The sequence below is a fragment of the Pseudoalteromonas sp. L1 genome, from assembly GCF_021728095.1.
Taxonomy (GTDB): domain Bacteria; phylum Pseudomonadota; class Gammaproteobacteria; order Enterobacterales; family Alteromonadaceae; genus Pseudoalteromonas.
Genome location: NZ_JAKKCT010000003.1, coordinates 1 through 57671 on the forward strand (window position 1 = coordinate 1; position 57671 = coordinate 57671).

At 41.5% G+C, this 57671-nt stretch carries 46 protein-coding genes, 8 tRNA genes and 1 rRNA gene (1 of these 55 running past the window's edge); 19 read left to right on the forward strand and 36 right to left on the reverse strand.

The genetic code is table 11. The annotated features are described in order from the left end of the window. Positions 1-117 (reverse strand): 16S ribosomal RNA (locus tag L3V38_RS10040); the annotation flags it as partial. 590 nt (positions 118-707) lie between these two features. On the opposite strand from L3V38_RS10040, the gene L3V38_RS10045 reads away from it, so the two are divergent. Further along, the gene (locus L3V38_RS10045) at positions 708-2126 is read left to right on the forward strand and encodes a sodium:alanine symporter family protein (protein ID WP_130151452.1); all 1419 of its coding nucleotides are present in this window, start codon (positions 708-710) and stop codon (positions 2124-2126) included. 17 nt (positions 2127-2143) lie between these two features. On the opposite strand, the gene L3V38_RS10050 is transcribed toward L3V38_RS10045, so the two are convergent. From L3V38_RS10050 to L3V38_RS10110, 13 genes are all read right to left on the reverse strand, one after another. Beyond that, positions 2144-2590 (reverse strand): hypothetical protein, encoded by a 447-nt coding sequence (locus L3V38_RS10050; RefSeq protein ID WP_237119339.1) that lies wholly within the window; start codon positions 2588-2590, stop codon positions 2144-2146. 146 nt (positions 2591-2736) lie between these two features. Continuing rightward, a tRNA-Leu gene (locus tag L3V38_RS10055) sits at positions 2737-2823 on the reverse strand. Between the two features lie 35 nt (positions 2824-2858). Further along, positions 2859-2932 (reverse strand) — tRNA-Cys (locus tag L3V38_RS10060). Positions 2933-2950: 18 nt separating this feature from the next. Next, positions 2951-3026 (reverse strand) — tRNA-Gly (locus L3V38_RS10065). A 110-nt stretch (positions 3027-3136) separates the two neighbouring features. Then, positions 3137-3223 (reverse strand) — tRNA-Leu (locus L3V38_RS10070). A gap of 39 nt (positions 3224-3262) precedes the next feature. Then, positions 3263-3338: transfer RNA gene (locus L3V38_RS10075), tRNA-Gly, on the reverse strand. Positions 3339-3406: 68 nt separating this feature from the next. Next, a tRNA-Leu gene (locus L3V38_RS10080) sits at positions 3407-3493 on the reverse strand. Between the two features lie 34 nt (positions 3494-3527). Next, positions 3528-3601 (reverse strand) — tRNA-Cys (locus tag L3V38_RS10085). A 12-nt stretch (positions 3602-3613) separates the two neighbouring features. Beyond that, positions 3614-3689, reverse strand: a tRNA-Gly gene (locus tag L3V38_RS10090). A 139-nt stretch (positions 3690-3828) separates the two neighbouring features. Further along, positions 3829-4374 (reverse strand): CDP-diacylglycerol--glycerol-3-phosphate 3-phosphatidyltransferase, encoded by a 546-nt coding sequence (gene pgsA / locus L3V38_RS10095; protein ID WP_062570777.1) that lies wholly within the window; start codon positions 4372-4374, stop codon positions 3829-3831. A gap of 41 nt (positions 4375-4415) precedes the next feature. Then, positions 4416-6239: an excinuclease ABC subunit UvrC gene (gene uvrC / locus L3V38_RS10100; RefSeq protein ID WP_062570776.1), complete on the reverse strand. Its 1824-nt coding sequence runs from the start codon at positions 6237-6239 to the stop codon at positions 4416-4418. Between the two features lie 8 nt (positions 6240-6247). Next, complete coding sequence (uvrY, locus tag L3V38_RS10105; RefSeq protein ID WP_062570775.1) at positions 6248-6898, reverse strand: UvrY/SirA/GacA family response regulator transcription factor; 651 nt, start codon at positions 6896-6898, stop codon at positions 6248-6250. A 107-nt stretch (positions 6899-7005) separates the two neighbouring features. Further along, positions 7006-8157, reverse strand: coding sequence for a dicarboxylate/amino acid:cation symporter (locus L3V38_RS10110; protein WP_130151449.1), 1152 nt, complete (start codon positions 8155-8157; stop codon positions 7006-7008). 410 nt (positions 8158-8567) lie between these two features. Here L3V38_RS10110 and cysK point away from each other — a divergent pair, with 410 nt between their 5' ends. Continuing rightward, on the forward strand, positions 8568-9536 hold the full coding sequence (cysK, locus tag L3V38_RS10115; RefSeq protein ID WP_237119340.1) for a cysteine synthase A: 969 nt from the start codon (positions 8568-8570) through the stop codon (positions 9534-9536). Between the two features lie 148 nt (positions 9537-9684). Continuing rightward, positions 9685-10125 carry a hypothetical protein gene (locus L3V38_RS10120; RefSeq protein ID WP_130151447.1) on the forward strand — a complete coding sequence of 147 codons (441 nt, stop codon included), beginning with the start codon at positions 9685-9687 and terminating at the stop codon, positions 10123-10125. A gap of 46 nt (positions 10126-10171) precedes the next feature. On the opposite strand, the gene L3V38_RS10125 is transcribed toward L3V38_RS10120, so the two are convergent. Continuing rightward, positions 10172-12451, reverse strand: a complete 2280-nt coding sequence (locus L3V38_RS10125; RefSeq protein WP_237119341.1) for an acyl-CoA dehydrogenase — start codon at positions 12449-12451, stop codon at positions 10172-10174. Positions 12452-12619: 168 nt separating this feature from the next. Here L3V38_RS10125 and L3V38_RS10130 point away from each other — a divergent pair, with 168 nt between their 5' ends. Beyond that, positions 12620-14470 carry a M2 family metallopeptidase gene (locus L3V38_RS10130; protein WP_237119342.1) on the forward strand — a complete coding sequence of 617 codons (1851 nt, stop codon included), beginning with the start codon at positions 12620-12622 and terminating at the stop codon, positions 14468-14470. Positions 14471-14527: 57 nt separating this feature from the next. On the opposite strand, the gene L3V38_RS10135 is transcribed toward L3V38_RS10130, so the two are convergent. The 11 genes from L3V38_RS10135 to L3V38_RS10185 all read right to left on the reverse strand — a co-directional run bounded on the left by L3V38_RS10135 (position 14528) and on the right by L3V38_RS10185 (position 25077). Further along, on the reverse strand, positions 14528-15322 hold the full coding sequence (locus L3V38_RS10135; protein ID WP_062570770.1) for a putative porin: 795 nt from the start codon (positions 15320-15322) through the stop codon (positions 14528-14530). A gap of 218 nt (positions 15323-15540) precedes the next feature. Beyond that, positions 15541-15915: a PH domain-containing protein gene (locus L3V38_RS10140; RefSeq protein WP_237119343.1), complete on the reverse strand. Its 375-nt coding sequence runs from the start codon at positions 15913-15915 to the stop codon at positions 15541-15543. 2 nt (positions 15916-15917) lie between these two features. Then, positions 15918-16826: an ABC transporter ATP-binding protein gene (locus L3V38_RS10145; RefSeq protein WP_237119344.1), complete on the reverse strand. Its 909-nt coding sequence runs from the start codon at positions 16824-16826 to the stop codon at positions 15918-15920. Further along, on the reverse strand, positions 16823-17641 hold the full coding sequence (locus L3V38_RS10150; protein WP_130151442.1) for an ABC transporter permease subunit: 819 nt from the start codon (positions 17639-17641) through the stop codon (positions 16823-16825). Before L3V38_RS10150 ends, L3V38_RS10145 begins: the two co-directional genes overlap by 4 nt. 115 nt (positions 17642-17756) lie before the next feature. Next, a complete protein-coding gene (locus tag L3V38_RS10155; protein WP_237119345.1) occupies positions 17757-18935 on the reverse strand; it encodes a cystathionine beta-lyase in 1179 nt (392 codons plus the stop codon). Between the two features lie 17 nt (positions 18936-18952). Further along, the gene (gene nudC / locus L3V38_RS10160; protein ID WP_237119346.1) at positions 18953-19870 is read right to left on the reverse strand and encodes an NAD(+) diphosphatase; all 918 of its coding nucleotides are present in this window, start codon (positions 19868-19870) and stop codon (positions 18953-18955) included. A 113-nt stretch (positions 19871-19983) separates the two neighbouring features. Beyond that, complete coding sequence (gene nagB / locus L3V38_RS10165; RefSeq protein ID WP_130151439.1) at positions 19984-20778, reverse strand: glucosamine-6-phosphate deaminase; 795 nt, start codon at positions 20776-20778, stop codon at positions 19984-19986. A 204-nt stretch (positions 20779-20982) separates the two neighbouring features. Next, the gene (locus tag L3V38_RS10170) at positions 20983-22113 is read right to left on the reverse strand and encodes a DUF5009 domain-containing protein (RefSeq protein WP_237119347.1); all 1131 of its coding nucleotides are present in this window, start codon (positions 22111-22113) and stop codon (positions 20983-20985) included. 60 nt (positions 22114-22173) lie between these two features. After that, complete coding sequence (gene nagA / locus L3V38_RS10175; RefSeq protein ID WP_237119348.1) at positions 22174-23286, reverse strand: N-acetylglucosamine-6-phosphate deacetylase; 1113 nt, start codon at positions 23284-23286, stop codon at positions 22174-22176. Beyond that, positions 23286-24200, reverse strand: coding sequence for a BadF/BadG/BcrA/BcrD ATPase family protein (locus tag L3V38_RS10180; RefSeq protein WP_237119349.1), 915 nt, complete (start codon positions 24198-24200; stop codon positions 23286-23288). Before L3V38_RS10180 ends, nagA begins: the two co-directional genes overlap by 1 nt. A gap of 373 nt (positions 24201-24573) precedes the next feature. Beyond that, the gene (locus L3V38_RS10185) at positions 24574-25077 is read right to left on the reverse strand and encodes an NYN domain-containing protein (RefSeq protein ID WP_237119350.1); all 504 of its coding nucleotides are present in this window, start codon (positions 25075-25077) and stop codon (positions 24574-24576) included. Positions 25078-25230: 153 nt separating this feature from the next. Here L3V38_RS10185 and L3V38_RS10190 point away from each other — a divergent pair, with 153 nt between their 5' ends. Together L3V38_RS10190 and L3V38_RS10195 are read left to right on the forward strand one after the other, a co-directional pair. Continuing rightward, positions 25231-25848, forward strand: coding sequence for a hypothetical protein (locus L3V38_RS10190; RefSeq protein ID WP_130151434.1), 618 nt, complete (start codon positions 25231-25233; stop codon positions 25846-25848). Continuing rightward, positions 25845-26594, forward strand: a complete 750-nt coding sequence (locus tag L3V38_RS10195; protein ID WP_237119351.1) for a DUF3307 domain-containing protein — start codon at positions 25845-25847, stop codon at positions 26592-26594. The genes L3V38_RS10190 and L3V38_RS10195 overlap by 4 nt, the downstream gene beginning before the upstream one ends. Positions 26595-26597: 3 nt before the next feature. On the opposite strand, the gene L3V38_RS10200 is transcribed toward L3V38_RS10195, so the two are convergent. From L3V38_RS10200 to dapB, 5 genes are all read right to left on the reverse strand, one after another. Then, entirely contained in the window at positions 26598-27641 is a 1044-nt protein-coding gene (locus tag L3V38_RS10200) for a S66 peptidase family protein (protein WP_130151432.1), read from the reverse strand. A gap of 119 nt (positions 27642-27760) precedes the next feature. After that, positions 27761-28237: a transcription elongation factor GreA gene (gene greA / locus L3V38_RS10205; protein WP_062570756.1), complete on the reverse strand. Its 477-nt coding sequence runs from the start codon at positions 28235-28237 to the stop codon at positions 27761-27763. 51 nt (positions 28238-28288) lie between these two features. After that, positions 28289-31507, reverse strand: coding sequence for a carbamoyl-phosphate synthase large subunit (gene carB, locus L3V38_RS10210; protein ID WP_237119352.1), 3219 nt, complete (start codon positions 31505-31507; stop codon positions 28289-28291). A gap of 16 nt (positions 31508-31523) precedes the next feature. Beyond that, entirely contained in the window at positions 31524-32660 is a 1137-nt protein-coding gene (carA, locus tag L3V38_RS10215; RefSeq protein WP_130151430.1) for a glutamine-hydrolyzing carbamoyl-phosphate synthase small subunit, read from the reverse strand. A gap of 207 nt (positions 32661-32867) precedes the next feature. Next, positions 32868-33665 (reverse strand): 4-hydroxy-tetrahydrodipicolinate reductase, encoded by a 798-nt coding sequence (gene dapB, locus L3V38_RS10220; protein WP_130151429.1) that lies wholly within the window; start codon positions 33663-33665, stop codon positions 32868-32870. A 293-nt stretch (positions 33666-33958) separates the two neighbouring features. Here dapB and L3V38_RS10225 point away from each other — a divergent pair, with 293 nt between their 5' ends. Both L3V38_RS10225 and L3V38_RS10230 read left to right on the forward strand, forming a co-directional pair. Next, positions 33959-35272 carry a Na+/H+ antiporter NhaC family protein gene (locus L3V38_RS10225; RefSeq protein ID WP_237119659.1) on the forward strand — a complete coding sequence of 438 codons (1314 nt, stop codon included), beginning with the start codon at positions 33959-33961 and terminating at the stop codon, positions 35270-35272. Positions 35273-35626: 354 nt separating this feature from the next. Further along, the gene (locus tag L3V38_RS10230; RefSeq protein WP_130151428.1) at positions 35627-36409 is read left to right on the forward strand and encodes a nucleoside-binding protein; all 783 of its coding nucleotides are present in this window, start codon (positions 35627-35629) and stop codon (positions 36407-36409) included. 70 nt (positions 36410-36479) lie between these two features. On the opposite strand, the gene L3V38_RS10235 is transcribed toward L3V38_RS10230, so the two are convergent. After that, positions 36480-37277 (reverse strand): M48 family metallopeptidase, encoded by a 798-nt coding sequence (locus tag L3V38_RS10235; protein ID WP_062570751.1) that lies wholly within the window; start codon positions 37275-37277, stop codon positions 36480-36482. 194 nt (positions 37278-37471) lie between these two features. On the opposite strand from L3V38_RS10235, the gene L3V38_RS10240 reads away from it, so the two are divergent. Beyond that, positions 37472-38662 (forward strand): Bcr/CflA family efflux MFS transporter, encoded by a 1191-nt coding sequence (locus L3V38_RS10240; RefSeq protein ID WP_237119353.1) that lies wholly within the window; start codon positions 37472-37474, stop codon positions 38660-38662. Positions 38663-38751: 89 nt separating this feature from the next. Here L3V38_RS10240 and grpE read toward each other — a convergent pair whose 3' ends face one another. Both grpE and L3V38_RS10250 read right to left on the reverse strand, forming a co-directional pair. Then, positions 38752-39360 carry a nucleotide exchange factor GrpE gene (gene grpE / locus L3V38_RS10245; protein WP_062570750.1) on the reverse strand — a complete coding sequence of 203 codons (609 nt, stop codon included), beginning with the start codon at positions 39358-39360 and terminating at the stop codon, positions 38752-38754. A gap of 58 nt (positions 39361-39418) precedes the next feature. Further along, the gene (locus L3V38_RS10250; protein WP_237119354.1) at positions 39419-40363 is read right to left on the reverse strand and encodes an HrcA family transcriptional regulator; all 945 of its coding nucleotides are present in this window, start codon (positions 40361-40363) and stop codon (positions 39419-39421) included. Between the two features lie 122 nt (positions 40364-40485). On the opposite strand from L3V38_RS10250, the gene nadK reads away from it, so the two are divergent. The 4 genes from nadK (at position 40486) to L3V38_RS10270 (ending at position 44223) form a co-directional block, all read left to right on the forward strand. After that, a complete protein-coding gene (gene nadK, locus L3V38_RS10255) occupies positions 40486-41370 on the forward strand; it encodes an NAD(+) kinase (protein ID WP_237119355.1) in 885 nt (294 codons plus the stop codon). A 95-nt stretch (positions 41371-41465) separates the two neighbouring features. Beyond that, on the forward strand, positions 41466-42023 hold the full coding sequence (locus tag L3V38_RS10260; protein WP_130151425.1) for a hypothetical protein: 558 nt from the start codon (positions 41466-41468) through the stop codon (positions 42021-42023). A gap of 73 nt (positions 42024-42096) precedes the next feature. Further along, a complete protein-coding gene (gene recN / locus L3V38_RS10265; protein WP_237119356.1) occupies positions 42097-43770 on the forward strand; it encodes a DNA repair protein RecN in 1674 nt (557 codons plus the stop codon). 54 nt (positions 43771-43824) lie between these two features. Beyond that, the gene (locus L3V38_RS10270) at positions 43825-44223 is read left to right on the forward strand and encodes a hypothetical protein (protein ID WP_237119357.1); all 399 of its coding nucleotides are present in this window, start codon (positions 43825-43827) and stop codon (positions 44221-44223) included. Between the two features lie 87 nt (positions 44224-44310). Here the strand turns inward: L3V38_RS10270 and L3V38_RS10275 are convergent, their stop codons facing one another. Then, positions 44311-45726 (reverse strand): FAD-dependent oxidoreductase, encoded by a 1416-nt coding sequence (locus tag L3V38_RS10275; RefSeq protein ID WP_062570744.1) that lies wholly within the window; start codon positions 45724-45726, stop codon positions 44311-44313. Between the two features lie 8 nt (positions 45727-45734). Continuing rightward, on the reverse strand, positions 45735-50192 hold the full coding sequence (gene gltB, locus L3V38_RS10280; protein ID WP_237119358.1) for a glutamate synthase large subunit: 4458 nt from the start codon (positions 50190-50192) through the stop codon (positions 45735-45737). 680 nt (positions 50193-50872) lie between these two features. Here gltB and L3V38_RS10285 point away from each other — a divergent pair. The 6 genes from L3V38_RS10285 to L3V38_RS10310 form a co-directional block, all read left to right on the forward strand. Further along, the gene (locus L3V38_RS10285; protein WP_237119359.1) at positions 50873-52126 is read left to right on the forward strand and encodes an HlyD family efflux transporter periplasmic adaptor subunit; all 1254 of its coding nucleotides are present in this window, start codon (positions 50873-50875) and stop codon (positions 52124-52126) included. 18 nt (positions 52127-52144) lie between these two features. After that, on the forward strand, positions 52145-52852 hold the full coding sequence (locus L3V38_RS10290; protein ID WP_062570741.1) for an ABC transporter ATP-binding protein: 708 nt from the start codon (positions 52145-52147) through the stop codon (positions 52850-52852). Positions 52853-52854: 2 nt separating this feature from the next. Then, the gene (locus tag L3V38_RS10295) at positions 52855-54168 is read left to right on the forward strand and encodes an ABC transporter permease (protein ID WP_130151419.1); all 1314 of its coding nucleotides are present in this window, start codon (positions 52855-52857) and stop codon (positions 54166-54168) included. A gap of 10 nt (positions 54169-54178) precedes the next feature. Beyond that, positions 54179-55384: an FtsX-like permease family protein gene (locus L3V38_RS10300; protein ID WP_130151418.1), complete on the forward strand. Its 1206-nt coding sequence runs from the start codon at positions 54179-54181 to the stop codon at positions 55382-55384. Positions 55385-55463: 79 nt separating this feature from the next. Then, positions 55464-56792, forward strand: a complete 1329-nt coding sequence (locus L3V38_RS10305; protein WP_237119360.1) for a sigma-54 dependent transcriptional regulator — start codon at positions 55464-55466, stop codon at positions 56790-56792. Then, positions 56792-57671: the 5' portion of an ATP-binding protein gene (locus L3V38_RS10310; RefSeq protein WP_237119361.1), read on the forward strand. The gene runs 404 nt beyond the window's last position; 880 of the gene's 1284 nt are visible here — the first part of the coding sequence; the start codon lies at positions 56792-56794; the stop codon falls past the right edge of the window. Before L3V38_RS10305 ends, L3V38_RS10310 begins: the two co-directional genes overlap by 1 nt.

A 57671-nucleotide genomic window follows, 5' to 3' on the forward strand; every position in this document is an offset into this window, starting at 1 on the left:
CTCACCCGTCCGCCGCTCGACGCCAAAGGAGCAAGCTCCTCTTCGTTTCCGCTCGACTTGCATGTGTTAGGCCTGCCGCCAGCGTTCAATCTGAGCCATGATCAAACTCTTCAATTAAAAGTTTTTTCTGTCCCGAAGGACATGCTCAATGAATTCTGAATTTTGATATCTTTCGATATCGAATTGACTGTGCTGCAATAAATAAATTTATTGCCGTTGGTCACTCAGTTCAATTGAGACTCTAAATTTGTTTGCATCCCTACCGAAGTAGCTCTGCTGTTAGAACTCAACCTGTACGAGTGCCCACACAGATGATTGCTTTATATTGTTAAAGAACGTTGCGACGTTGTCGCTAGGGATGCGTATAATACATCCTTAAATTTTCGAGTCAACACTTAATTTCAAACTTTCTTTTTAGACCGTTTTAAACCGAAGTTTTACTTAACTCTCTGTCACTTTGCTCAGCGCTTTTCATTGCTGCCCGCCGTGTCAGTGGATGCGCATTATAGGGATGCGAAGAATTAACGCAAGCACTTTTTGAAGGTTTTTTTGATTATTTTTAAATTACTTAGATACCCACTAAATGCAAACAAGTTACACACAGCAAGTTGTGGATAACGTGAGTTTTTTAACAGAATAACTAAACTCTCCTCTCTTGTTATGGTAAGTTTCGCCGCAGATTCCACTCGCTCACAAGGCAAGAAAAAATGACAGATATTATAAATAGTATAAGTGGCCTTCTTTGGGGCCACATTCTGGTTTACCTATTAATAGCTGCGGGGCTATTTTTTACACTTCGACTTGGCTTTATCCAATTCACCCAATTTCCTCATATGGTCAAAGTGATGTTCCAAAGTCGCAAAGGGTGTGGTGAAGGTATTTCTTCATTTCAAGCATTTTGTACTTCCCTAGCAGCTCGAGTTGGCACGGGTAATATGGCAGGCGTGGCCGTTGCACTTTATTTAGGTGGCGCTGGGGCTATATTTTGGATGTGGCTGATTGCACTAATAGGAATGGCGACCAGTTTTGCCGAAAGCACACTTGCACAAGCCTATAAAACCGTCGATGAAGAGGGTAACTTTCGCGGTGGCCCTGCTTATTATATGGAATACGGTTTAGGTAAGCGCTGGATGGGCGTTATTTTTTCACTTTGCTTAATTTTAGCTTTCGGTCTTGTCTTTAATGCTGTTCAATCAAACTCTATTGCAGCAGCCTTCGAAGTTGCATTTGGAATCCCTAATTATATAGTTGGTATCTCGCTTGTTCTTGGCTCTGGCATTATTATCTTCGGTGGGTTAAGAACAATCTCTCGATTTGCAGAAATGGTCGTGCCTTTTATGGCTCTAGCCTACTTCCTCGTCGCTCTTTATGTTTGTATAAGTAACTACAATTTATTACCTGATGTATTTATGCATGTAATAAATAGCGCATTTGGCATTGAGCAAGCAGGCGCTGGTGCTATTGGTTATGGTGTAATGCAGGCAATGATCCAAGGTATTAAACGTGGTCTGTTTTCTAATGAGGCAGGTATGGGTAGTGCGGCAAACGCCGCAGCGACTGCTACACCCAACCCTCCTCACCCTGCTTCTCAAGGTTACGTACAAATGCTAGGTGTATTTGTTGATACTATTATCATATGTAGCGCTACTGCGGCACTGATTTTATTATCCCAACAACTGATACCTGATTCAGGAGTGACTGGTATTGCATTAACACAAGCAGCACTAGAGGAGCATGTTGGCAGTTGGGGCGCAACTTTTATTGCTGTGGCAATTTTGTTTTTTGCATTTACCTCTATTGTTGCAAATTATTCTTATGCTGAAACTAATTTATTGTTCTTAGAACATAATCATGCAGCTGGTATGTTAGTTTTTAGATTACTTGTTCTTGGAATGGTCATGTTTGGTGCACTAGGCGAGTTGCCAATCGTGTGGACCCTTGCGGATATTTCAATGGGACTAATGGCTATTGTAAACGTAATAGCACTATTCATGTTATCTGGAGTCGTTATTTGGTTAGCTAAGGATTACAATACTCAACGCAAAGCGGGTAAGTTACCTACTTTTGATCCTTCGCAAAACAAAAAACTGGATCAAACAATTCCTAAAGGCGCGTGGCGCAAATAATTTAGTTTAATAAGTAGTTAATTGGGGAGCGCTTGCGCTCCCTTTTTTGTATTTGCTAACTTTTCAAAGACAGATAATATGAATGTCGTCTGCTGCTCGTTGAGTTTAGCTTTAAGTTGCTGTGCAAGCTGTTCTTTAATTTGCTCTTTTAATACTTGTTTTTGCTCAAAGGATAATAATGACTGTGTTTGTTGCTGATAAGATTGTACGGCAGTCAGCATATCCATCACTACGTCATTATCAAAATCGGTTAGCGCCGCTTTAGCATTACTAATAGCCTGTTCTGATTTATCGAAAACAGTCGATACTTTTTCAACTAACACATTAACTTCATGAATTTTAAGTACGTCATTAATGTTCGACATAATAATTGCGATAGGAATAAGCACTAATGAAATTGCTAAGCAAACCCCAAACACTGCGCCTACCCAAAACTGATTTAAGCCCCGTTTAAATTGCTCCATTGTCTTTCCTTGATTCTATTTATTGAGTTCAGTTGTACTTAAAAAAGACTTAGGAAACTATAGAGCTATTTTGGCAATAAAAAAATAAGTTGATGAGATTATTAAAAGAAATATAAATGAAATAGGAAAGAGGTATTTTATATAGATGGTGCCCGGGGCCGGACTTGAACCGGCACGTCCTTACGAACGAGGGATTTTAAATCCCTTGTGTCTACCAATTCCACCACCCGGGCATCGGGTTGCTCATATGAGCGTGTGGAGTATTATATGGAGGCGGAACCCGGAGTCGAACCGAGGTAGACGGATTTGCAATCCGCTGCATGGCCACTCTGCCATTCCGCCTTATCGCTTCCAAATAATTGGAGCGGCACACGAGGCTCGAACTCGTGACCTCAACCTTGGCAAGGTTGCGCTCTACCAACTGAGCTAGTGCCGCAAATTTGTTTTTGTCAGTGTTTTGTCCGTTGTTGCACAACCTTAAAGGTTGCGATGATAACGTTCTGCAACTGAACTAGTGCCGCAAATTTAAATTAGTTACCACTTAAATGGTGCCCGGGGCCGGACTTGAACCGGCACGTCCTTACGAACGAGGGATTTTAAATCCCTTGTGTCTACCAATTCCACCACCCGGGCATCGGGTTTGCTATTTAAAGCAAGTGGATAAAGCTAATATGGAGCGGCACACGAGGCTCGAACTCGTGACCTCAACCTTGGCAAGGTTGCGCTCTACCAACTGAGCTAGTGCCGCATCATATTAACTCTAAGGTTAAATCTAAAAGTTTTAAAACTACACTTGGTGTTGCAGTTAACCACAAATGGTGCCCGGGGCCGGACTTGAACCGGCACGTCCTTACGAACGAGGGATTTTAAATCCCTTGTGTCTACCAATTCCACCACCCGGGCATCGGGTTGCTCTTAGAGCGCGTGGAGTGTTGAATGGAGGCGGAACCCGGAGTCGAACCGAGGTAGACGGATTTGCAATCCGCTGCATGGCCACTCTGCCATTCCGCCAAGCTAGATAATTGGAGCGGCACACGAGGCTCGAACTCGTGACCTCAACCTTGGCAAGGTTGCGCTCTACCAACTGAGCTAGTGCCGCTTTCTTTATCTTGGGGGCTATGCCCTCTCAACACGGACGCATTCTACAGAGATTATTAAACGCGTCAATATAAAAAATGCTAGTTTTGAACTGTTTGCTTATTTTTTATCTAAAACGGTGTGTAATTAGACGTTTAGGATCAATTTTTGGTCAACTCAGACCACGCAGCCATCAAATATTGCAACATAGAACTAAGCGTTAACAGTGTCGCGATATATAAAAGCCCATAACTTAAGTAGATCATCCAAGTGTCAAATTGCCAAATTAAGCCAATAATCGCTAGCATTTGTGCGGCGGTCTTGAATTTGCCCATATTTGATACGGCCACATTGTCGCGTTTACCCTGCTCGGCCATCCATTCACGCAGTGCAGAAATAACAATTTCACGACTAATAATAACAAGTGCAGGTATTGTCATATATAAGCTCTGATAGTGACTAGAAAGCGCTACAAGTGCTGCGCAAACCATTACTTTATCGGCGACAGGATCTAAGAAAGCACCAAAAGGTGTTGACTGATCAAGTCGACGAGCTAAGTAGCCATCAAGAATATCAGTGATTGACGCAAGCCAGAATACAAATGCCGCTGCGAAAAACGCCCATGAGAATGGCAAATAAAAAATCACCAAAAAAATAGGGATTAGAAAAAGTCTAAAGGTTGTGAGTGTGTTTGGAATATTCCACATAACTACTTGGAGATGTCTTTTTTTCTATATTCGCATGAAGGCTACGCCTTGTCATGCAAATGATTAAATATCTTCTCAGCCATTTCAGGGCTGATCCCAGGAACTTGTTTTAATTGTTCTATATTAGCAGCTTTTACCCCTTGCATGCCCCCTAAATATTTTAAAATTGATTGACGACGCTTTTGCCCTACCCCAGAAATCTCTTCGAGTAGTGATTGAGTTCGCTGTTTTTGTCTTTTATTACGGTGACCTGCAATAGCAAAACGGTGTGATTCATCACGAATATGTTGAATTAAATGAAGAGCCGGCGCATCTGAATCAAGTGGAATTGTTTTGCGTCCTCCATCTATGAGTAAAGTTTCTAACCCTGGTTTTCGGCTAGTCCCTTTTGCAACACCCACTAACAGAGGCATTTTATTATGCGGCCACGTTTCAAAATACTGTTCAGCACGAGACAGTTGACCTTTACCACCATCGATGAAAATAACATCGGGTATTTTTTCTTCGTCGACTACTTTGTTGTAGCGCTTATTTAATGCAAACTCCATGGCGGCATAGTCATCTCCACCAGTAATCCCCGTTACATTAAAACGGCGATATTCTTTATTATTGGGTCCTTGCGAATCAAACACAACACAACTTGCAACCGTGTTCTCACCCATTGTATGACTGATGTCAAAACATTCCATGCGATTAATATCGTCAAGGCGTAACGTTTCTTTTAATTGCGCATAGCGTTTATTAATTGAGTCTTGGGTACTTTGTTTTACACTGATGCTATTTAATGCATTTTTGTTAGCTAGCTTTAGATACTGTGCCCGCTCACCTCGATTGGCAACTTTTAAGCTCACTTTGCGCTCTGAAATAGCGGTAAGTGCCTCACTTAAAGGCTCACCCTCTTCAATACTAAACGGTAATATAATTTCTTTGGCAATACGCCCTGTTGCACCAGGCGCTAAATAATACTGGCCTAAGAAAGAAGTCAAAATTTCTTCTTGTCCTGAATCCTTTGGCACTTTTGGAAAGTAGGTTTTACTACCCAGCACTTTATGGTCGCGGATCATTAATAAGTGAACGGCATTTAAACCATTCAGATGAGCAAAGCCCACAACGTCCATTTCAGCATGATTGCCTGAAATAGATTGTTGTTCCTGCATTTTCCTAAGTAGCATTATTTGATCGCGCACTTTTGCAGCTAATTCAAATTTCAGCTCTTTACTGGCTTGCTCCATCTTAGCAATCAAGTCAGCAATGACTTCATGTGATTTACCCAATAAAAATTTACGAACAAAATCAACTTCTTGCTTGTATTCTTCATCAGAAACTTTATTAACACAGGGTGCAGAACAACGCTTCAATTGGTATTGAAGGCAAGGACGACTTCTAGCTCGATAATAAGCATCTTCACATTGTCGAACAGGGAAGATCTTTTGCATTAACCGCAAGCTTTCGGATACGGCACCTGCACTGGGAAAAGGCCCAAAATACTCGCCTTTAATTTTGCGACTACCGCGGTGAAAAGCTAAGCGTGGATGTTTATGATCAGTCAGTAAAATATACGGATATGATTTATCATCTCGCAGTAAAATATTGTAGCGAGGCTGATATTTTTTTATTAGATTATTTTCAAGTAATAGAGCTTCGGTTTCGGTATTAGTTAGAGTGACTTCAATACCACAAATATTACTTACTAAGACACGGGTTTTACTATCAGTAACATTACTGCGGAAATAACTGCTAACACGCTTTTTTAGGCTTTTAGCCTTCCCCACATAAATTACTTGCCCTTCATTATCAAGCATCCTGTAGACACCAGGTTCGCTTGATAATGTTTTAAGAAAGCGGGCAGAATCGAAATCAGACATTGAGCAAATTAATGCGAACTATCAATATCGATCATTTTATGGCGGATCGCTAAATGAGTTAGCTCTACATCACCACCCACATTAAGCTTTTCAAACATGCGGTAGCGATAACTATTCACTGTTTTTGAACTGAGGTTAAGACGGTCAGCGATATCTTGCGCTTTTTCACCTTTAGTAATCATTAACATAATTTGTAACTCACGCTCAGATAAACTCTGAAACGGATTTTCATCTGTTCGACCACTAACCTGTGCAAGTGCAATTTGCTGTGCTATTTCTGGTGCGATGTACCTTTGCCCAGCATTTACAGCACGAATCGCATTAACCATTTCATCTGAACCTGCCCCTTTGGTTAGGTAACCATGAGCACCAATCTGCATCACTTTACTAGGGAATGGGTCTTCGCAATGCACAGTAAGTACGATTATTTTTACGTCTGGGCAATAACGACAGATTTTCTTCGTTGCTTCTAACCCGCCTATACCTGGCATATTCATGTCCATTAACACTATATCAGGTGAATTTTGACGGCAAAATTGTACTGCTTCTTCACCGGTTTTAGCTTCACCAACCACTTTAAAACCACGAACATCATCAAGTATACGTCTGATCCCTGTCCGTACAAGTTCATGGTCATCAACTAAAAGTACATTAATCAATGGAACACCCTCGAATAACCCAAATATATGCTTTCGCACAATTTAATGTGCCACATTAGCACAGAAACAGCGAAACGATAAATCAAATATCGCCTCGCAAATTAATTTTATGACGAGGCTTTCTCGCTAAAGCGATCAACCCACAATGCAATAATACCATCGCCTGTAACATTACAAGCAGTACCAAAGCTATCTTGCGCTAAATATAGTGCAATCATTAATGCAACGGCGCCTTCATTGAAGCCAAGCATACTGGTTAAAAGCCCCAATGCTGACATCACTGCGCCACCTGGTGCACCTGGTGCTGCAATCATGACGACACCTAACATCATAATAAATGGCAACATGCCGAATAATGATGGCACATCCATATTCGGTGACAAAAACATAACGGCTAATGCGCAAGTAACTATCGTAATAGTTGAGCCTGATAAATGGATGGTTGCACACAATGGTACAGTAAAGTTTGCAACATCTTCTTTTACATTATTTGCTTTGCTCGCACGTAATGAAACTGGAATCGTTGCAGCACTCGACATTGTCCCTAAAGCAGTAAAATAAGCTGGAAGCATATTTTTTACAAGTTCTATTGGATTACGTTTTAATAAAAGACCGGTACTAACATATAAAACTGTTAACCATAACCAGTGCATAATCAGTGCAGCGAGTAAGACAATACCAAACGTTTGTAGTGTATCAACGACTGTGCCTGCAACGGTCATTTCAGCAAAAACACCTGCAATATAAAAAGGAAGCGCGGGGATAATAACTTTTGCTAACAAGCCATCAATTACATCGCGTCCTTGGTCTGACACTTTTTTTAATGTATCAAGTTGCAGTTGACTCATGCCAATACCAAACACAAATGCAGTAGCCAAGGCTGTCATAACCCCCATAAGAGGAGGAATTTCTAAATCGATAAAGCTTCCTACTTCAGTCGCAATTTCTGCTTCGTAGGTTAAGCCACCGTCAAACAACGGAATAATCGTACTAACTAGTAAGAATGCAAGTGTGCCCGCAATAATAGTCGAGCCATAAGCAAACCCTACTGTTTTACCAAGCAAGTGACCTGAGCCCTTGGGTAAGCCTGCAATACCTGATGCAATAAAGAATAAAATGATCAACGGTATCGTAAAGGTAATCAACTGACCTATTATTTCTTTTACTGTATAAAGGAGTTCAACACCTGTTAATGGCACATATAGTCCCACTAAGATACCAGCAACAATGCCAGCAATTAACTTTAGAATTAAATTCATAACGATCACTTCAATTTTTAGGTGGTAATCTTTTACCACGTTTTGATTTACTTTTGTTATAAAACAGCCAAATTTACGTTTGATTGCGCAATTTACCATCACAACTGGCAAGAATCTAATTTGAAAATTGATCTCAGTTATAATTGTTGAATTAAATACATGCCAAGTGATTGCCCATTTGAAGAAGCCGAACTAATCACTCTCTTAATTCTTCAAGCGTAAAAACTCCCCCGACTATGTGGCAGCTCTGATGATTTTTGGCTTATTCCTAAAAGCTATAAGCCTATTCGCTATATGTTATAGCCAAACTTTACTTTCGTTTTTTATTTGGCGAAGTAAAGTGTGACTATTACAGATCGGTAGCCTAAGCTATTTGATCACGATTGATAAATTGCTTCCAAGGGAACACTATGTCTAACATTTTTGAAGATAATTCATTAACGATTGGCAATACGCCAATTGTAAAGCTTAATCGCGTTACCTCAGGTAATGTTTTCGCTAAAGTAGAATCACGTAACCCAAGCTTCAGTGTTAAATGCCGCATTGGCGCTTCAATGATCTGGGAAGCAGAAAAGTCAGGTGTTTTAACGAAAGAAAAAGAGTTAATCGAACCGACATCTGGTAATACAGGTATTGCTCTTGCCTTTGTTGCTGCTTCGCGTGGTTATAAATTGACACTGACCATGCCCAATACAATGAGCTTAGAACGTCGTAAGCTATTAAAAGCATTGGGCGCCAACTTAGTCTTAACAGATGGCGCTAAAGGCATGAATGGTGCTATTGAAAAAGCAAAAGAAATTCAAGCGAGTGAGCCTGAAAAATACATTCTTTTACAACAATTTGAAAACCCAGCTAACCCGAAAATTCACTTTGAAACAACGGGTCCTGAAATCTACGAAGCAATGGATGGTAAAATCGACATTTTCGTAGCAGGTGTCGGCACGGGCGGTACTATTACAGGTGTAAGCCGCTACCTTAAACTAGAAAAAGGTTTAAATGTTCAATCTGTTGCTGTTGAGCCAACAAACTCACCTGTTATTAGCCAAACTTTAGCAGGTGAAGAAATCAAACCTGGTCCTCATAAAATTCAAGGTATCGGTGCAGGCTTTATCCCAGGTAACTTAGACCTAGAAGTTGTTGATGCTGCTGAGCAAGTATCAAATGAAGATGCGATTGCAATGGCGCATGAGCTAATGAAAAATGAAGGTATCTTGGTAGGTATTTCATCTGGTGCAGCAGTTGTTGCGGCAAAACGACTTGCAGAAAAACCTGAAAATGCAGGTAAGAATATTGTGGTAATTTTACCAAGTGCGACAGAGCGTTATTTATCAAGCCCATTATTTGCTGAAGAATTCAGTGACAAAGAGCTTGTTCAATAAACAGCTTAATTAAGATAAAAAAGGATGCATATTGCATCCTTTTTTATTATAAAATAAAAATAAACCAACCTAAAACACCTAACCTCCTTTACAAGAAAGTTATTTAGTCACACACTAAAGGCAAATTATATTTTCTAAACCATGAACAATGAAAAAAATACTTTTTATTTGTGCCCTACTAAGCAGTGTTCTACTGCTCGGATGCGGGCCTGAAGATGCTCCGAAAGGTGAAAAAAATACTCCAGGAGTAACGGCAACACTCTTCTTTGACGCTTTATATAATAAACAAGATTTAAACTTAGCGACCCAATATGCAACGCCAAAAATGGCGCGGATTATGAAATCTTATGGTACCGCTAACCAGTTTGCCCGTAATTTGGTTAATATGCAGTACGATGAAGTCGTGATCGAAGTCGACATGACGAATATGAGTTTGCGAGAGCAGTACGGTGATAAAGCCAATATCAACCTTATTTTCACTGGCTACTTCAATGGCAAAAAAATTGATGATATGCGTAGCGTTAAAATGATACGTAAGAAAGGTGATTGGTATATTGAAAAAATTAACCCCGACCCTTTTGCTAGATAAGTGAAGACAAAAAAGCCTTGCTAAGCAAGGCTTTTTAATGAACGCATTAAAGTTCGCCAGGCGCGAAATTATCCACAGCGATTGCTTGCTTACGTAGCGCATTTGCTTCACTCATACGCTCAGCGACTGTTGCATTAATTAAGTTTTTCTCAGCAGCTTCGACGATAGCATCCTCAAGCTCTAGATTACGAGAAATCGAGCCTTCTTTTTGCCATTTTCGTAATTGTTTAAAGTCTTCCTGCGTATCTATCATAGCTAAGAACGCATTTTCCATTACACCAGTTCCCGCTTTATCATCGATATAGCATAAATGGGTTAATCTGTCCCTAAATACACCGGGGTTACTCATGTGCTCACACATAGTTTGTGCTAGCTCATCACTTGGGCGATGGTAATGGTTACCTAATGGGAAAACGATACGTTTCAGTAAAAAGTTAACAATCGGGTTCGAAAAGTTTTTGAAAAAGCCATCAAATGCTTGGCCAATGCTATAAAGCGAATGTTCTACAGCATATTGAACAAACGGTAAATCGGCTTGTTGACGCCCTTCATCTTCGTAACGCTTCAGAACACATGAGGCGAGATATAAGTGGCTCAGTACATCGCCTAAACGCGCCGATATCATCTCTTTGCGTTTTAACTCGCCACCCAATACCAACATAGCAACATCAGTACAAAATGCTAAGCCTCGACTCATTCGGCTCAACTGTTTGTAATAATGACTTGTCACTCCACACACTGGAGATTTAGCAAAGTAACTGCGTGTTAAACCATGTACAAAAGCCATACCCGCATTGCTTGTTGCAAACAAAATATGCTGTAGCAGTAATGAATCAAACTCTTTCAGTGCAAGGTCATGATCTTCCATTGCAGCGGCTTCCATTTCTTTTAAAACAAATGGGTGGCAACGAGTCGCACCTTGACCAAAAATCATCAAATTACGAGTAAGAATATTTGCCCCTTCGACGGTGATCGATACAGGGATCCCCATGTAACCATGAGCAAGATAGTTATTAGGACCTACTTGAATGCCCTTGCCTGAATGAATATCCATGGCATCGTTCATTACAGTGCGACCCATTTCTGTCATATGATATTTAGCAATGGCAGTCACGACTGATGGACTCAGTTTTAAGTCTATGGCACCAGCGGTCATTAACCTTGCAGATTCAAGGGTGTATGTTAAACCACCGATACGCGCAAGCGCTTCTTGCACGCCTTCGAATTGCCCAATCGATACACCGAATTGTTGCCTTACGGTCGCATACGCCGATGTCATACGTGATGCAAGGTGGCCTGTTGCAGTGCTGAGTGCCGGCAGCGAAATACCACGACCTGCACTTAAGCACTCAACCAACATGCGCCAACCTCGACCAGCCCCCTTTTCGCCACCAATGATCCAATCAAGTGGAATAAAGACATCTTTACCATAGGTTGTGCCATTCATAAATGCCATATTGAGAGGATAATGACGCTCACCCGTTTGCACACCTTCGTGATCAGTCGGAATAAGCGCACAAGTAATACCTAACTCTTTTTTATCGCCCAACAGACCATCAGGATCGTACATTTTAAATGCAAGACCAAGCACTGTAGCTATCGGTGCAAGGGTAATGTAGCGTTTTGACCAATTGAGCTTTAAACCGATTACTTCTTCACCATTATGCATGCCCATGCAAACAATGCCAGTATCGGGAATACTACCGGCATCCGACCCTGCCTCTGGGCCAGTTAACGCAAAACAAGGCACATCATCACCTTTAGCTAAGCTTGGCAACCAGCGCTCTTGTTGCTCTTTAGTTCCGTAATGCAGCAATAGCTCACCTGGGCCTAAACTGTTTGGTACCATCACGGTTACTGCTGCCGTTAAACTTTTGGTTGCAATTTTTGATACGATGGTCGAATTAGCAATGGCTGAAAATTCACGTCCACCAAATTCTTCAGGAATGATTAACGCAAAAAAACCTTCTTTCTTTAAATATTCCCAGACTTCTTTTGGTAGGTCTTTATCTTTTTGAACAATTTGATAATCGTCAAGCATAGCAAGTAACGTCTCAACCTGCTTACTCATAAATGCGCGTTCTTTATCACTGAGTTCAGGTTTAGGAAAACTATGTAGTTTCTGCCAGTCAGGGTTGCCACTAAATAGCTCACCATCCCACCACACGTCACCCGCTTCCATGGCTTCACGTTCTGTCTGTGATAAGGGGGGTAATACTTTTTTAAACATACTAAACGTAGGTCGAGTGATCAGATTAATGCGAATATCTTTTACAGCAAAAATCACAATCACAGCAACCAGTAACAGAATGATTACGGTCGTCATTATGCAATCCTTTTATTTAAATTAACTGTCTTCAAGTATGACTGATCGTGTAATAAATACAACGTAAGCCATGTCTCGTAAATTGTTCTCATCTACATAGTTTGTTGTTTATCAAGACGCTGCTATTATGCAGGGGCAATAAATAACAATAAACTTCTAGGGAACGTTATGAAAAAGACTCCATTTAAACTCAGTATGAGTGCTCTCATGGTGGCTAGTGCACTTGCACTTTCAGGCTGTAATGATGACGCTACAAATACCAAAACAGTTACGGCTGAAGTCAAAAAAAGTCAGGTGACGCCGCAAGATGCTGCTAAATTTATCGCCGATACAGAAAAAGAGTTAAGTGCGCTTTATTTAGAGGCTAGTCGCGCTGAGTGGATTTATGCCAACTTCATCACGCACGATACTGCAGAGTTATCTGCTGAGGTTAATCGCAAGATGACCGAAGCTGTTGTTCGTCTTGCTAATGAAGCTGCAAAATTCGATAGTTTAGAACTGGATTACGATGCGCGTCGTAAGCTAGATAAGCTAAAATTAGCGCTAACTTTGCCTGCCCCACAGGATGCTGAAAAAACAGCAAAACTCTCACAGTTAGTTGCTGAACTAGGTGGTATTTATGGTAAAGGTAAGTACTGTAAAGAAGATGGTAGCTGCTTAAGCCTTGGCGAGATGACCGCTAAAATGGCAACAAGCCGCAACTACAATGAACTACTGGATTTATGGCAAGGTTGGCGCCAAGTTTCCAAACCAATGCGTCCACTTTATGAACAACAAGTTGCGCTTACTAACGAAGGTGCTAAAGAGCTTGGCTATGCGGATACTGGCGCGATGTGGCGTAGTAAATACGATATGCCAGCGGATGATTTTGCAAAAGAACTTGACCGTATCTGGGGTCAAGTTAAACCGCTTTATGATTCATTACATTGTCATGTTCGTGCCAAGCTCGGTGAGAAGTATGGCGAAGATAAAGTCCCTCAAGACCAACCAATTCCTGCGCACCTTTTAGGTAATATGTGGGCACAAACATGGGGGAATATTTACGATGTAGTTGCACCGGAAAATGCAGATCCTGGCTACGACGTAACAGAGTTATTAGCAAAGCATGATTACGACGAGCTGAAAATGGTACGTGGCGCCGAGAAGTTCTTTACTTCAATGGGCTTTGCGCCATTACCTGACACTTTCTATGAACGCTCACTATTCACTAAACCACAAGATCGTGACGTACAGTGTCACGCTTCAGCATGGAATATAGATAGCAAAGATGACCTGCGTATCAAGATGTGTATTCAGCGTACCGGTGAGGAGTTCTCTGTTATTCACCACGAGTTAGGTCATAACTTCTACCAGCGCGCCTACAACACGCAACCTATTTATTATCAAGAAAGTGCGAACGATGGTTTCCATGAAGCCATTGGTGACACTATTGCGCTGTCTGTTACACCTGACTACTTAAAAGAGATTGGTTTATTAGACGAAGTGCCTGATGAATCAAAAGATATCGGTCTATTAATGAAAATGGCACTGGATAAAGTTGCTTTTATCCCATTTGGCTTATTAGTTGACCAATGGCGCTGGAAAGTGTTCTCAGGTGAAGTAACACCCGAAAATTACAACAAAGCATGGTGGGATCTACGTGAAAAATATCAAGGTGTTCAAGCGCCTATCGCACGTAGCGAAGCAGACTTCGATCCAGGTGCTAAGTATCACGTACCGGGTAACACCCCTTACACGCGTTATTTCCTAGCGCATATTTTACAATTCGACTTCCACAGAAGTTTATGTGAAATTGCTGGTAACAAAGAAGCGATTCATCGCTGTTCAGTGTATAACTCAAAAGAGGCTGGTGAAAAGCTGAATGCGATGTTAGAAATGGGTTCAAGTCGCCCATGGCAAGAAGCCCTTGCTACAATAACGGGGAAAGAAGAAATGGATGCAACAGCAATCTTGGATTACTTTGCGCCATTACAAAAATACCTTGATGAGCAAAATAAAGACCGTCAGTGCGGATGGTAAAATACTAAAAACTAAAAAGCCCGCATGATGCGGGCTTTTTTACAATCAAATTAATGATTAGAACTGTAAGCTTACGTTAGCAAAGTATGCATCGTAATCTGAGTCATCCCAGTTGTTACCGTAACCCGCTTTTAGGCCAACGTTTTTATTGAAGAAGTGTTGAGCACCAAAGCTGTAATCATCTTCTTTGTTAAACGTTACAAATACTGACGTTGCTTTAGAGAAATAGTAGTTAGAACCTAACTCCCATGAGCTACCATTATCATCTGTATCAGAGATTGTACCTTCAACTGTAAGGTAGTTACCTTGTTGAAGATCTACGAAGTATTTAGCATTTACTGCGCGGTAATCAAACTCATCATCAGCAGTTAAAGTAAAACCAATGTAATCAGTGCTGTTTAACTGATGGTTATACTTAAGATCAAACATTACTGAGTTGTCACCGTCTTCAACGTCAACGAAAGTCGCTTTTAATAATAAGTTTGGATTGAAGAAGTAACCAGCAGAAACGTTAAATACATCTGTGCTTGAGCCAAAATCAGAGTCATAGTTGTTGTAGCCAGCGCCGAATACAAAATCTTCTACAAAGTACTCACCACCTAAGCCTAATACATCACCAAAATCATCGTCTGAATAAGCACCATAAACGTTAGTCGTTTTGTTGATGTACTCAAACTGGTCGTAAGGACCCATAGTGTTCTTTGGTGCGAAGTAATAAATTGAATCAACACTTACTGTGTCATTGCCATCGGTGTCCGTATACCCTAAGTGGCTGATTGATTGATAACTGTCCGCAGCAGTCGCGGCAGTTGAAAGAAGCATACTCGAAATAATAACTGCTAACTTTTTCATAAACAGATTTCCCTATAAACATTGTTTTAATTGCTACAAAACTAGCCAAATGGCTAAGTTGGGCACATGCTAACGTGAGAAAACTGAACGGGAACTTAACTAACTCCTTGTTTTTAATCAACTAATTGTAATAAATTGTCGGTAAATGTAAAGAAAAAGTTGGCCCGAATTTTCAATTCAACACCAACTATATTATAAATCACTTTATTTTCATGGTGTTATAATGAAAATTCGCTAATTATTCTATAAACCTCATTAATGTTATCACCTGCTTTGAAGTCTTTGCTGATCGGAGTAGGATCTGACCCTACCCAAATTTTCAGCTCTGCATCTAAATCAAAATGCCCCGCGCTTTCTTTACTAAATTTAGTAATTTTTGAGTAAGCAATACTTAGCATTTCCACTTTAGACCCCGTAACACCTTGTTTATCAATAATAATCAATCTTTTATTGGTAAAGATAAACATATCACGGATCACCTTATAGGCCTTTTGCACTGTTTCACCCGCTATAAGCGTGTTGGCAAGTAATTCTTCTAGATCATCATTATCGACTTCGCTGGCATTACCCATTAATCCACGTAGTAAACCCATAACTAACTCTCCTTATGAAAAATTTGGTTTTCGAGTGTGTGACCATTCACTAGTTGACGATACTGCCAACCTTGTTGATAACAAAACTGTAATAGGTTGATATCAAATGGTTCGGCTGTCTGTTCAAATTCAATGACATATTCTTTTGCTTGACTCATATAAACATGATGTACATGGGTAAGACTTGCAAGCTTAGCTTCTACATCATCATAAAGTTGATTCAATTGTAGTGTTATATAATGCTTATTATCTTGTGTGCTAGAACGCGCTTGATGCTCACTCAATACCCCTTTATCTAGGTGTAATACTTGCGAACATAAACGCTCAAGTTCGGTTAGATCATGGGAGCTTAAAATAAATGTGGCTTCATTGCTTAAAGAGCTCACAAGCTCACGAACCTCACGCGCGTGGATAGGGTCAAGACCTGCAGTTGCCTCATCAAGCATTACAATTTCAGGTTCACCTATTAGTGCTTGCGCAATTGTGACTCGCTTACGCATCCCGTGAGAAAGATCATCTGGGCGCTGTTTAGCCACTTCAGATAAACCAACAAGTTCCAGAACACGTGCTGTTTCTTTTTTACGAACTGCGCCACTTAAACCTTGCAGTTGACCATAAAAATTTAATTGATGCGCAATACTAAAACGCGGATCAAGCTGTGCATCTTGTGGTAATGCCGTAAGCTTACCAAATAAAGCCGCACTACCTGGGGCGTGGTCCAACACTGATAACTGCCCGGAACTTGGTAAAATATAACCGCATAACAAACTAAATAAGGTTGTTTTACCAGCACCATTAGGGCCAACGAGTGCAACTGGCGCTCCTTTATTTATTTCAAAGCTGACATTATCAAGCGCTCGCTTAGCTCCATAGTTTTTTGATAAACCTTGTGCCTGAATTAATACTGTCATAGTGAGCTCCTTGCAAAAATTCGTTCACCCACCACAAGCAGCACAACTGTTTGTAAAACAGGTAAACCGACCCCTAACATCATGCCTGCTCTTTGTCCCGCAACTACATCGATTTGGTAGCCAGGAAATAAATAATATAGAACTTCAAGTAAAGGCAGCTGCCAAGTAAGCAAACCAATAATAATGTTGCCGCCAGCAAAAAATAAAATAGCTAATACAAATGCAAGACGAGATGAGCGCGCAAACGTATTTAGAAAACTCATTAAAGCAATAAACGGCATTACAGTAATTAGCAGAAACACCAATAGTGTCAGGCTTCTTGAAAAACCAGAAAGAAATAAACTTGGCTCACGATACGTCAACATAGCAAGCGTTGCCATCAGAGTAACAAATAACAATGCTGCTAAGATTAATACTTGTCCTAAAAAGCGGCCAATTATAATCTCTGAACGAGTTGCCCGTAGTGACAAAAAGCGTAGCGTACCACGCTGACGATCTCCCACAGTTTGGTCGCTACATAAAAACAAGCAAAAGCAAGGGAAGCTATATAAAGCGATTAGCCAGTACATCGCTAGCTCTGATTCAGGCCAATCGAGCAACCGACTGATACCGATAGCACCAAAGGCCTGCCTAGCAAAGTCAGCAAACTCAGCAGAGCTAATCAAATTCACAGATTCAGCTATGGGATAGCGTAAAATAAGTAACCAACAAATGGCGAATGCAGCAACCGCTAGCAAACCACGTTTGGTCAAAAATAGTCGTACAAGTTCAAATTGAGCAATTTGCGCAAGACGTTTAGGGTGTAACTGCGTCACTCACAATCCTTAATGAATATTATTATTGGAATTACACTAAGGTGAAACAGCTTGAATTACCAGAAAAAAAAGAGCCGCATTGCGGCTCTTATGTAACAAAGTATAAACTTTTTAACTACAGATGGCTCTCGTAAACACCAAGAGCTTGATCTAGATCGGCTAGCAAATCTGTTACATCTTCCAAGCCTATATGTAAGCGGATCACTGGGCCTTGCGTCCAACCTGTTTCAGAGCGAAGCCCTTTCATCGTTAAATTTGCTGTAACTAAACTTTCGTATCCGCCCCAAGAAAAGCCCATTTTAAAATGCTGCAAACTATCTAAAAACGCATCTATCGCTTGTTGATTTCCTTGCTTCATTACAAACGAAAATAAGCCATTACTCCCGTCAAAGTCACGTTTAAAGAACTCATGGCCTGGACAGCTCGAAAAGGCCGGATGGCGAATATGATCAACCAATGGGTGTGTTTCAAGCCATTTAGCAACTTCAATGGCGGCTTGCTCGTGCTGTTTTAAACGCACAGCCATAGTGCGTAAGCCACGTAATGCTAAATATGCATCATCAGCAGACGTACATTGGCCTAATAGATATGAGTTTTCTCTCAGTGTTGACCAGTACTTTTTATTAGCAACCGCCACTCCCATCATTACATCGGAATGGCCAACAATATATTTAGTCGCAGCTTGAATACTAATGTCCACCCCATGCTCAAGCGGTCTAAAATGCAGGCCATTACCCCAAGTATTATCTAACATCGTCATAACACCACGCTCATTCGCTTTAGCGACCATAGCGGGTACATCTTGCACTTCCATGGTAATCGAGCCAGGTGATTCTAAAAATAATACACGGGTATTTTCTTTTATTAACTCATCAATGCCTGCACCAATACCTGGTGGATAATAGGTTGTTTCAATCCCAAGACCGGCTAATATTTTGTCACAAAAATCACGAGTTGGTTCGTAAGCAGTATCAACCATCAAAATATGATCGCCCGTTTTCACAAACGATAATAGCGCATTGCTTATTGCAGCCGCACCTGATGGATAAAGTGCACAACCTTCTCCCCCCTCAAGTTCAGCAATAGCTTCTTGTAGTGCGAAGTGTGTGGTGGTTCCACGGCGACCATAAAAAAGCGTTTTATCGCCCCGTTTTTTAGCTGCTTCTTTTAACTCAGAAACCGAGTCGAAAACCACGGTTGATGCTCGCTGTACGACTGGATTTACCACGCCTTGCGTATACGCTTTTTTACGCCCAGCACTCACTATTTGAGTATTTTTATTTGTCTTTGTCATCGTTATTCCAATCTAGTTTACAGGTTGCGCCAATGCTCAACCAAAAATCGAGAAATAGAGTCTTGTCGGGTTAATTTTAGGTGACTGCCCTGTTCATGCCATTGGCCAAATTGATTCAGATCATCACGACTAAACCACCTAGCGTCATCTAATTCATCTTTATCAACATGAATATCTTCTGACACTGCTGTTGCCATAAAACCAAACATGATTGAAGATGGAAAAGGCCAAGGTTGTGAAGCTATATACTGAATATCAGTGACAGCAATACCAGCTTCTTCCATGACTTCTCGGGCGACAGCTTGCTCGAGTGTTTCACCTGGATCAACAAACCCCGCCAATGTTGAAAACACGCCCTCAGGCCAGCTTGCTTGACGACCGAGTAAACAGCGCTCAACACCATCAGCAAAGGTTTTTTTCACTATCATAATGACGGCAGGATCAGTGCGAGGAAACGTTTGATGCTGACACGTTTGGTTCTCACATAAGCGAGAGTGCCCTGCTTCAACCATATTATTTTCATGACCACATCGGCCACAAAAACGATGGGTTGCATGCCAAAAACAAAGACCACGAGCAAGTGCAGCAATTGAGCCTTGCTTTAGTTCAACTTGAGGGCCTAACTTGCGTATATCAACAAACTCAGTACCATCAAGAACAGAGTCAATAAATGAATCAGGCACATTGCTTACATCTAACGCAAAATGAGCAATTCCTTGCTCGTCAAGGCCAAGTAAAATACCTTTCGATAAATCAAGATGATCAACCTGAGATAGGCGCAAATAACACACCTCAGGGCACCCTTTAACAAATAGACTCTGATTATTTTTAACAAGTAACCAGCGACTCTGAGAATTAATTTTCGCCTTTAGCCACTTAGGATCTTTTCGATGATTAGAGGCACGGTCCAGTGGCATTTGAGAGTAATTCAGCATGGCGTTCCTTTGAAATTATTTACCCCCTAAAACTACCACAAGCTGATGATAAACCCAATTTATAACAGGCATAAAAAAAGCCCAAATGGGCTTTTTTGCTCTCTCTCACAATTTTACAAGGTCGCTAGGTGCGCTTGTAGTTTTTGGTTCTCAGCTTCAATGTGCTGATAGAACGCTAAATCTTCTAACTTACTTGCAGCCGCTTTATCAATGATGATGACAGCATCCTTATGCATTTGTAATGCAGAGGCTGGACACTTTGCCATGAGCGGGCCTTCAACCATTGCCTGTACTGCATCAGCTTTACTTTCACCCGTCGCTAATAGCACTACTTTTTTGGCTTCTAAGATAGTCCCAATCCCCATAGTGATTGATAAATGCGGTTGATATTCGCCTTCGCCAAAGAATCGTGCGTTATCATCAATGGTTGCTTTGGTAAGTGTTTTTACCCGAGTGCGCGAGGTAAGACCTGAAGACGGCTCGTTAAAACCTATATGACCGTTACGGCCAATACCAAGTAATTGCACATCAACCCCTCCTGATGCTGCAATTTTTTGCTCATATTCATTGCACGCAACTAACGGGTTGATTGCATCTCCAGGCGGAACATGCGTGTTATCTTTGTTAATATCTACGTGATTAAATAATTGCTCATTCATAAAGTATCGATAACTTTGCGGATGCTCACCTGTAAGACCTAAGTATTCATCTAAATTAAATGTTGTCGCTTGGCTAAATGAAATATCACCCGCTTTATTTTTTGCGATAAGCTCCTGGTATAACGCAACAGGTGTTGAGCCAGTTGCCAAGCCAAGTACTGATGCTGGTTTTTTTATAAGTTGTTTAGCAAAGATGTTAGCCCCGTAGGCTGCCACTTGTGCGGCATCATCAAGAATGACTATTTGCATATTGATTAGCTCTAATTATAAATTGAAAAAAAATGGGATCTAAAACCCGACCCCACGTGCAATCGAATCGGGTTTTAGATCAAACTACTGCCAGGATACGGTACAGTAGCTATAACCATTATGACAACGCTGTCATTATCACTTTTAGATTTTACTTTGTAAAGTAAAAGTGAATAAAAAAATAACGTTTTCTATCAGCGTTAACTAAACACTGACAAAGATTTTTCTACGGTACATCCAATGCAACACAAGCATTTGTACAGCAAGTAATGCTACCACGGCTATTAATGGCTGCCATGAATCAGGAACCGCGCGAATAACACCACCAAAAACACTTTGGCTAACATAACCCCAGTTCACTAAGCTCGAGGCTAGGTAAATAATGATCGAATTAGCACCTATAATAACAAATGGATACGCAACTCGCTGCCCTGGTAATATATCAACCAAGGCATAAAACACGGCTAATAAAATAGCGCTCCACCCTACTGTCACCAATACAAAAGAGCTCGTCCATAACTCTTTATTTACCGGAAACTGTAAATCCCAGAGCCACCCTAAGCTTACGCTAACAAGGCCTGAAATAAATAACACGCCAGACATTTTCCATTCACCAATTTGTTGTGCTCGTGCAATAAGCTGGCCTGCAAACACCCCCATAAGTGCGTTAACAATCGCTGGTAGATTAGACAACACGCCTTCAGGGTCTACAACGCGATTTTGATAACTAATCCCTGGTAGTAAATACTTATCGAACCATGCATTCCAACTTCCAGCAGCAGATAAGTCTCCGGCACTGCCTCCAGGTACAGGCACAAAGCTAAGCAGTAACCAGTAGCCAAGTAAAATAGATACCGCTGTTATGACTTGGGTTCGTAAGCTTGTATGCCAAACCAACATGGCACAGAAAAACCACGCAATGGCTATTCGAGCTAATACACTGGCGTAGCGTATCTCATCAAACGCCATCGGCATGCCTGTACCCCAGCCGTGATTATATAAAATACCTAAAAAACAGAGCAGTAATAAGCGCTTAATAGCTTTGCGATAATAGACTTTACGCTCATCCCAACTTAAGTGATCAATGCGTTTGGGGGCAAGCCCCATAGCAACGCCAGATAAGAAAATAAATAGCGGGAATATTAAGTCGTAAAAAGTAAAACCGTGCCATTCACTGTGCACTGTATGTGCTTCAAATAGCTTCCAGCCTGTCCAGCCTGTTAGCACAAAAAGTGCTGCAAATATTGACTGACCACCTAAGATCCAAAACATATCCATGCCGCGTAATGCATCTAAAGAAGCTAAACGCTTTTTTGTAGGTTGTGTTGTTGTCATTTTATTACCTTTAATACAAAAAGCCCCGCGATACAACGGCGGGATTTTTACAGGGAAGTTCTAAACTGCGTTACCTGCAATATAAGTTGCTTTTACATACTGATGCTCATCAAGTACAACAAAATCAGCATCGAAGCCATTTACCAGACGGCCCTTTTTGTTCAAACCAAGATATTGTGCAGGATACAAAGACGCCATTCTCAAGCTTTCGGCTAAACTCACATCCAATGTATTAACGGTATTGCGTACAGCACTTGCCATATCAAGCACACTGCCCGCAAGTTCGCCTGTTGTCGAATTTAAACGGTCACCGGTACGAATAACTTTTCGACCGTCAAAGAAATCAAACTCCATATCGTCAGTGCCCACAGGAGGCATTGCATCAGTTACTAACATAACCTTACCGCGTTGCTTAGTACGAATCGCTAACTTGGCTGACGATGGGTGAACATGATGACCATCAACAATTAAGCCACACCAGCTGTTATCATCCCAAAGAGCAGAGCCAACTACACCAGGCTCTCGCGAGGTAAATGCCGACATTGCATTAAATAAATGTGTAAAACCATCAGCGCCTGCGGCCAATGCTTTATTAGTCGTTGCAAAATCAGCGTTAGTGTGGCCAATACTTACTTTCACACCACATTCAACTAATCGCGCTATATCTTCTGCTCTGACATTTTCAGGTGCCAGCGTCACCATTTTTATGCCCAAGTCTTGACGTGCATATATCGCAAACTCTTGCTCTGAAATAGGTCTTATAAACTGTTCACTATGAGTGCCTTTCTTAGGTAAAGATAAATGTGGGCCTTCAAAATGAATACCTAACACACCTGGCACTGCTTGGGCAATTGCCTCTGCCGTTGCATCAGCAGCTTGTGCCATCACCTCTACTTTATCAGTAATGAGGGTTGGCATTATCGCAGTTGAACCAAATCGACCATGCGCTTTCGCAATATTGTGCAAACATTGTGGGGTTTGCTCTGCATTAAAAAATGCACCACCACCACCATTTACTTGCACATCAATAAAACCAGGCACCACGAGCCCATCTAGCTTAACCGCATCGGTACTTGCTTCAGTTAGGGTGAATACCCCATTATCTACACTAAAATAACGATCGTTTAAAAATTCTTCGCCGGTAAATAGTGACTGAGCATGAAAAATCGTCATTAAATTGCTACCTCTTGGCTTTGTTCTAACACAGACTGTTGTGCGAAATATACCGCTCCCATTTCAGGTGGTTGAATTGGGTTTTCTACAAGCTTAGCGATATCAGGGTCTAGCCATTTATTTAACGGCTCAGCTAACCCACCTATCATAGACAAACGTGGTGGTTTATTCTCTAATAAACGGTGTGCAAGTTTACTCACATACTCTGCACCGTCTTTAACAATAGCAAGTGCCACTGCATCTTGCTCATTTGCAGCATTAAACACATAGCGAGCAAGTTTTGCATAACTACTAGATGGTTGACCTGACATTTGCTCAACAATCGCCATTGCGTTATCAGCCGCGAAATGTTCGGTAATGACTTTGGTTAAACAGGTCTTTGAGCCTAACCCATCTAAATCCAACAGCGTGGCTTTTATCGCTTCAAGTCCCATCCAGGCACCGCTGCCTTTGTCACCTAACGCAAAACCATGGCCACCAAAATTGCTGGTTTGCCCATTCACACAAGAAAAGCCGCATGAGCCCGTGCCTGTGATAATGACTGCACCGTCACTGCCTTCATGAGCGCCTATACAAGCCGTATGTAGGTCAGTCGTTAAAAACATTTGTTTGAACGGGTGTTCCCACTCCATAATTTTATCGTATAGGCTCGGCAAGTTAACACCTGCAAGGCCTAAACCTGCATAGAGTTGATGTACCGTCTCTAACGGTAACCCAGCATCACGCAACGCTAATTGAGTTGAGACCATTATAGATTCAAGTGTGCGCTCCAAACCATGTAGTGGATTTGCCGGACCGCCTAAGCCTGTCCCTAATACGCCATGTTTTACAGAGTAAATGGTTGCTCGGCACTTTGTTCCGCCACCATCGATACCAATAAACAATTGGTCCTCACTCACACTCTTCGCCATCATTTAACGACCCCTAACCTTCGTTTAGTTTTTGTATAAATCGCACTATTTTTTCTTATCAGAATGCGAAATCATCTCAACCCATGTTGATTTAATGTTACACAATAAATGACAGCGTTGTCATTACATTTTTCATAAAAATTCGTATAACTTTCATAATTATTTCTAATTTGTTGAATTAAAAAGCTTTATTAACAGAAAAGAAATTTGAAACAGACCTAGCAATTACTTGGTATGTCTTGTCCTCATTGTTTATTTGAATTAAAAGAGCCATTTCAAGTGCATATTACTATAACTATGAACGAGTCTAGCTCATATTAGCTTAGCTGAAATAATACTTTAGTTAAACAATTTATTTAAATAGGAATATTTATTGCTATTCTCTGCGGTTATTAAGTAACAAGCCGTCGTCGATACAGTAAAAATTCTCAGCCGCATTTTTTAGTACATCAGCAGTCAATTGTTCTGCCCCATACACATCACAAGGAATTTGATAGTTGTGTGCTAGATGCCCTAATAACAATGCAAAGTCACCATCGCCAGACAGCAACACCATTTTGTCTACTTTGCGTGCATTTTCAAGCATATCAATAGTAATACCCACATCCCAATCGCCTTTTGCACTGCCATCGCGTCGCTGAATAAACGGCTTAAGTTTTACTTCAAAGCCTATTGCTCGCAAAATATTTTGAAATTGTGATTGCTTTTCATCGCCACGATAAATTGCATAGGCAATAGCACCATCAATTGTATACAGCTCCTGCATTTTTGCCCAAAAGGCGTTGTAATCGAAGTTTTTTCCATAACTTTCTTTACAGGTGTAGTAAATATTCTGTACGTCGACAAAAATAGCAACTCTCGGCTTTTCAATTGTTTGCATAATACACCTTGTATAATTTATATCTTGCTACTGTAGCACGACTTACTTGTAATTCACTCAAAAGTAACCTAAATTGGTTACATGAACAACAGTAACCAAATTTGGTTACATATGAACAAGTAACTAGTTTTAGTTACAGTAAAAGGATGCGCTATGATTGCGGTGATCACTGGGGATTTAATTAAATCACAAAGAATCCCACAACAAGAATACGATGCAATGCTATACCAACTCGATCAAAGCTTACGTTTTATTACTCAACACTTTGAAAGTAGTTTTAGCATTTATCGTGGTGATGCTTTGCAATTACAGCTACAAACACCAGAATCTGTCTGTCATGTAGCGATACTCTTATATTTACAAATGAAAGCCGCTAACTATGAATTACGTCAAAGTATGGCCATTGGCACAGTCGATAATCCTCGCGCCGATATAAAAACAGCCACAGGAAGTGCGTATACGTTATCCGGTCAGGGCTTAGATAATATGACTCATCAGCTGTTAACAATAAAAGTGGAAAATAATCATCTCGATGAAGGATTTTTACTCAATATTGCCTTAATAGAGGTATTGCTAGAGAAGATGAGCCAAAAACAAGCGAATGCTTTATTTAATTACCTTACAGCAAGCAATAATAGCCACGCAGAACTAGCAAAAGAGCTCAATACAAGCAGAGAAAATGTGACCAAATTACTAAACCTTGCTCAGTACCAATTAGTCGAGCGTTTTATCAAGTACAGCCATACAACACTCAAAGGATTGATAGCATGAGCTTTACCTTATTACTTGTCGCCCTATTTTTAGCACACTTGGTTGCTGACTTTTATCTACAGCCAATGAGCTGGGTTAATGACCGAAACAGCCGACATTTTCGCGCAACAAAGTTGTATTTGCATGTTTTAACACACGGCATTGTTTCGTTTATCATTTTAGCTCTTTGGGAGTTTAATTATGGCTGGAGTGAGCTTGCACGTGTTGTCTGCGCAACACTGCTAATTATGCTTAGTCACTTCCTCATTGATTTAGCAAAATCCTATTCCAATAAAGGGGTCGTTCCATTTCTACTTGATCAGCTTGCACATAGTATTGTGCTGGTGATGCTAGCTGTATGGTTAACCGATTATGATGAATTTTATGCGCTTATTTGGCAAAAACTAATTGCTATAGATACTCTTTTTGTTATCTGTGCTTATATACTCGTATTAAATCCAAGCTCAGTATTTATTCGCATGATGCTTGAAAAAATCACACAAGGCTTTGCTACATCTGGCAGCATTCCTGCAGCTGGCCACAGTATAGGGCTTTTAGAGCGAGGACTGATGCTAAGCTTTATACTTATGGGTGAATATGCAGGAGTAGGATTCCTACTCGCTGCAAAATCAATCTTTCGCTTTGGAGATTTAAAAGCGAGCGAAGAAAAACAACTCACAGAGTATGTCATGCTTGGCACTTTATTAAGCGTTTCTGTGACATTACTCATTGGTATGAGTACTGTTTATTTAGTTAAACTCTTTTGAGTGTTAACTTAACACAGTGTCTATTTGAACATTTGTCGCCATACCTTCACAAAGATCCGTGGTTATGGTGGCGAATGCACCATTGATCAATGCAAGGTTTGGTGCAACATGACCAATATCAGCATCGGTCAAAACAGGGAATAAGTTGCCTTGAAATGCTAACTCAATCGCCTGATATTCATCAAAGTAACAGTCATTGTTAATTGCTGGGCTACGCCCAAATATAACGGCATTGACATCAGTAAACACATCATTAAGTTTTAAAGATAATAAACACCTTGCTAACGCCATCGGACTCAGCTCTGCATTTTCTAAATAAAGAATTAATCCCTCCGGTGCATACTGTTTTTTAAATTCATGCAAGGCATAGTAATTTGAAGGCAGTAATAAGCCTAGTGTGTCAATACAGCCGCCAATCAAACGACCTGACACCTCTATTTGTCGCTTATCTTTATAGTTAATACAACGCCATTGGCTTTCGGCTGTGTAGTTGAATTTTGCATCAGGTTTAGTTGCGTAATCAATCTGATCTTGCTGATAAAACGGCGCAGCAAGTTGCTTAAAGGATGCTTTTTCTTCAAGGCCCATGGCGGTAAATAAAGCCGCTAGGTGTGGATCTTTATCATCGGGGTGAATCTGCATTAAATTCGCAGCATGCAGTGTAGCCCAGCCACATCGGGTAGTGAGTGCGCAAGCAAAGGTACTGATATCGGAAAAACCAACTAACCATTTAGGCTTTGCGTTACTGATAGCACTAAAATCTAACAAAGGTAAGATCTCCATGGTGAGATCCCCTCCCCAAGGCGGCATAATCGCGGCAATCGAGTCATCTGTTAAAAACTGCATCAATTCGGCCGCACGTTCCTTTGCACTATTGTGTTGTTGACGTAAACAGTCTCCTTCAACAACATTAAACCCCTTCGCACTTAGCCCTTCGAGTACAACATCTAATCTTTTATGATATGCCTTATCGACACCAGAAGAAAAAGCACATATGGCGATGCTATCGCCTAAAGATAGCGCTTTAGGATATTGAATTTTCACCACTATTACCTCTTCTTTTGAATAACCAAGCAGCCAACGTACCGAATAACATACCAGAAGTAAACAGGCATAAAAAAACCGCAGTATGTAACTGCGGTTTTTATCAATGCTTGGTTAAGCTACTAAATATACTCAACTTCAATGATTTCGTACTCTACTTCACCATTTGGCGTTTTAATGGTAACGGCATCATCGACCTCTTTACCAATTAAACCACGCGCGATTGGCGAATTTACAGAGATCAGATTGTTTTTGATATCTGCTTCATCATCACCCACAATTTGGTATTTAACCTCAGCGTCAGTGTCAACATTAACGATAGTGACCGTTGTGCCAAAAATAACTTTGCCAGTTTTTGGCATCTTAGTTACGTCGATGATTTGTACGTTTGAAAGCTTTGCTTCAATTTCTTGAATACGACCTTCGCAAAAACCTTGTTGCTCACGAGCAGCATGGTATTCAGCGTTTTCTTTCAAATCACCGTGCTCACGTGCTTCAGCGATATCAGCAACGATTTTTGGACGGGTAACTGTTTTTAATTCGTTAAGTTCTTCGCGCAGTAATGCTGCACCACGAACCGTCATCGGAATTGATTGCATATTATTCTCACTTAATCCCAAGGGCGATTGCCTCGCCCTTGACACATTTCCTTAGTTCATTCGCTGGTGTAGTTCCTGAACTGACGTCACCTTGCTACGGTCGTCTGCTTGGTTTGCAGTACAGTTAGCAAATGCCGCGTTCAGTGTCGTTGTGTAGTTAGTTTTGTGCTGTAACGCACCACGACGTAACACCTTCGAATCTTCAATCGCTTGGCGACCTTCAGTAGTGTTTACAATGTAGCTGTATTCACCATTTTTAATTCTATCAAGAATATGAGGACGACCTTCGTATACTTTGTTCACGCGACGAACTGCAATGCCCGCTTCTTCTAGCGCTTTTGCAGTGCCACCCGTTGCATCTAGCTCAAAACCTAAAGCTGTCATGGTTTTAGCTAATTCAACAATACGTGGTTTGTCACTGTTGCGTACCGATAGTAACGCGCGACCACCGCGTGGTAAAGTGTTGCTTGCACCTAATTGTGCTTTAGCGAATGCTTCGGCGAAAGTTTCACCAACCCCCATTACCTCACCCGTTGAGCGCATTTCTGGGCCACGGATTGGGTCAACACCTTGGAACTTAGCAAATGGCAGTACCACTTCTTTTACGCTGTAGTAAGGAGGGATTACTTCTTTTGTAATACCTTGGCTTGCTAGCGACTGACCCGCCATACAACGCGCAGCAACTTTTGCAAGTGCAATACCTGTCGCTTTAGAAACAAACGGGACTGTACGTGCTGCACGTGGGTTTACTTCGATTAAGTAAACTTTACCGTCTTTCACAGCAAACTGTGTATTCATCAGACCTACTACGCCAAGCTCTAGTGCCATATCAGTCACTTGCTTACGCATTACGTCTTGTACTTTAGCAGTTAGTGAGTGAGCAGGTAATGAACACGCTGAGTCACCTGAGTGAACACCTGCTTGCTCAATGTGCTCCATGATACCACCGATGATTACTTGCTCACCGTCACAGATAGCGTCAACGTCAACTTCGATTGCGTTATCTAAGAAGTGGTCAAGTAGTACTGGCGCTTCATTTGACGCTGATACTGCTTCGGTCATATAACGACGTAAATCGTCTTCATCATAAACCACTTCCATCGCACGACCACCTAGTACGTACGAAGGACGTACAACCAGTGGGAAACCAATTTCAGCTGACTTAACAATCGCTTCTTCTAAAGAAGTCACTGTTGCATTCTCTGGTTGAAGAAGGTTCAAACGCTCAACAAGCTGTTGGAAACGTTCACGGTCTTCTGCACGGTCGATTGCATCTGGTGAAGTACCAATAACTGGCACGCCATTCGCTTCCAGCTCACGAGCAAGTTTCAGTGGTGTTTGACCACCGTACTGAACGATAACACCTTTTGGCTTTTCAACGCGTACGATTTCTAATACATCTTCTAGCGTGATTGGCTCGAAGAATAGACGGTCAGAAGTATCGTAGTCAGTCGAAACAGTTTCAGGGTTACAGTTAACCATAATTGTTTCATAGCCGTCTTCACGTAAGGCTAATGCTGCGTGAACACAACAGTAATCGAATTCGATACCTTGACCGATACGGTTAGGACCACCACCGATTACCATGATTTTATCTTTGTCAGATGGATTCGCTTCACACTCTTCATCATAAGATGAGTACATGTAAGCTGTGTCTGAGCTAAACTCTGCAGCACAGGTATCAACGCGCTTATATACAGGCACGATATCTAACTGGTGACGCTTCTTACGAATTTCTGCTTCAGAAACACCGGCAATTTCAGCGATACGCGCATCAGCAAACCCTTTACGCTTAAGCTTACGTAAGAACTCAGCATTTAAACCAGCCATACCTACTTCGCTGATTGTTGCTTCGTCTTTTAAGATGTCTTCGATTTGCACTAGATACCAAGGATCAATCTTAGTTAGTTCGAAAACGTCTTCTACGCTCATACCATGACGCATTGCATCAGCAACGTACCAAATACGCTCAGCACCTGGCTCACGTAATTCACGGATGATTTTTTCTTTTGCTTTCGGATCATCAAGGGCAACAATTGGGTTAAAGCCCGTTGCGCCTACTTCAAGACCACGTAATGCTTTATGCAGAGACTCTTGTTGGTTACGACCAATCGCCATAACCTCACCCACAGACTTCATCTGTGTTGTTAGACGGTCGTTTGAACCTGCGAATTTTTCGAAGTTAAAACGTGGGATCTTAGTAACAACATAGTCAATTGACGGCTCGAAAGACGCAGGTGTTTTACCGCCAGTGATGTCGTTTTGTAGCTCGTCAAGCGTGTAACCTACAGCTAGTTTCGCTGCGATTTTCGCAATTGGGAAACCCGTTGCTTTTGATGCGAGTGCAGATGAACGCGATACACGAGGGTTCATCTCGATGATAACCATACGGCCATCAACTGGATTCACACCAAACTGTACGTTTGAACCACCTGTTTCAACACCGATTTCACGAAGTACCGCCATCGATGCATTACGCATGATTTGGTATTCTTTATCAGTTAGTGTTTGCGCTGGAGCAACCGTGATTGAGTCACCAGTATGAACACCCATAGGGTCAAAGTTTTCGATAGAACATACGATGATACAGTTGTCGTTTTTGTCACGAACAACTTCCATTTCGTATTCTTTCCAACCGATTAATGATTCATCGATTAAAAGTTCATTTGTTGGTGATAAATCTAAACCACGCTCACAAATTTCATCAAATTCTTCTTGGTTGTATGCAACACCACCACCGGTACCACCCATAGTGAATGATGGACGAATGATACATGGGAAGCCGATGCGGCTAAGAACATCGTGTGCTTCTTCCATTGAGTGAGCGATTTCTGCACGCGGACACTCAAGGCCAATGTTCTTCATTGCTACGTCAAAACGCTCACGGTTTTCAGCTTTATCGATTGCATCAGCAGTTGCACCGATTAACTCAACACCGTGTTTTGCCAGCACGCCGTGCTTATCTAAATCAAGCGCACAGTTTAATGCTGTTTGACCACCCATAGTAGGCAGTACTGCATCTGGCTTTTCTTTTTCAATTATTTTCTCTACCACTTCCCAGTGAATTGGCTCGATGTACGTCGCATCCGCCATTTCAGGGTCAGTCATGATAGTTGCAGGGTTCGAGTTTACAAGAATTACTCGAAAGCCTTCTTCTCGTAGTGCTTTACACGCTTGTGCACCAGAGTAGTCAAATTCACAAGCTTGACCGATTACGATCGGGCCTGCGCCTAAGATAAGAATGCTTTTTATGTCGGTACGTTTTGGCATTGTTACTCCGGTTAAATTAGTTAGAACGTGCTTGCATCAAATCGATGAAGTGGTCAAATAATGGCGCCGCATCATGTGGACCTGGGCTTGCTTCAGGGTGACCTTGGAAGCTAAATGCAGGCTTATCTGTGCGGTGAATACCTTGTAGCGTGCCATCGAATAATGAAACGTGAGTTGCACGTAAGTTCGCTGGTAATGTTGCTTCATCAGCTGCGAAACCGTGGTTTTGAGCAGTGATCATTACAACATTTCGGTCAAGGTCTTTAACTGGGTGGTTACCACCGTGGTGACCAAACTTCATTTTCACCGTTTGTGCACCTGAAGCAAGTGCAAGTAATTGGTGACCTAAACAGATACCAAAGATTGGCGTGTCTGTTTCTAGGAAAGTTTTGATTGCTTCAATCGCGTAAGTACACGGCTCAGGGTCACCAGGGCCATTTGATAAGAAGATACCGTCTGGGTTTAATGCCAGTACGTCTTCTGCAGATGTTTGTGCAGGAACAACGGTTAATTTACAACCGCGGTCAACTAACATACGTAAGATATTACGTTTAACACCGAAGTCATAAGCAACAACGTGGAACTTCTCGTCTGCTGCTTCTAGCGTTTTAAAGCCTGAACCTAACGTCCAGCTTGATTCGCGCCACTCAAAATTTTCCTTGGTTGAGACAACTTTTGCTAAATCCATGCCTTTTAAGCCTGGGAAGGCTTGCGCAGCTTCAAGCGCTTTTTTCTCATCTAACTCGTCGCCTGCAATGATACAACCATTTTGAGCGCCTTTATCACGTAAAATACGTGTTAATTTACGAGTGTCGATGTCAGCAATACCTAAGATATTGCGTTCTTTTAAGTAATCACTTAACGATTGCTCGTTACGGAAATTACTTGCTAGCAGTGGCAAATCACGGATCACTAGGCCTTTAGCCCAGATTTGACCCGCTTCTTCGTCTTCGCTGTTAGTACCCGTATTACCGATATGTGGGTACGTCAAAGTTACGATTTGTTCCGCGTATGAAGGGTCAGTCAAAATTTCTTGATAACCAGTCATAGACGTATTGAATACTACTTCACCGACTGACATGCCGTCAGCGCCGATTGCAGTACCGCGAAACACTGTGCCGTCTTCTAGGACTAACAGAGCGGATTTAGTCAAGTTAACCTCCTAACAGTAAAAAACGGGAGTAAAGTCATTTGCTCTACTGCCCGTTTAAAGCGATTGGAAACACGCATTTATGAATTTTTGGCAAATTGGCGCTATTCTACAGTAAATTAGCTTTTAGATCTAACCTTAATTAATAAAACAGTGAAAATAAGCGTTATTAACTAAAAATTCACTGAAACTGCCAAAAAAGAAACTAAACTACTTCAAGTCAAGCACATCTTGCATGTCATAAAGTCCAGCTGGTTTATTTTTCAACCAGCCCGCAGCTCTTACTGCACCTAACGCGAAGGTCATTCTTGAACTTGCTTTATGAGTTAATTCTAGCCTTTCGCCAGAAGTTGCGAAGTATGCGGTGTGTTCACCTACTATATCTCCGCCCCTCATGACCGAATAACCGATTTCATTTTGCGATTTTGCGTGTTCGTCTTTGCTTCTATCAAAACGCGCGACTTCATCATGCTGCCAGCCTTTTGCCTCAGCAATTGCTTCACCAATTGCCAACGCAGTCCCTGATGGCGCATCGATTTTGTGACGATGATGAGCTTCAAATATTTCGATATCCATGTCATCGCCAAACTTCACAGCCGCAGTCTGCACTAAGTTAAGCAGTAAATTTACACCTACGCTATAGTTGCGAGCAAAAACAATCGGAATGTGCTTCGCAGCATCATTAAGCGCATCAATGTCATCTTGGTTAAGGCCCGTGGTACCAATGACCATGGCGATATTTTTTTCGACTGCTATTTTTAGGTGGTTGCGCATTCCTGCTGGCAAAGTGAAATCAATCAATACATCAGCATCTTTTACGTCGGTTTCTTTACTAAATAATACATCCGCTGACGCAGCGCTGTTTAATTGATTAACCGCTATATCTAAAAGTGGCGAGTTATCACGCACGTACGCGCCGGTTAATGTTGCATCATCTTTTTTTGAGACAGCTTCTAAAAGTGCAAGTCCCATGCGGCCGTTTGCGCCAAATACACCTATGCGGTTCATGTAGTTACCTTATCTATTCTTCTTAGCTGGCTGGATTTTATCGAAAACTCATGTAATAGTCAGGTTAGCTTATAAAAATACAGAGCTAATTTTAGATTTTATTGAATAACAACAATAATAACAGATAGTCTTTGCATTTAGCCATCTATACATTTAAACTTCTTCCTTTGCGCCGATTTGGTCTTTGGCTTGCGGGCGCTGTTGCAGCAGTATTGCCTTTTGGTAATGCGGGCAACTAAATACAGCTAAAAGAAGTCTTTGGCTGTGTTATTGGTTATCTAACGAGGAATATGATGCAGCCATCATTTAATAAAACAAAAGCAAAACTTTCTTTGCTGCCGCTTTTGGTGTTTGTCGGCTTATTTTTAGGCGCTGGCTTATACTTACAATCTCAAGGTGTCGATTACGCCTTCTATCAATTGCCTGCGCCTGTGGCAATTTTGCCAGCTATCATGCTGGCGTTTATCTTAAATAAAAATACCATCAACCACAGCGTTGAAACCTTTATAAAAGGTGCTGGCCATAGCAACATCATCACTATGTGTTTGATTTATCTACTTGCCGGTGCATTTTCTGCGGTTGCCGGTGCAACCGGTGGTGTTGATGCCGTTGTTAATGCAGGCTTATCACTTATTCCACCGGCTTTATTACTCCCTGGGTTATTTTTAATTGCTGCGGTTGTATCGACTGCGATGGGTACTTCAATGGGTACTATTGGAGCCATTGGCCCGATTGCTTATGCAGTTGCGCAAAAAACGGGGATTGATCCATCACTGATGGCAGGCACGATTGTATCGGGTGCCATGTTTGGTGATAACTTATCAATCATCTCTGACACAACCATTGCTGCAACCCGCACGCAAGGCTGTGAGATGAAAGATAAATTCCGTGAGAACTTAAAAATCGCCTTACCCGCAGCGGCATTAACTATTGGTTTGTTATTCTTCTTAACGCCTGCTGCAGAAGCGGTAGAGACGCAAGACTTCGATATTTTATTAGTGTTACCTTATGCCTTTATCTTAGTGCTCGCGGTAATGGGCTTTAATGTCTTTGTGGTGCTGTTTAGCGGTATTATTTTCGCTGCACTCATGGGCTTTACTGGCAGCTATGAAGGTGCAAGCTTTGTTAAAGATATCTATAAAGGCTTTACTGACATGCAGGAAATTTTCTTGCTGTCGATGTTTATCGGTGGTCTTTCTGAGTTTATCCGCATTAATGGTGGCCTTGATTACATTGCTAACAAAATTCAAGCAATCACTAAAATCATTGCAAAATGGCACCGTAAAGTTGCGGATCAATTAGGGATTGCAGCACTGGTTATGACCAGTAACTTATGTATCGCTAATAATACCGTGTCTATTATAGTTGCAGGCCCGATTGCTAAAAAATTAGCGGATGATGGTGAAATTACAGGAAAGCGTTCAGCAAGCTTACTTGATATTTTTGCTTGTGTTACGCAAGGCTCATTACCGTATGGCGCACAAGCGCTTTTACTCGGCGCGACTTTCAAAATTAGCCCGTGGGAAGTTTCTACCTCTTCTTACTACTGCTTTATTCTTGCTTTCACTGCGATAGCAGTAATTTGCTTACGCCGAAATAAAGCATAAGTTAAATAATTTTTCTCTCGATACGCCCAAATATGGGCGTATCTGCTATAATCTTCTTGTATATACCCAAACCACCTCAAAGTGCGAGTTTCAGTTGGAATTAAAAGCGATTTAGGCAAGGCATTGATTGCAAGTAATAGTGGTTCTATTGTTAAAATCAATAACGCAGTATAAATCGCTTTTAAACCAACCCTTTGGGCGCTTCACAGGCACTCACTCTCATCGTTGTTACTTCTTAAAAGGGACTGCCATTCTTGCAAAGTAACGCCTTGATATTAAGCACCTGTGAAACGCTGAATTCTGCATCTTGAGGTGGCTTGGGTATATAACCCTTTACACCATCAATATTGAGATATGAACTTGAAAAAGATCCTTTCTGTTGCTGCGCTTTGTGCAGTGAGTACTTCGAGCTATGCCGCTAATTGGAGCTCTACACAATTACACATTAATAACGGCGATCAAAAAAACCCGTTCACACTAGCCGAATCAAATACCACTGTGGTATCGCTACAGCATGCATCAGGCTATGACTATGGCGATAACTTCTTTTTTATCGACTACAGTGATGATGGCTTACAAGACGGCTATCAAGATAAAGATTTTTATGGTGAGTGGTATTCAACCTTCAGTTTATCAAAAATCTCTGGTAGTGATTTCTCATATGGCGCAATCAGTGATATGGGTTTAACGGCAGGTTTTAACGCTGCTGGCGACTCGAAAGTTCTTAAGTATTTACCCGGTGTAAAACTTAGCTGGCAAGCACCTGGGTTTAGTTTTTTATCGACTTTATTCACAGCGTATATTGATGACAGTGAAGGTGTAGCACGTGGTGGTGCACCGACTGAAACAAACAGCTGGATGATTGATGTTGCTTGGGGCTACCCATTCACTATCGGCTCACAAAAATTCAACGTAACGGGCCATGTTGAATACATTGCAGAGCGTGAAAATGAATTTGGCGAAGACGTTAAAGCGTGGATATTAGCACAGCCAATCATCACGTGGGATTTGGGTCATGCAATGAGCATGAAAGAAAACACCCTACTGCTGGGCCTTGAGTGGCAATACTGGCACAACAAGCTAGGTACAAATACAACTGAATCAGTCCCGCAGCTTCACGTTGAGTGGACGTTTTAATTAACTAGCAATTATAGAATAACAAAAGCCTGCTGTTATCATTCACAGCAGGCTTTTTTAATTATTTCGATTAAAGTTTACACTGAGGAGTTTTGCCTTTTGCTCTAGCCGTTTGTTGGGCTTTTAACGCATCTGGCATATGTTTTTGCAACTCTTTAATACGGTTACCAGGAGATGGGTGAGTCGACATAAACTCTGGTGTACCACTGCCCCCTGCTGCACTCATGTTTTGCCATAAAGATACCGACTGCTCAGGATTAAAGCCCGCTTCAGCCATTAAATCTAAGCCAACAATATCCGCCTCTGATTCATGTGAGCGACTAAATGGTAGTACCACACCGTATTGTGCTCCTAACCCTAAGGCTTGCATGATTTCACCTCGATACTGCACATTACCCATATCAAGTGCTGCGCCACCGACTTGCAGGCCCGTTTGTAAAAGAGAGTTTTGCGATACACGTTCATTTGAGTGCTCAGCGATAACGTGCGCGACTTCGTGGCCAAGTACCGTCGCTAATTGATCTTGATTAGTTGCGACTTTTAATAAACCGGTATGCACACCTATGTAACCCCCTGGTAATGCAAATGCATTTGCAGAGTCCTCTTCAAATACAACCACCTCCCATGATTGGTTAGCATATTCTTGAGGTAGCACCGCAATTACATCATTGGCAATACATTTCACGTAATTATTTACACGAGGATCGGAGTTAATCGGCTGTGTTTTTTTCATTTCTGCAAAGCTTGCTTGACCCATTTGACTCATTTGCTGGTCTGAATAAAGTGCAATTTGCGTACGTCCCGTTGGGGATGTTTTACAACCAGCTAAAATAGTCGTAGCGAGCACTGCCATAACTAACTTTTTCATACTAATCCTTCAAAATACTGAGAGTGGTGATAGTTTAATATACCAAAACCTTGCTTAATTTTATATGAAAATGAATAACTACCTAGGCAATTGTTATTTTTTAGTTAATTCTTTTACTTAGCAGGCAAACTAAGTTCACCCCTGCGTGCGACGCTGCTACAATAGTGACCTATTAAATGATTAATGAGTATGCAATGCCTTCCCCTGACTCGATAAATAAACGCATTTTATTACCTTTACTCGCAAGTATTGTTGCTATTACACCACTGGCGATTGATTTGTATTTACCTGCAATGCTTGTAATTGCTAACGATTTACAGACCACGATGCCAAACGTGCAGATATCTCTGAGTATCTATTTAGCAGGCTATGCTTTAGGTATGTTATTTTTTGGGCCTATTGCAGATGAGTTAGGCAGGCGGCTACTTGCAAAAGTGGGGTTAGTGCTATTTGGAATAACATCATTGGCCTTAGCTTTTTGTGATGATATTGAGTTATTTTGGACGCTCAGAGCCATACAAGCATTTACAGGTGCAGCTGCAACAGTGGTTGTTCCTGGTATTATTCGCCATATCTACCGTGAGCATACAGCCAAAGGTATGTCGTATGTTTCAATGATCATGATGGTTGCACCACTCATTGCACCAACCTTGGGTTCTTTGATCATGGGAATTTCAACATGGCAAGTGATATTTATTGCTTTAGCATCATACAGCTTTGCGATTTTAGCCTTAGTACAAATATACTTAATAGATATCCCTATTTTTAAAAGTCAACAACGTGGTTTTGCACTATTTTTTAATAGTTATAAAACCGTGTTTTCACGTAAAAGTGCATTAGCAGATATTGCCAGCTCAATGTTTGCTTCGTTTGCGTTCTTCTGCTTTTTAACATCAGTGCCTTATATCTACCTCGACTTTTTTAAAGTTGATGAGCAGCTATTCGGTGTGTTGTTTGCGTTTAATGTCTTGGCATTAATGTTTGGTAACTTTATGAATACTCGTTTGGTACCACGCTTAGGTTCTCGAAAGTTGTTATTTATCGGCCTTGGCATTGGTTTTGTTTCTGGTGGGGCATTGCTGTTATTCAGTGTGATGCATTTATCACTTTACTTTATCGTTGCGGCAATAGCGCCACTAATGATGAGTTTAGGTATTGTAGCAAGTAATGCAGACTCGTTAATATTGATGCAATTTGAGGAAAAGTCAGGTACAGCAACGGCGGTGATTGGTACACTTCGGTTTGGCAGTGGTGCTTTAGTCGGCCCTATCCTTGCGTTTGTTCATCCACAAAGTGCCATTCCATTTTCTGCGATGATGTTCAGTGCACTGATACTTATCTTACTCGTACAGCTGTGGCACAGAAAACAATACCAATCGACTTAAATATTTAATCATCCTAGCAGCTAAATGGTTGGTAACTTACCAAAAAAAATGCCTGTGATTAACAGGCATTTTTTATATATTTTTAAAGCTTATTCAGCTTCTTTCGATACCATTACCATCGCAGGGCGAAGTAAACGACCGTTTAGTGTGTAACCTTTTTGCATCACAGCTAATACCGTATTAGGTGCTACATCGTTACTTGGCTGAATTGACATAGCTTGGTGGAACTCTGGGTTAAATTGCTCGCCCTGTGGGTTTACAATTTCGACACCAAACTTAGCAACTGCGTCATTAAAGCTCTTAACTGTCATCTCAATGCCTTCAAGTACAGGCTTAAGCTCTTCATTTTCTTTATCAGAAAATTCAATTGCACGTTCTAAGTTATCAATCACTGGAAGTAACTCATTAGCGAACTTCTCTAGTGCAAATTTATGCGCTTTTTCTACATCTTGAGCAGCGCGACGACGCATGTTCTCAACGTCTGCGGCAGCACGTACAACACTGTCTTTTTGATCATTAATAGTCTGTTTTGCAGCTTCAAGTTCACTATGCAGTAATGCAATTTCTGCTTCAGGGCTCATTTCTTCGCCTTCCATTTGCTCTGCTGCTTCTACAGCTGCATCAACGTCCGCTTGCATCTGTTCAAATTCTTCGTTTAATTCAACTTCTTGCTCTGGTGATTTTGTCTGCTCTGACATAGCTTAAATGCTCCAATTCTTTACAACTGCGGTAATTATGGGGATAGAATCAAAAGATTCAAGAGGCACGTGACCCGATTGACTTAAATTCTTGGATGATTGCTTCAATTTGTGCTGATTTTGGACAAATAACACAAAATCTGCTTTGATATTGTTGGTTGTTAAAGTATGGCACACTCAATACCATTAACTCATCACAATCAGTGAAAGGTAATTGCTCGGTATTTAATACCGATAAGCCATTTCTAAACGCCAGCTTATCTTCAACATAGTTCAAAAACGAGACCCCGATATTTAAGCTCGTTTGGCAATCAACTTGACGATATAAGTAGTTTTCCCCAACCACGATGCTGTTATCAGAACCGAGCTTCTGACTCAACTCTCGTGTCCACTGCGTTAAAGAATCATGGCAATTGTGGGGAGCGGTATTAGCCATCGCTTGCATACGATACAAACCTTCCATAAGCGTTTGTTGACTAAACACCGTATTCAACCAAGTAGCAAACTGATAGCGAACCGTATCGCTGGCATCTTGTGGTTTAGAAATGCAAATATTGTTACTTTGTCCTGCACGGTCTATCAGTAGAATAAGCCAATTAGAGCCGTCAAAATCTAACACTTCAACTCGAAACACTAACTGCGAACTTACCTGAGGTAAGCCAACACAACAACATACCTTGTAACGCTGACTTAAACCATGTGCAAGCTCAACTAATTGAGCTTGTTCAGGCTGCCAATAAGCTGCCACTTCTGACAATGCAAAAAACTCCGACAACCAGTAATCGAAGCCCGCATTCGTTGGCACCCGCCCTGCCGATGTGTGAGGAGAATAAAGTAACCCTTCTTTTTCAAGTCTCGACATTGCATTTCGTATCGTTGCAGAACACACTGCCATGCCTTTTTGTTTTGCAATGCGCGTAGATGCTACCGGTTGGCCTTCACCATTACAGTAGAGGCTCATCACAGCTGAAAAAATTTGTTGGTCTCGAGGGTTTAATTTCATAAATTCATACATCTTATCTCTTGCAAGTTAATATCTGGGCATAGCATGTTTATTTCAAGGTATTTTCAAAGCTTTAATTTTTAATGTACTCTATCGGCATGACATCGCTAAGTGCACACAATATGGATTCACCGTTCAAAACCATCGGCTTAATCGGCAAGCCCAACCACTCAGGTGCGGCCAACACATTACAACGTCTTCATACTTTTTTGCTCGCATTAGGTTTTGAAGTCCTTGTTGAACAACGTACAGGAAGACAACTTGAGGATGTGCCCAGTGAGCAATTAGTAAAGCTAGTCGATTTAGGCGAACGTGCGGATTTAGCCATTGTAGTAGGTGGTGATGGAAATATGCTGGGTGCGGCAAGAGTTTTAGCACGCTTTGATGTTGCTGTTATTGGCGTTAACCGTGGTAATTTAGGCTTTCTAACAGACCTCAACCCAGAAGGCTTTGAAGCCAGCTTAGAACACGTTCTTAGTGGGCAATATATTGAAGAAAAACGCTTTCTGCTAGAAGTAGAAGTGTATCGCCACGCTGAGTTAAAAAGCGCAAATTCAGCCGTAAACGAAGCGGTGCTTCATGCTGATAAAGTCGCTCATATGATCGAGTTTGAGGCCTTTATTAATAACGATTTCGTTTTTTCACAGCGTTCAGATGGTTTAATAGTCTCAACACCCACAGGCTCAACAGCTTATTCATTATCTGGCGGTGGGCCAATTTTAACCCCTGAGCTGAACGCAATATCACTTGTGCCTATGTTTCCTCATACTCTTTCAAGTCGCCCTTTAGTTGTTGAAGCCGATAACGAAGTTCGCCTGAAACTGAGCCTTGAAAACACCGACAGTTTACAAGTTAGTTGTGACAGTCATGTGGTGCTTGCAGTATTACCTGGTGATGAAGTGGTGATAAAAAAAGCAGATAAACGTTTACGGCTAATCCACCCTAAAGACTATTCTTACTACAATGTTCTGAGAAAAAAACTGAATTGGGGAAGTCGGTTATTTTAAAACACATTTTTTGCTTTAAATAATTGCCAAGTCAAATTGATTAGCGCAAAATATTCAGACTTAAAGCTGTAATTATTTAAGGAATCTAATCCGAAATGGGCTATATCGTTTTTCTTGCTCTACTGTTGCTGATCACCTTGCTAGGTTGTTACTGGATCATCGAAAGTAATCGTCAAAAAGCAATCGAAGCAGAAAAAAAGCGCTTCAATCAACGCGTAAAAGAAATCAACAATGACTTCAAAATCAAATTAATTGAATTTAGTGAAGCCAAGCTCATTCGCCCTAAAAATATAGGCAGCTTACATCAAATAACAAGTAACTATTTCGTCGTGCAAGCACATAATGAAGAAAATTTAAATCAACTCGAATATATCAGTGATTTATTTATCAATACGGTCATTGCAGAGGCAAGTCGCTTACAAAGTGAAGCTGAACATGACCAACTTGCAGACCGTTTGCAATATTTTATGGCGCAACTGCCTCGTAATGGTATCGAGTTTAATAAAACCTTTTATCAAGAAACATTCCCTTCATTGGTTGAGACTATCAAGTTCTATCCTTCTATCGAATCAATTGATGATCACCAGCAAAGTATTGCCCCCCAAGAGATTGAAGATTTAAACCAACAAGAACAGCTCACAGAATTAACCTAAAATACAAATTTAGTTTGCAAAACCCAAAAACACTGTATAAATTAACAGTTAATTAGCTGGATGGATAAACAGTATGTTAATTGGGTTAGAAATTAAAAACTTTGCCATTGTGAGTAGTTTAAGTACGGAATGGCATCATGGTATGACAGCCATTACCGGTGAAACAGGTGCCGGTAAATCAATTGCAATAGATGCACTCTCATTGTGTTTAGGTGAACGAGCCGATGCAACAGCCGTTCGCCCTGGCACTGACCGTGCAGAAATTTGTGCGCAGTTTGATATTTCAACGCTTCCTTTAGCGCAGCAATTCTTAGAGCATCATTTGTTATCGAATGCTGAAGGCGAATGTCTGTTACGTCGTGTGATTTGCAAAAATGGTCGTAGTAAAAGCTACATCAATGGCAGCACAGTGACTGCTGCACAACTCAAAGAGCTTGGCCAGTACTTAATATCGATTCATGGCCAACATGCCCACCAGCATCTATTAAAATCTGATCATCAACTGCATTTACTTGATGCGTATGCTGGTCACACGACATTGCTTGCTGATGTTAAAGAGCGCTATAAAGCCTACCAAGCATTATTAAAAGAGTTTAATCAGCTTGAGCAACAACAACAGCAGCAAGCTGCGCAAAAGCAGTTACTCGAGTATCAAGTTGCCGAATTAGATGAGTTTGCTTTACTACCTGGTGAGTTTGAAGAAATAGAAGTCGAGCATCACAAATTAAGCCACAGCCAAACTATTTTAGAATCATGCCAACGTGAATTGCAGCATTTATATGAAGCTGATGAGCAAAGTGCATGCTCACTGCTACAACACAGTGCCCAGCAATTTACTGAGCTTGCTGGGTATGATGAGAGCCTCTCAGGTATCGCCACGCTTTTAAATGAAGCCGCAGTGCAAGTCGAAGAAGCTAGCCGAGAGATCCGTGGTTATGTTGACATGACAGATCTAGACCCTGCCCGTTTAGACGATGTAGAAACTCGCTTAACTGGCATCATGGACCTGGCGCGTAAGCATCACATTAAACCTGAAGAACTTGTTGAGTTTCATCAATCAATCGCAGAAGAATTAGCATCAATTAGCTATAACAGCGACCGCCTTGGCGCACTTGAAAGCGAAATTAGCGACGCGCTTGAACAATACAGGCAAGCGGCTCAATTATTAAGTGAAAGTCGCCATCGTTACGCTGATACGCTTAATCAGCTAATTAGCGATAGCATGGCTAATCTATCAATGGAAAATGGCAAGTTTGCGATTGATATACAACAAACACCCGACAAATCACCTAGCGCAATGGGTTTTGACACAGTCTCGTTTTTGGTATCGACTAACCCTGGTCAACCTTTACAAGCCCTATCAAAAGTTGCATCCGGTGGTGAGTTATCGCGTATTAGCTTAGCTATTCAAGTTATTATTGCAGAGCGCGTGACCACGCCAACTTTAATTTTTGATGAAGTGGATGTGGGTATTTCAGGCCCGACAGCATCCGCCGTAGGAAAGCTGCTTCGCCAACTTGGGAAATCAACTCAAGTTATATGCGTTACACATTTACCTCAAGTTGCCAGCTCTGGGCATCAACAGTTTTTTGTTGCCAAAGAAATTGCTCATGGCGAAACCTTTACACAAATGAATACACTATCAAAAGATGGCCGTATAGACGAAATTGCACGTCTACTTGGGGGCGATAATATTAGCAAAACAGCAAGAGCAAATGCGAAAGAGTTAATAAGCGCACATGCATAATTTGTTAAGAGAAGTAATGGGCGCTTAAGCGCTCATAAATTGGACATTAAAATAATGATATTTCGCAAATTAGCTTTATTTGTGACAGCTTCAATAGCGATGACATCAACCCCAGTAAGTGCATCACAATCTATGGATACAGCAAGCCCTTTTATATCTGTTTGGCTGTATTTAGTCGAAGCATTAGTGATTGCTTTGCCTATTGTTGCTTTACTTTTACTGGTATTTAGTCGCTGGAAACACTTAAGATTTAAATTACAGCTACAATCTGTTCTAAATGTGTCTGCTTTTTTGATGATCGCATTGGGTGGTATTTTAGGCTACTTTAGCCAAGCATTATCGACCATGATTTGGTTGTTTATGGGTAGCCACCTTATTGTAGTTGGTACAGCCTATTTACTTCTAAAACGTCATAAAATGAAAGTAAGGAATGCCTTGATTGGATGTTGGTAATGACCAATAGCGTAATAAATAAAACAACTAGCCTAAAGTAAAAAAGCAAGCTGAGCGCTTGCTTTTTTACTAACCAAGAGAGTCTAATTAAACCTCTAGGTAATCCATAATACCTTCAGCAGCATTACGGCCTTCAAATATGGCAGTCACGACTAAGTCTGAGCCTCGTACGATGTCACCACCAGCAAATATTTTCGGATTGGTTGTTTGATGCGTAAACTCACCTTTTTCTGGTGCATTAATGCCGCCCCAATGGTTTATTTCAACACCATAAGGTTCTAACCAGTCCATTTTATGAGGTTTAAAACCAAACGCCATGAGCACTTTGGTGGCTTCAATAACATGTTCAGAACCGGCAACCTCTTCAGCACGACGACGACCATTTTCATCCGGCTCACCAAGTTGTGTTTTTACCATCTTAACGCCAGCGACTTTACCATGCTCGTCTACAACAATACCTTTAGGTTGAACGTTAAAGGTAAACTCAACGCCCTCTTCACGGGCATTTTTAACTTCGCGTTTTGAACCTGGCATATTTTCTTCATCACGACGATACGCACAGGTTACTTTCGTTGCGCCTTGACGGATTGATGTTCTAACACAGTCCATTGCAGTATCACCGCCACCAAGCACGACTACTTTTTCGTTAGCCATATCAATGTAGGCTTGCTTATCCTCAGCATAACCCATAACACGATTTGTGTTACCGATTAAGAAAGGCAATGCATCAAACACACCATCGGCGTCTTCGTTCTCAAAACCTGCTCGCATACTTTGATAAGTACCTACGCCTAAAAACACGGCATCATATTCTGCCAATATTTCATCAAGGGTAATATCAACACCCACTTCAGTATTTAGCTTAAACTCAACACCCATTTCAGTGAAAATTTCGCGACGCTTTTGCATCACTTCTTTTTCAAGTTTGAATGAAGGAATACCGAATGTAAGTAAACCACCAATTTCAGGGTGACGATCAAACACCACAGGTTTTACACCGTTACGTACTAAAATATCTGCACAACCTAAGCCTGCTGGGCCTGCACCAATGATAGCCACTTTTTTGTCAGACCAAACAACATACGACATATCTGGTTTCCAGCCCATCTTAAAGGCCGTATCAGTGATGTACTTTTCGATATTACCGATAGTAACAGCACCAAATTCTTCATCAAGTGTGCATGAGCCCTCACATAAGCGGTCTTGTGGACAAACTCGGCCACACACCTCCGGTAAACTATTGGTTCGATGAGAAAGCTCAGCTGCTTCTAAAATACGACCGGTACGAATTAACTTTAACCATTGTGGAATATAGTTATGGACTGGGCATTTCCATTCACAATAAGGGTTACCACAATCTAAACAACGGTCCGCCTGTGAGTTAACTTGAGTCTCAGAGAACGGCTCGTAGATTTCTACGAAAGATTGCTTACGTGCTGAAATTGGCTTTTTACGCGGATCAACACGTTGTACATCGATAAACTGGTATACATTTTCGCTCATACTACCCCCTATTGAGCCTGAACACGAAGCTCTGCGCTGCTGCGCGCTCGGTGTCCGAGTAAACTTTTTACATCACTAGATTTTGGCTTAACCAATTTAAACATCGGCATGTATAAATCAAAGTTAGCTAAAATCTGCTCAGCGCGGTTTGAGCCAGTCAGCTCTAAATGTTCAGCAATGAGACCGCGTAAATGCTCTTGATGAGATGCCAAGCCCTCAAGCGTAACAATTTCAACAAGCTCTGGGTTAATGCGTTTTTCAAAGTCTTTGCCTTCATCAAGAATATAGGCAAAGCCACCTGTCATACCTGCACCAAAGTTGATACCCACTTTGCCAAGTACGCACACAACACCACCAGTCATATATTCACAGCCGTTATCACCCACACCTTCTACAACCGCTTGCACGCCTGAATTACGAACAGCAAAACGTTCACCTGCAGAGCCAGCAGCAAATAACTTACCGCCTGTTGCTCCATATAAACAGGTATTACCTGCAATCGTGGCCTTATGGCTTTCAAACGATGAACCGAGCGGCGGACGAATTACCAGCTTACCGCCAGCCATGCCCTTACCAACATAGTCATTGGCATCACCAACTAGGGTCATTTCAAGACCACCGGCATTCCATACACCGAATGATTGACCCGCGGTACCATGAAGCTCAATAGAAACAGGATCAGCAGCCATGCCTTGGTTGCCATGTTTTGAGGCTATATAGCCTGATAACATCGCGCCTACAGAACGGTCGGTATTACAAATACGGCTTACCAATGAGGTGCCCGATTTTTCGTCAATTGCTTGTTTTGCTTTTTCAAGCAAGGTTTCATTTAGCTGACCTAGGTAGTGTGAGCTATTTGGCACACTACAATACAAGGTTTCACCTGTTGGGTTGTTTGGCACAGCAATCACAGACGACAAATCCACTTTCTTTTGTTTCTCTGTCTTGCCCTCAATCGCTTCAAGTAAATCCAAACGACCAATTAAATCAGTTAAGCGTGTTACACCTAAGCTTGCCATGATTTGACGTGCTTCTTGGGCAATAAACTTGAAGTAGTTCATCGCCATTTCAGGCAGACCATGATAATGCTTTTGACGCAGTGTATCGTCTTGCGTTGCAACACCGGTCGCACAGTTGTTTAAATGACAAATACGCAGATATTTACAACCAAGAGCCACCATAGGACCCGTACCAAAGCCAAAGCTTTCAGCACCTAAAATAGCAGCTTTAATGATGTCTAGACCCGTTTTAAGACCACCATCGGTTTGTAAACGAATACGGTGACGTAAGCCATTTTCTACTAGCGCTTGTTGAGTTTCAGCAAGGCCAAGTTCCCATGGGCTACCTGCATATTTCACCGAAGTAAGCGGGCTTGCACCGGTACCACCGTCATAACCTGCAATCGTGATTAAATCGGCATACGCTTTGGCAACACCCGTTGCAATCGTCCCAACTCCTGGTTCAGACACTAGTTTCACCGAAATCAGTGCATCTGGGTTGACTTGTTTTAAATCGAAAATTAGCTGAGCTAAATCTTCAATCGAGTAAATATCGTGATGCGGCGGTGGCGAAATCAATGTCACGCCTGGCACAGAGTAACGTAACTTTGCAATATACGGCGTTACTTTTTCTCCCGGTAATTGACCACCCTCACCAGGTTTTGCACCTTGCGCGACTTTAATCTGAATTACATCAGCACTGCGTAAGTAATGTGGTGTTACACCAAAACGACCTGAAGCAACTTGTTTAATACGCGAGTTTTTCTCTGTACCGTAACGAAGTTTATCTTCACCACCTTCACCAGAGTTTGAACAACCACCTAAACGGTTCATCGCAATCGCTAGCGCTTCATGCGCTTCTGGCGATAGCGCACCAATACTCATCGCTGCTGAGTCAAAACGCTTGTATAGCTCAGTTGCAGGTTCCACGTCATCAATACTAATACCTGCATCTGGCACTTTTACTGCCAACATGTCACGTAAGTTGGTGATCGGACGATTATTTACTAAATCAGCATAGGCAACATAATCACTGTATTCACCAGAGCGCACTGCTTTTTGTAGTGTTTGAATAACATCTGGGTTATACGCATGATACTCACCACCGTGAACATATTTTAGTAAGCCGCCATGACTTAATAATTTACGTTTACTAAAGGCTAACTTATGAAGCTTGCGTTGATCGTCATCAAAATCAGTAAAACACGCCCCTTTAATGCGACTTGCCACACCATTAAAACAGGTTTCGACGATAGCCTCAGACAAACCAACGGCTTCAAACAACATTGAGCAGCGATAAGATGCAACAGTGCTAATACCCATTTTCGACATGATTTTATAAAGACCCTTGTTTATCGCATTACGATACGCAAGCGTTACTTCGCAATAAGTCTTATTAATCACCTTACTATCACTCATAGCAACCAGTGACTCATAAGCAAGGTATGGGTAAATTGCTGTTGCACCAAAGCCGAGTAATACAGCGAATTGATGCGCATCGCGAACACTACCTGATTCAATGATAATGTTTGATTCACAGCGCAAATTATTATCAACTAAACGTTTTTGAATAGAGCCTACCGCCATCGCAGCAGGAATAGGCAACTGTGTTTCGCTGAAGTTACGGTCGCTTAACACTAACATCACACAACCAGCAGCTGCTTTCTCTTGCGCTTCGTCACAAATACGTGTGATGGCGCTTTCAAGCCCTTCTTCTACTGTGTAAGTGATATCAATTTTGCAGTAGCTGTAATATTTATCATCAGCATTAAGTAACTGCTGCATATCTGCATACATCAGGATTGGTGTATCAAACTGCAAACGCTTAGCGTGACCTGTGGTTTCGTTAAATACGTTTTGCTCACTGCCTATACAGGTAGCTAATGACATAACGTGATTTTCACGAAGTGGATCAATCGGTGGATTCGTTACTTGCGCAAACTTTTGTCTGAAGTAATCAAATAATGAGCGATGACCTTCTGAAAGTACGGCAAATGGTGTGTCATCACCCATTGAGCCTGTCGCTTCTTGACCATTTTCACCCATCACACGAATAACACTATCAAGCTCTTCGTTGGTGAAACCAAACATCTTTTGATATTTAAGCAATGTTTCGTCATCAAATGAGCGATTACCCGCATCTTTTTCAGAGAGCTGCTCGAACGGTGTTAAACGCTTAACATTTGCTTCGAGCCATGCTTTGTATGGGTGACGTGATTTAAGGTCCTGGTCAATTTCATCTGAATGCCAAATTTTACCTTGATGAGTATCAATAACTAACAGCTCACCAGGGCCAACACGACCTTTTTCAACGACTTCGTCTGGTGCATAGTCCCAAATACCCACTTCTGAGGCGAGTGTTATAAAACCATCTTGGGTGATCACATAACGCGCTGGACGTAAGCCGTTACGGTCAAGGTTACAGGCTGCAAAACGGCCATCAGACATAACAATACCAGCAGGGCCATCCCATGGTTCCATATGCATTGAGTTAAAGTCGTAGAATGCGCGTAGATCTTCATCCATAGCACGGTTTTTTTGCCATGCTGGCGGCACAAGCATACGCATTGCACGGAATAAATCCATGCCACCCGCTAAGAACAGCTCAAGCATATTGTCTAAGCTTGAAGAGTCAGAACCACTTTCGTTAACGAATGGTGCAGCTGATTGCAAATCAGGGATAAGTGGTGAGGCAAACTTATACGCACGGGCACGGGCCCACTGGCGGTTACCTTGAATAGTATTAATCTCACCATTGTGTGCTAAATAACGAAATGGCTGCGCTAATGGCCAACGAGGTTGTGTATTAGTAGAAAAACGTTGATGGAATACACAAATCGCACTGGTCATGCGAATGTCAGCTAAATCTAAATAAAAGTTAGGTAAGTCAACAGGCATCATCAAGCCTTTATAGACAGTTACCAAACCAGATAAGCTGGCAATATAAAAATGTTCATCATTTTCGAGACGCTTTTCAGCACGACGACGCGCAACGTATAAACGGCGTTCTAAATCTTTTGGACGCCAGCCTTCTGGGGCGCTAACAAAAATTTGTTCAAAGCCTGGTAGTTGTTTTTTTGCAATTGGCCCTAAACATGACGCATCAGTTGGTACTACGCGCCAGCCTTGAATGCTCAAGGTTTCTTTTTCGAGTTCTTCACTCAACACATCTTTAGCTGTTTGCGCAAGTACAGGATCGGCATTTAAAAATACCATGCCTACGGCGTAGTTCTTTCCTAGATGCCAGTCATGTTCGCTAGCAATAGCACGAAAGAAACTATCAGGCTTTTGCATTAATAAACCACAACCATCACCGGTTTTACCATCGGCAGAAATACCGCCACGGTGCTCCATGCGATCAAGCCCTGTGATTGCTGTTCGGATCAAGCGGTGACTCGCTTGCCCATTGACTTGGGCTATCAAGCCAAAGCCACAATTATCTTTTTCTAATTTTGAGTCGTATAACATAGACCCCTCCCCTTGCTACAACGACCAGCCCTTTAGTCTCTTGTGACAGGGCTAGCAGACGAACAAAACTATCGCCAAATAATCTCTGAGTCAATAGAGTTTTGAATACATATTCATATTCATGAATATTTCTCATTTAAATGTACTTAGTAAATTCTATGCTAATTTTTTACATTTAGACGTATTTTCACCGTTATTTTTTTATGACACTGGTGTCATATTTAACAACTTGTAAAAGAAAAATTTCAAAAACCACTCTTTACGTTAACGTAAACTGACAAGTAAAATGAATAAATATTCACTTTTTGAATGATAATGCAGAATTTAGATATCACCTACTCACATAAACCAGACTCGCTGAGCACTTGCTGTAACTCTTTCGATAGCTATTTACGCTTACCCCCTTAAAAGCTTTCTCTTTACGCGCACGTAAACCCACTTTTTAAAAAGTGTCCGCTGCGGACACTTTTTCTGTCCGCGGACATTGAAATAACATCAACAAGATAAATAACCCCTTATAAATCAATAGAATAAAAGTTGGCATGTTGTTGGTATATAAGATCACATCAGCAGATTTAAGGACAGGACATGTTCACTTTTAGTTTATTTATTGCATCGCCACTCACCATGCTAGTAGTGGGTTTCATGATTATGTTAGTTGAAAACATTAAGGAACTATGATGATAAAAGATACCAGTGCTCAGGATATCTCGGTGACAAAGAAGAATAACTTTGCAAAACCAGTTGCACTAATTGTCGGTGCATTATTAATTGGCTCGGTTGGTATAGGCAGTATCTTTGCGGACACCGAAGGCAGTATTTCCGTTGAAAAAGCAAGCCTACAAATCAGCAAAGTAACTCAGCAACCTCTCATTAGAGATGTCGCCGCCAGTGGCAAAATCGTTGCTGCAAATGCGCCCAAAGTATACAGCCCTGAACGCGGCTTTGTGGATTTGAAAGTAAAAGCAGGTGACAGCGTAAAAAAAGATGACATCATCGCAATTGTAAAAAGCCCTGAGCTAACAAATGAGCTAAAACAGCAACAATCTGTACTTGCAAGGCTTGATGGTGAGCTTCAACGCAAGCAACTTGAAGCACGTAGACAAAAATTAAGCTTAACGAAAGCGCTCGACCTTGCTCAGGTCGAACTTAATGCTGCTGACCGTGAAAACCGTCGTGCCCAATTATCTATAAAGAAAAACTTAATAAGCCAAATTGATTTAGAAAAAGCAGTCGATGATTTAGCAAGAGCAAAACTTTCTTATAAACATGCTGAGCAAGAGGTTGCGCTTGCTAAAGATACCCTTGCCTTTGAGTTAAAAGCCGCAGAGCGAGATCTAGCAAGACAGCAGCTTATCGTTGATGATTTATTTCGCCAAGTGAATGACCTAACTATCATAGCCAGTGTGAGCGGCATCGTGGGGAATTTACTTGTGCAACAAAAAGAGGCCGTAACTCAAAGTCAGCCATTAATGACTTTGGTGGACTTAAGTAACTTTGAAGCAGAGCTTCAAGTGCCAGAAAGTTATGCCAATGAATTAGGTTTAGGGATGCAAGTCGAACTAACGCTCGGTGCTCGTCATGTGACGGGAACATTGTCAGCAATATCTCCGGAAGTAAACAACCGCGAAGTGACAACACGAGTGCGATTTGATGATGAACTGGTTGGAATTCGCCAAAATCAGCGTCTCACAGCCCGCATTCTCTTAGAAAATCGCGACAATGTTTTACAAGTAAAGCGCGGCGCCTTTTTACAACAAGGTGGGACGCGTGCTTATCGAATCGATGGTGATATGGCTTACTTAATCGATATTAAAACAGGCGCTAGCAGCATTAACGCCGTGGAGCTCTTAGAAGGCGTTCAAGCTGGCGATCAATTAATCATCTCTAACTACGACCGTTATAAACAAGCACCGGTACTCGTTTTACGTTAACAACAAGGAATTATAATTATGCTTAAAATGAATAACATCAACAAAGTGTATCAAACTGAAATGGTACAAACTCATGCACTTCGTGATTTTAACCTACAAGTAGATGAGGGTGAATTTATTGCAGTGACAGGCCCAAGCGGCTCAGGTAAAACCACTTTTTTAAACATTGCAGGAATGCTAGAGCCATTTAATGAGGGCCAATATCTATTAGACGGTATTGATGTCGGTAAACTCAATGACAATCAGCGTGCCGACCTTCGTAATCAAAAAATAGGTTTTATTTTCCAAGGTTTCAACCTCATCCCTGACTTGAACCTATACGAAAATATTGAAGTACCACTTCGTTACCGTGGAATTAAAGCTGCCGAGCGTAAACGTCGAATTGAGCAATGTTTAGAGCAAGTTGGTCTAGCGTCACGTGCTAAACATCTCCCTCAACAGCTCTCTGGCGGACAACAGCAACGTGTAGCTATTGCTAGAGCCCTTGCTGGTGAACCTCGTTTTTTACTTGCCGATGAGCCAACGGGTAACCTTGATAGCTTAATGGCTCGCCAAGTAATGGAATTGCTTGAACAAATAAATCGTGATGGCGCAACTATTGTGATGGTTACTCACGATCCTGAACTTGCTCGCAGAGCACCTCGAAACATTCAGGTCGTTGATGGTCAACTCGCAGACCTAACCTTGTATCAAGGCACTCAAAACTTAAAAGCTGCTGGGGTGTAGTCATGTTCCTTCATTATTTAGATTTAAGCTGGCGTAGCTTTAAGCGCACGCCATTAGTGAGCTTTTTAATGGTGCTAGCCATTGCTATTGGTATTGGTGTCACGATGACAAGCCTATCTGTTTATCACATGATGTCGGCGGATCCGATCCCTGAAAAAAGCAGCCAACTTTACAGCGTACAGCTTCAAATTATGGATGATGGCAGCACTTGGTGGACTAAGGACAACCTACCCTTACAATTGACCTACCAAGACGCTGTGAATTTGAATAAAGCGGATGCAGGTGGCAAACGTGTCACTATGGTACGCACTGGCTTTTCGGTTTATTTAGACTCAGACAAAATAAAACCTTTTATTGGCCAAGCTCGCCTCACTACACCTGACTTTTTCGATATGTTTAATTTGTCATTTCTATATGGAGGTGTTTGGAGCGAGCAACAAGAGGCAAATGCTGCACCCGTTGTCGTGATCAGCAAAGAACTTAATGACAAATTATTTGCTGGCGAAAATTCGATTGGAAAAATTATCTACCTTGACGATGCCAGTTACGAGGTGGTGGGTGTTATTGATGATTGGGATATTACAACTAAGTATTACGATTTAAATAACGGCTCATTCAATAAAACAGAGCAACTATTCCTCCCTTTTAGCCTTATGAAAGCGCGTCAGCTGGAAAACTGGGGTAACACAAATGGATGGAAACACGAAAAAACCAATACATTCAACGATAAGTTAAATTCAGAATTAGTGTGGCTGCAATTTTGGGTTGAACTTAAAACGCCTGAGGAAAAACAAGCTTACCAAGATTTCTTGATGGCTTACATGCAAGAACAACAAAAGCTAGGTCGCTTCAATCGTGAGCAACTAGAGGCCAAACTACGGGACGTGAATGAGTGGATGCAGTACAACAATGTAGTCAGTGAAGATAATGAGATTCTTGTTGGTCTTAGCTTTATGTTTTTGGCTGTATGCCTTGCGAACATTCTTGGTTTACTGCTTGCTAAATTTTTACGAAGAGCTTCAGAGGTGGGTGTACGAAGAGCCCTTGGCGCGAGTAAACGACAAATTTTTTACCAGCACATCGTCGAAGTAGCCATGCTAGGGTTTTTAGGCGGCATTTTTGGGATCATTCTTGCTCAAGTTGGCTTGTTAGGTGTGCGCCAAAGCTATAGCTATTATAAAAGTCTAGCAACCATGGATTTAAGCATGCTCTTGAGTGCTCCTGTTATAGCCATTAGTACCTGTGTTATTGCTGGACTTTACCCTGCTTGGCTGGTGTGCAAAACCAACCCTGCTATTTACCTGAAGAGCCAATAAGGAAAGTAACATGTTTGAAATTAAACCTATTTTTAACGCCTTATGCCGCTCAAAGGTTGGCGCAGTCTTATTACTTATACAAATTGCCATTACCACAGCAATTGTCAGTAATGCTGCATTTATTATCCAAGACAGAATTAGCTATTTAAGCCAAGAAACCGGTTACCCTGAAGAAGATATCTTGGTATTTCATGTAATGATGTTTGGTCAAGACGTATCACTGTCTCAACAGTATGAACTTGATGAAGCCATGCTTCGCCAAATACCTGGCGTAGTCGATGCTGCGTATTCAAGTAATACACCGCTTTCAGGCAGTGGCTCATCGTCTGACTTTAGCTTAAAGCCAGCGCCTGAAGAGAGTAAATCAGCCCGTACTTCTTACATGTTTATCGATGAACATGGCATCAATACTTATGGTGTGAAACTCATTGCTGGGCGCAACTACACCGAAGACGAAGTGATTGTCACTGACAATTACGATGAGCTTTCAAAGGTCACTGTTGTGACAAAAACTCTACTCGATGAGCTGTTCCCTGATGGCAACGGCCTTGGGCAAACCATTTATTTTGGTGATATCCCAATGAAAATCATCGGCGTGATTGATTTAATGAAAGGCCCATGGCTTAAAGATAGCCGCCCTGATAATGTCGCATTACTCCCTTTTATTAAAGCCGGTAGTAATGCACGATTTGTAGTAAGAACTGAACCAGGCCAACGTCAATCTGTAATGAACCGAGTTGAAGAGGCCATGTTAAAAAACTACAACAAACGTGTTATTTCTCGCATTCGTGGCCTTGATGAAGACAAAGAGCAATATATGGCAGAAGATACGTTAATGATGCGTATGCTGATTGTACTTATTACTATCTTAGTCTTGGTGACTGCCCTGGGTATTTTTGGCCTGACGCTATTCAATATTAGCAAGCGTACAAAGCAAATTGGTACTCGCCGTGCACTAGGTGCAAGAAAATCTGCCATCATCAGCTACTTCTTAGTTGAAAACGCCATGATTTGTAGTGTTGGTTTAGTCATTGGCATCATTGCTGCTGTTTATTTAGGGCAGCTACTTATGCAGCATTTTTCTATTGCACAACTAGAGATTAGTTATGTACTTGGTACTGCTTTGTGTGTGTTTGTTATGAGCTTATTGGCTGTACTTGCTCCAGCAAAACGTGCGGCGAACATCTCACCGAGCATTGCAACCCGAACAATTTAGTTCTCCCAACCTATGCTACACTGGATTAACAGTGTAGCATTTACCTTGCACCTGATTAGGAAAAAACTAAAACAATAATATGGAAAAAATACTTATCGTTGATGATAACCCTGCTATCTTAGATGCGTTGTCATTATTACTCGAAATTCATAATTTTGAGGTTGTTACAGCAAGCAACCCTTTTGAGGCAACTCAGGCTGTACAGTACCAGCGTATTGCACTTGTTATTCAAGACATGAACTTTACCGCCGACACAACCTCAGGCGAAGAAGGCAAAGAACTCTTTTATGCCTTACGAGAGATTAATCCTCATTTACCGATCATTTTAATCACCGCTTGGACAGAGCTTTCAACGGCCGTTGAACTCGTCAAAGCAGGTGCTGCTGATTATTTACCAAAACCATGGGACGATACAAAGCTGCTTACCTGTGTAAATAATCTGATAGAACTGGGTAAGGCAAAACAACAAAACGAAACCTTTGCCCGCCACCAGCAAGAACGTGAAGCATCTGTACATAATGCCAATTTAGTTGGCCTAGTTTATAAAAGTACGGCCATGGAGCATATCGTCAATCTTGCCATTCAGGTTGCTAAGTCGGATATTTCGGTGTTGATCACAGGCCCTAACGGCAGTGGTAAAGAGCGGATTGCACAAATAATTCAAGCCAATTCATTATTAACGGATGCACCTTTTATCACTGTGAATGCAGGAGCCCTACCAAGCGAACTTATTGAAGCTGAGCTATTTGGTGCAGAAGCTGGCGCCTATACCGGCATTACTAAACAACGTATTGGTCGTTTTGAAGCGGCCGACGGTGGCACCTTATTTTTAGACGAAATTGGTAACTTGCCGCTATCGGGGCAAATGAAACTATTACGCATTTTACAAACCGGCGAATTTGAACGTTTAGGTTCAACACAAACCCGTAAAGTGAATGTTAGGGTTATTTCAGCAACCAATGAAGATTTAAGCCACGCCATTAAAACAGGTCAATTTCGTGAAGACCTCTACTACCGCTTAAATGTGATTGAGTTAAATTTACCACGCTTAGCTGATCGCCCAGATGACATTTTAGCCTTGGTTGCACACTTTTTACCAGAGCGCATGCTGTCACTTAGTACTGAAAAAGCCCTTCTCGCCCATAGCTGGCCTGGTAATGTGCGTGAACTTGAAAACGCTTGTAAGCGTGCTGCAGTATTAAAACCAACGGACATCATTGAACTTGCCGATTTTGGCTTACAAGTTGAAAAAGAAAATACCGTAAAGAGCAAAGCGGAGCCAACAAAACAAGACATTGAACTAGCGATGCGAGAATACCAAGGTGTAATTGCTAAGGTAGCACGCCATTTTGGTCTTAGCAGACAGGCTCTGTACCGTAGACTTGATAAATTTAAGATAGAATATTGATGCTCCGCTATAAAATTATTGCTTTATGCATTATGGCAGCGGTTCTACCGCTACTGGCCACTAGCTACTTTTTGGCTATACCTTGGGCAAATATAGTACTGGCTTCTTTACTTTGTGCTTGTATATCAGGCTTTCTTGCTTATAAGTTGAGTGCGCCACTGGTCAATGGCATGGCCGCCCTTGAAACTGGCTTGCTGAATTTTAAAGATGGCGAACTTGCTTCATTACTTGCATATAACGGCAAGGACGAATTAGGCAATTTATGCCACCTTTATAATCAAACCGCCAAACAACTTCGCCAAGAAAAGCAATGGATTTACCAACGCGAATTAATGCTCGATAAAGTATTACAAAGCTCGCCGCAAGCGGTATTGCTCGTAAACGACCAAGACTTTATTGTATACAGCAACCACAGCGCACGCAGCCTATTTGAAAAACAATCAGCACTTGAAGGTTTAACACTTAAAAGCTTGCTTACGCACAGCTCTGAGCAACTTACACGCGCCGTCAACAAAGGTATTGATGGGTTATTCACTTTAGATAGAGCTGAGCAAGAATCACAAACTTGGCATATGGCTACCGGCCGATTATTACTAAACAACCAATTTCACCAACTACTTGTCTTTAAGCAGTTAACGAGAGAGCTCAGTCGTCAAGAGGTCGAAGTGTGGAAAAAGGTCATCCGCATTATTAGCCATGAACTTAATAACTCGCTTGGTCCTATGTCATCCATGCTACATAGTGCTCAACTACTCACTAAAGAAGTTGATGAGCCACGTTTAAAACGAGTGTTTACAACAATAGAAGATCGTATCAAGCACTTAAATGAATTTGTACAAGGTTATGGTAAATTTGCCAAACTGCCCACCCCGCAATTAA

Coding starts and splice junctions, on each gene's coding strand:
- L3V38_RS10305 (WP_237119360.1), top strand. CDS start 55,464: ATGGAAAAAATACTTATCGTTGATGATAACCCTGCTATCTTAGATGCG.
- L3V38_RS10180 (WP_237119349.1), bottom strand. CDS start 24,200: ATGATGGCGAAGAGTGTGAGTGAGGACCAATTGTTTATTGGTATCGAT.
- L3V38_RS10195 (WP_237119351.1), top strand. CDS start 25,845: ATGAGCTTTACCTTATTACTTGTCGCCCTATTTTTAGCACACTTGGTT.
- L3V38_RS10235 (WP_062570751.1), bottom strand. CDS start 37,277: ATGAAAAAGTTAGTTATGGCAGTGCTCGCTACGACTATTTTAGCTGGT.
- L3V38_RS10250 (WP_237119354.1), bottom strand. CDS start 40,363: ATGAAATTAAACCCTCGAGACCAACAAATTTTTTCAGCTGTGATGAGC.
- pgsA (WP_062570777.1), bottom strand. CDS start 4,374: ATGTGGAATATTCCAAACACACTCACAACCTTTAGACTTTTTCTAATC.
- L3V38_RS10270 (WP_237119357.1), top strand. CDS start 43,825: ATGATATTTCGCAAATTAGCTTTATTTGTGACAGCTTCAATAGCGATG.
- nadK (WP_237119355.1), top strand. CDS start 40,486: ATGGATTCACCGTTCAAAACCATCGGCTTAATCGGCAAGCCCAACCAC.
- L3V38_RS10285 (WP_237119359.1), top strand. CDS start 50,873: ATGATAAAAGATACCAGTGCTCAGGATATCTCGGTGACAAAGAAGAAT.
- L3V38_RS10290 (WP_062570741.1), top strand. CDS start 52,145: ATGCTTAAAATGAATAACATCAACAAAGTGTATCAAACTGAAATGGTA.
- L3V38_RS10140 (WP_237119343.1), bottom strand. CDS start 15,915: ATGGGTTTACTACGTGGATTAATGGGTAATGCCAGCGAAGTCGATAAT.
- L3V38_RS10125 (WP_237119341.1), bottom strand. CDS start 12,451: ATGACGACCGTAATCATTCTGTTACTGGTTGCTGTGATTGTGATTTTT.
- nagB (WP_130151439.1), bottom strand. CDS start 20,778: ATGCAAATAGTCATTCTTGATGATGCCGCACAAGTGGCAGCCTACGGG.
- L3V38_RS10295 (WP_130151419.1), top strand. CDS start 52,855: ATGTTCCTTCATTATTTAGATTTAAGCTGGCGTAGCTTTAAGCGCACG.
- carB (WP_237119352.1), bottom strand. CDS start 31,507: ATGCCAAAACGTACCGACATAAAAAGCATTCTTATCTTAGGCGCAGGC.
- uvrC (WP_062570776.1), bottom strand. CDS start 6,239: ATGTCTGATTTCGATTCTGCCCGCTTTCTTAAAACATTATCAAGCGAA.
- L3V38_RS10120 (WP_130151447.1), top strand. CDS start 9,685: ATGAAAAAAATACTTTTTATTTGTGCCCTACTAAGCAGTGTTCTACTG.
- L3V38_RS10275 (WP_062570744.1), bottom strand. CDS start 45,726: ATGAGCGAAAATGTATACCAGTTTATCGATGTACAACGTGTTGATCCG.
- L3V38_RS10145 (WP_237119344.1), bottom strand. CDS start 16,826: ATGACAGTATTAATTCAGGCACAAGGTTTATCAAAAAACTATGGAGCT.
- L3V38_RS10260 (WP_130151425.1), top strand. CDS start 41,466: ATGGGCTATATCGTTTTTCTTGCTCTACTGTTGCTGATCACCTTGCTA.
- L3V38_RS10190 (WP_130151434.1), top strand. CDS start 25,231: ATGATTGCGGTGATCACTGGGGATTTAATTAAATCACAAAGAATCCCA.
- L3V38_RS10045 (WP_130151452.1), top strand. CDS start 708: ATGACAGATATTATAAATAGTATAAGTGGCCTTCTTTGGGGCCACATT.
- L3V38_RS10170 (WP_237119347.1), bottom strand. CDS start 22,113: ATGACAACAACACAACCTACAAAAAAGCGTTTAGCTTCTTTAGATGCA.
- gltB (WP_237119358.1), bottom strand. CDS start 50,192: ATGTTATACGACTCAAAATTAGAAAAAGATAATTGTGGCTTTGGCTTG.
- cysK (WP_237119340.1), top strand. CDS start 8,568: ATGTCTAACATTTTTGAAGATAATTCATTAACGATTGGCAATACGCCA.
- L3V38_RS10300 (WP_130151418.1), top strand. CDS start 54,179: ATGTTTGAAATTAAACCTATTTTTAACGCCTTATGCCGCTCAAAGGTT.
- greA (WP_062570756.1), bottom strand. CDS start 28,237: ATGCAATCAATTCCGATGACGGTTCGTGGTGCAGCATTACTGCGCGAA.
- grpE (WP_062570750.1), bottom strand. CDS start 39,360: ATGTCAGAGCAGACAAAATCACCAGAGCAAGAAGTTGAATTAAACGAA.
- recN (WP_237119356.1), top strand. CDS start 42,097: ATGTTAATTGGGTTAGAAATTAAAAACTTTGCCATTGTGAGTAGTTTA.
- nudC (WP_237119346.1), bottom strand. CDS start 19,870: ATGCTGAATTACTCTCAAATGCCACTGGACCGTGCCTCTAATCATCGA.
- L3V38_RS10225 (WP_237119659.1), top strand. CDS start 33,959: ATGCAGCCATCATTTAATAAAACAAAAGCAAAACTTTCTTTGCTGCCG.
- L3V38_RS10110 (WP_130151449.1), bottom strand. CDS start 8,157: ATGAATTTAATTCTAAAGTTAATTGCTGGCATTGTTGCTGGTATCTTA.
- L3V38_RS10230 (WP_130151428.1), top strand. CDS start 35,627: ATGAACTTGAAAAAGATCCTTTCTGTTGCTGCGCTTTGTGCAGTGAGT.
- L3V38_RS10130 (WP_237119342.1), top strand. CDS start 12,620: ATGAAAAAGACTCCATTTAAACTCAGTATGAGTGCTCTCATGGTGGCT.
- L3V38_RS10135 (WP_062570770.1), bottom strand. CDS start 15,322: ATGAAAAAGTTAGCAGTTATTATTTCGAGTATGCTTCTTTCAACTGCC.
- dapB (WP_130151429.1), bottom strand. CDS start 33,665: ATGAACCGCATAGGTGTATTTGGCGCAAACGGCCGCATGGGACTTGCA.
- L3V38_RS10155 (WP_237119345.1), bottom strand. CDS start 18,935: ATGACAAAGACAAATAAAAATACTCAAATAGTGAGTGCTGGGCGTAAA.
- nagA (WP_237119348.1), bottom strand. CDS start 23,286: ATGACGATTTTTCATGCTCAGTCACTATTTACCGGCGAAGAATTTTTA.
- L3V38_RS10050 (WP_237119339.1), bottom strand. CDS start 2,590: ATGGAGCAATTTAAACGGGGCTTAAATCAGTTTTGGGTAGGCGCAGTG.
- L3V38_RS10185 (WP_237119350.1), bottom strand. CDS start 25,077: ATGCAAACAATTGAAAAGCCGAGAGTTGCTATTTTTGTCGACGTACAG.
- L3V38_RS10240 (WP_237119353.1), top strand. CDS start 37,472: ATGCCTTCCCCTGACTCGATAAATAAACGCATTTTATTACCTTTACTC.